The 55,896-nt window shown below is 73.0% G+C and carries 52 protein-coding genes (1 of these 52 only partly in view); 21 read left to right on the top strand and 31 right to left on the bottom strand.

Annotated elements, in window-relative coordinates:
* Positions 1 to 185, bottom strand: partial view of a cation:proton antiporter gene (locus tag NMN56_RS35305; RefSeq protein WP_274041542.1) — the 5' end (the start) only. Its footprint begins 1,123 nt before the window's first position; only the first 185 of its 1,308 coding nucleotides appear in the window; the start codon lies at positions 183 to 185; its stop codon lies beyond the left edge, outside the window.
* Positions 186 to 408: 223 nt separating this feature from the next.
* Here NMN56_RS35305 and NMN56_RS35300 point away from each other — a divergent pair, with 223 nt between their 5' ends.
* Positions 409 to 828 (top strand): CBS domain-containing protein, encoded by a 420-nt coding sequence (locus tag NMN56_RS35300; RefSeq protein ID WP_274041250.1) that lies wholly within the window; start codon positions 409 to 411, stop codon positions 826 to 828.
* Here NMN56_RS35300 and NMN56_RS35295 read toward each other — a convergent pair.
* Positions 814 to 1,842, bottom strand: coding sequence for an alpha/beta fold hydrolase (locus tag NMN56_RS35295; protein WP_274041252.1), 1,029 nt, complete (start codon positions 1,840 to 1,842; stop codon positions 814 to 816). The two genes, NMN56_RS35300 and NMN56_RS35295, sit on opposite strands and share 15 nt — an antisense overlap.
* A gap of 290 nt (positions 1,843 to 2,132) precedes the next feature.
* Between NMN56_RS35295 and NMN56_RS35290 the strand changes: the two genes are divergently transcribed.
* Positions 2,133 to 2,729, top strand: a complete 597-nt coding sequence (locus NMN56_RS35290) for a TetR/AcrR family transcriptional regulator (protein WP_280842690.1) — start codon at positions 2,133 to 2,135, stop codon at positions 2,727 to 2,729.
* Positions 2,730 to 2,877: 148 nt separating this feature from the next.
* Here NMN56_RS35290 and NMN56_RS35285 read toward each other — a convergent pair whose 3' ends face one another.
* Positions 2,878 to 3,477 (bottom strand): GNAT family N-acetyltransferase, encoded by a 600-nt coding sequence (locus tag NMN56_RS35285; protein WP_274041253.1) that lies wholly within the window; start codon positions 3,475 to 3,477, stop codon positions 2,878 to 2,880.
* A gap of 351 nt (positions 3,478 to 3,828) precedes the next feature.
* Here NMN56_RS35285 and NMN56_RS35280 point away from each other — a divergent pair, with 351 nt between their 5' ends.
* Both NMN56_RS35280 and NMN56_RS35275 read left to right on the top strand, forming a co-directional pair.
* Positions 3,829 to 4,167 (top strand): DEAD/DEAH box helicase, encoded by a 339-nt coding sequence (locus NMN56_RS35280; RefSeq protein ID WP_274041254.1) that lies wholly within the window; start codon positions 3,829 to 3,831, stop codon positions 4,165 to 4,167.
* A gap of 142 nt (positions 4,168 to 4,309) precedes the next feature.
* Positions 4,310 to 5,701: an NADP-dependent succinic semialdehyde dehydrogenase gene (locus tag NMN56_RS35275; RefSeq protein WP_274041255.1), complete on the top strand. Its 1,392-nt coding sequence runs from the start codon at positions 4,310 to 4,312 to the stop codon at positions 5,699 to 5,701.
* A gap of 56 nt (positions 5,702 to 5,757) precedes the next feature.
* On the opposite strand, the gene NMN56_RS35270 is transcribed toward NMN56_RS35275, so the two are convergent.
* From NMN56_RS35270 to NMN56_RS35260, 3 genes are all read right to left on the bottom strand, one after another.
* Positions 5,758 to 6,471, bottom strand: a complete 714-nt coding sequence (locus tag NMN56_RS35270) for an isochorismatase family protein (RefSeq protein ID WP_274041256.1) — start codon at positions 6,469 to 6,471, stop codon at positions 5,758 to 5,760.
* Positions 6,472 to 6,510: 39 nt separating this feature from the next.
* On the bottom strand, positions 6,511 to 7,359 hold the full coding sequence (locus NMN56_RS35265; protein WP_274041257.1) for a nucleotidyltransferase domain-containing protein: 849 nt from the start codon (positions 7,357 to 7,359) through the stop codon (positions 6,511 to 6,513).
* Between the two features lie 189 nt (positions 7,360 to 7,548).
* On the bottom strand, positions 7,549 to 8,232 hold the full coding sequence (locus tag NMN56_RS35260) for a YoaK family protein (protein ID WP_274041258.1): 684 nt from the start codon (positions 8,230 to 8,232) through the stop codon (positions 7,549 to 7,551).
* A gap of 234 nt (positions 8,233 to 8,466) precedes the next feature.
* Here NMN56_RS35260 and NMN56_RS35255 point away from each other — a divergent pair, with 234 nt between their 5' ends.
* The 4 genes from NMN56_RS35255 (at position 8,467) to NMN56_RS35240 (ending at position 12,653) form a co-directional block, all read left to right on the top strand.
* On the top strand, positions 8,467 to 9,108 hold the full coding sequence (locus NMN56_RS35255) for a 2'-5' RNA ligase family protein (RefSeq protein ID WP_274041259.1): 642 nt from the start codon (positions 8,467 to 8,469) through the stop codon (positions 9,106 to 9,108).
* 333 nt (positions 9,109 to 9,441) lie between these two features.
* Entirely contained in the window at positions 9,442 to 10,917 is a 1,476-nt protein-coding gene (locus tag NMN56_RS35250) for a tyrosinase family protein (protein ID WP_274041260.1), read from the top strand.
* A 150-nt stretch (positions 10,918 to 11,067) separates the two neighbouring features.
* Positions 11,068 to 11,421: a YciI family protein gene (locus NMN56_RS35245; RefSeq protein ID WP_274041261.1), complete on the top strand. Its 354-nt coding sequence runs from the start codon at positions 11,068 to 11,070 to the stop codon at positions 11,419 to 11,421.
* Positions 11,418 to 12,653 carry an RNA polymerase sigma factor gene (locus NMN56_RS35240; protein WP_274041262.1) on the top strand — a complete coding sequence of 412 codons (1,236 nt, stop codon included), beginning with the start codon at positions 11,418 to 11,420 and terminating at the stop codon, positions 12,651 to 12,653. The genes NMN56_RS35245 and NMN56_RS35240 overlap by 4 nt, the downstream gene beginning before the upstream one ends.
* A 118-nt stretch (positions 12,654 to 12,771) precedes the next feature.
* Here NMN56_RS35240 and NMN56_RS35235 read toward each other — a convergent pair whose 3' ends face one another.
* The 17 genes from NMN56_RS35235 to NMN56_RS35155 all read right to left on the bottom strand — a co-directional run bounded on the left by NMN56_RS35235 (position 12,772) and on the right by NMN56_RS35155 (position 34,993).
* Positions 12,772 to 13,803: a glutathione S-transferase family protein gene (locus NMN56_RS35235; RefSeq protein WP_274041263.1), complete on the bottom strand. Its 1,032-nt coding sequence runs from the start codon at positions 13,801 to 13,803 to the stop codon at positions 12,772 to 12,774.
* Positions 13,804 to 14,646: 843 nt separating this feature from the next.
* Entirely contained in the window at positions 14,647 to 15,114 is a 468-nt protein-coding gene (locus tag NMN56_RS35230; protein WP_274041265.1) for a hypothetical protein, read from the bottom strand.
* 48 nt (positions 15,115 to 15,162) lie between these two features.
* A complete protein-coding gene (locus tag NMN56_RS35225; protein WP_274041266.1) occupies positions 15,163 to 16,221 on the bottom strand; it encodes a threonine aldolase family protein in 1,059 nt (352 codons plus the stop codon).
* Positions 16,222 to 16,320: 99 nt separating this feature from the next.
* On the bottom strand, positions 16,321 to 17,082 hold the full coding sequence (locus NMN56_RS35220; protein WP_274041267.1) for an HpcH/HpaI aldolase family protein: 762 nt from the start codon (positions 17,080 to 17,082) through the stop codon (positions 16,321 to 16,323).
* Positions 17,083 to 17,265: 183 nt separating this feature from the next.
* Positions 17,266 to 18,876, bottom strand: coding sequence for a PucR family transcriptional regulator (locus NMN56_RS35215; RefSeq protein WP_274041268.1), 1,611 nt, complete (start codon positions 18,874 to 18,876; stop codon positions 17,266 to 17,268).
* Complete coding sequence (locus NMN56_RS35210; RefSeq protein ID WP_274041270.1) at positions 18,873 to 20,111, bottom strand: S-methyl thiohydantoin desulfurase family protein; 1,239 nt, start codon at positions 20,109 to 20,111, stop codon at positions 18,873 to 18,875. The genes NMN56_RS35215 and NMN56_RS35210 overlap by 4 nt, the downstream gene beginning before the upstream one ends.
* 25 nt (positions 20,112 to 20,136) lie before the next feature.
* Positions 20,137 to 21,201, bottom strand: a complete 1,065-nt coding sequence (locus NMN56_RS35205) for an S-methyl thiohydantoin desulfurase family protein (RefSeq protein WP_274041271.1) — start codon at positions 21,199 to 21,201, stop codon at positions 20,137 to 20,139.
* Positions 21,194 to 22,786 (bottom strand): hydantoinase/oxoprolinase family protein, encoded by a 1,593-nt coding sequence (locus tag NMN56_RS35200; protein ID WP_274041272.1) that lies wholly within the window; start codon positions 22,784 to 22,786, stop codon positions 21,194 to 21,196. Before NMN56_RS35200 ends, NMN56_RS35205 begins: the two co-directional genes overlap by 8 nt.
* 180 nt (positions 22,787 to 22,966) lie before the next feature.
* Positions 22,967 to 24,487, bottom strand: a complete 1,521-nt coding sequence (locus NMN56_RS35195; RefSeq protein WP_274041273.1) for a pyridoxal phosphate-dependent decarboxylase family protein — start codon at positions 24,485 to 24,487, stop codon at positions 22,967 to 22,969.
* 10 nt (positions 24,488 to 24,497) lie between these two features.
* Complete coding sequence (locus tag NMN56_RS35190) at positions 24,498 to 27,929, bottom strand: hypothetical protein (RefSeq protein ID WP_274041274.1); 3,432 nt, start codon at positions 27,927 to 27,929, stop codon at positions 24,498 to 24,500.
* Positions 27,926 to 28,903 carry a trypsin-like peptidase domain-containing protein gene (locus NMN56_RS35185; RefSeq protein ID WP_274041275.1) on the bottom strand — a complete coding sequence of 326 codons (978 nt, stop codon included), beginning with the start codon at positions 28,901 to 28,903 and terminating at the stop codon, positions 27,926 to 27,928. The genes NMN56_RS35190 and NMN56_RS35185 overlap by 4 nt, the downstream gene beginning before the upstream one ends.
* On the bottom strand, positions 28,900 to 29,340 hold the full coding sequence (locus NMN56_RS35180) for a CU044_2847 family protein (protein WP_274041276.1): 441 nt from the start codon (positions 29,338 to 29,340) through the stop codon (positions 28,900 to 28,902). The genes NMN56_RS35185 and NMN56_RS35180 overlap by 4 nt, the downstream gene beginning before the upstream one ends.
* Positions 29,341 to 29,420: 80 nt before the next feature.
* Positions 29,421 to 30,068: a response regulator transcription factor gene (locus NMN56_RS35175; protein WP_274041544.1), complete on the bottom strand. Its 648-nt coding sequence runs from the start codon at positions 30,066 to 30,068 to the stop codon at positions 29,421 to 29,423.
* A gap of 128 nt (positions 30,069 to 30,196) precedes the next feature.
* Complete coding sequence (locus tag NMN56_RS35170; RefSeq protein WP_274041277.1) at positions 30,197 to 31,489, bottom strand: sensor histidine kinase; 1,293 nt, start codon at positions 31,487 to 31,489, stop codon at positions 30,197 to 30,199.
* Between the two features lie 54 nt (positions 31,490 to 31,543).
* Positions 31,544 to 32,305 carry a hypothetical protein gene (locus tag NMN56_RS35165; protein WP_274041278.1) on the bottom strand — a complete coding sequence of 254 codons (762 nt, stop codon included), beginning with the start codon at positions 32,303 to 32,305 and terminating at the stop codon, positions 31,544 to 31,546.
* 269 nt (positions 32,306 to 32,574) lie between these two features.
* Positions 32,575 to 34,188 carry a PTS ascorbate transporter subunit IIC gene (gene ulaA / locus NMN56_RS35160; protein WP_274041279.1) on the bottom strand — a complete coding sequence of 538 codons (1,614 nt, stop codon included), beginning with the start codon at positions 34,186 to 34,188 and terminating at the stop codon, positions 32,575 to 32,577.
* 16 nt (positions 34,189 to 34,204) lie between these two features.
* The gene (locus tag NMN56_RS35155; RefSeq protein WP_274041280.1) at positions 34,205 to 34,993 is read right to left on the bottom strand and encodes a PTS sugar transporter subunit IIAB; all 789 of its coding nucleotides are present in this window, start codon (positions 34,991 to 34,993) and stop codon (positions 34,205 to 34,207) included.
* 369 nt (positions 34,994 to 35,362) lie between these two features.
* On the opposite strand from NMN56_RS35155, the gene NMN56_RS35150 reads away from it, so the two are divergent.
* Complete coding sequence (locus NMN56_RS35150; RefSeq protein ID WP_274041281.1) at positions 35,363 to 36,478, top strand: baeRF2 domain-containing protein; 1,116 nt, start codon at positions 35,363 to 35,365, stop codon at positions 36,476 to 36,478.
* A 118-nt stretch (positions 36,479 to 36,596) separates the two neighbouring features.
* Here NMN56_RS35150 and abc-f read toward each other — a convergent pair whose 3' ends face one another.
* Positions 36,597 to 38,309 carry a ribosomal protection-like ABC-F family protein gene (gene abc-f, locus NMN56_RS35145; protein ID WP_274041282.1) on the bottom strand — a complete coding sequence of 571 codons (1,713 nt, stop codon included), beginning with the start codon at positions 38,307 to 38,309 and terminating at the stop codon, positions 36,597 to 36,599.
* A gap of 277 nt (positions 38,310 to 38,586) precedes the next feature.
* Between abc-f and NMN56_RS35140 the strand changes: the two genes are divergently transcribed.
* From NMN56_RS35140 to NMN56_RS35130, 3 genes are all read left to right on the top strand, one after another.
* On the top strand, positions 38,587 to 39,285 hold the full coding sequence (locus tag NMN56_RS35140) for a type 1 glutamine amidotransferase domain-containing protein (protein WP_274041283.1): 699 nt from the start codon (positions 38,587 to 38,589) through the stop codon (positions 39,283 to 39,285).
* Positions 39,286 to 39,556: 271 nt separating this feature from the next.
* Positions 39,557 to 40,096 carry a DUF3574 domain-containing protein gene (locus NMN56_RS35135; RefSeq protein ID WP_430542794.1) on the top strand — a complete coding sequence of 180 codons (540 nt, stop codon included), beginning with the start codon at positions 39,557 to 39,559 and terminating at the stop codon, positions 40,094 to 40,096.
* Between the two features lie 99 nt (positions 40,097 to 40,195).
* Entirely contained in the window at positions 40,196 to 41,134 is a 939-nt protein-coding gene (locus NMN56_RS35130) for a glycoside hydrolase family 18 protein (RefSeq protein ID WP_274041284.1), read from the top strand.
* Between the two features lie 143 nt (positions 41,135 to 41,277).
* Here the strand turns inward: NMN56_RS35130 and NMN56_RS35125 are convergent, their stop codons facing one another.
* Positions 41,278 to 41,796 (bottom strand): lytic polysaccharide monooxygenase auxiliary activity family 9 protein, encoded by a 519-nt coding sequence (locus tag NMN56_RS35125; RefSeq protein ID WP_274041285.1) that lies wholly within the window; start codon positions 41,794 to 41,796, stop codon positions 41,278 to 41,280.
* A 312-nt stretch (positions 41,797 to 42,108) separates the two neighbouring features.
* Entirely contained in the window at positions 42,109 to 42,942 is an 834-nt protein-coding gene (locus NMN56_RS35120; protein WP_274041286.1) for a polysaccharide deacetylase family protein, read from the bottom strand.
* Between the two features lie 178 nt (positions 42,943 to 43,120).
* On the opposite strand from NMN56_RS35120, the gene NMN56_RS35115 reads away from it, so the two are divergent.
* The gene (locus tag NMN56_RS35115; RefSeq protein WP_274041287.1) at positions 43,121 to 43,996 is read left to right on the top strand and encodes an aminoglycoside phosphotransferase family protein; all 876 of its coding nucleotides are present in this window, start codon (positions 43,121 to 43,123) and stop codon (positions 43,994 to 43,996) included.
* 288 nt (positions 43,997 to 44,284) lie between these two features.
* Here the strand turns inward: NMN56_RS35115 and NMN56_RS35110 are convergent, their stop codons facing one another.
* Positions 44,285 to 44,467 carry a hypothetical protein gene (locus tag NMN56_RS35110; protein ID WP_274041288.1) on the bottom strand — a complete coding sequence of 61 codons (183 nt, stop codon included), beginning with the start codon at positions 44,465 to 44,467 and terminating at the stop codon, positions 44,285 to 44,287.
* A 31-nt stretch (positions 44,468 to 44,498) separates the two neighbouring features.
* On the opposite strand from NMN56_RS35110, the gene NMN56_RS35105 reads away from it, so the two are divergent.
* From NMN56_RS35105 to NMN56_RS35090, 4 genes are all read left to right on the top strand, one after another.
* Entirely contained in the window at positions 44,499 to 45,344 is an 846-nt protein-coding gene (locus tag NMN56_RS35105; RefSeq protein WP_274041289.1) for a DUF1684 domain-containing protein, read from the top strand.
* 53 nt (positions 45,345 to 45,397) lie between these two features.
* Positions 45,398 to 45,802 (top strand): nuclear transport factor 2 family protein, encoded by a 405-nt coding sequence (locus tag NMN56_RS35100; RefSeq protein WP_274041290.1) that lies wholly within the window; start codon positions 45,398 to 45,400, stop codon positions 45,800 to 45,802.
* A 276-nt stretch (positions 45,803 to 46,078) separates the two neighbouring features.
* Positions 46,079 to 46,849: a GntR family transcriptional regulator gene (locus tag NMN56_RS35095; RefSeq protein WP_274041291.1), complete on the top strand. Its 771-nt coding sequence runs from the start codon at positions 46,079 to 46,081 to the stop codon at positions 46,847 to 46,849.
* Entirely contained in the window at positions 46,846 to 48,456 is a 1,611-nt protein-coding gene (locus NMN56_RS35090) for an MFS transporter (protein WP_274041292.1), read from the top strand. Before NMN56_RS35095 ends, NMN56_RS35090 begins: the two co-directional genes overlap by 4 nt.
* Here NMN56_RS35090 and NMN56_RS35085 read toward each other — a convergent pair.
* The 3 genes from NMN56_RS35085 to NMN56_RS35075 form a co-directional block, all read right to left on the bottom strand.
* Positions 48,396 to 49,880: an FGGY-family carbohydrate kinase gene (locus NMN56_RS35085; protein WP_274041293.1), complete on the bottom strand. Its 1,485-nt coding sequence runs from the start codon at positions 49,878 to 49,880 to the stop codon at positions 48,396 to 48,398. The genes NMN56_RS35090 and NMN56_RS35085 overlap by 61 nt on opposite strands.
* A 213-nt stretch (positions 49,881 to 50,093) precedes the next feature.
* Positions 50,094 to 50,900: a DeoR/GlpR family DNA-binding transcription regulator gene (locus tag NMN56_RS35080; RefSeq protein ID WP_274041294.1), complete on the bottom strand. Its 807-nt coding sequence runs from the start codon at positions 50,898 to 50,900 to the stop codon at positions 50,094 to 50,096.
* Positions 50,901 to 50,933: 33 nt separating this feature from the next.
* Positions 50,934 to 51,563, bottom strand: coding sequence for a histidine phosphatase family protein (locus NMN56_RS35075; RefSeq protein ID WP_274041295.1), 630 nt, complete (start codon positions 51,561 to 51,563; stop codon positions 50,934 to 50,936).
* Between the two features lie 175 nt (positions 51,564 to 51,738).
* Between NMN56_RS35075 and NMN56_RS35070 the strand changes: the two genes are divergently transcribed.
* The 4 genes from NMN56_RS35070 to NMN56_RS35055 all read left to right on the top strand — a co-directional run bounded on the left by NMN56_RS35070 (position 51,739) and on the right by NMN56_RS35055 (position 55,420).
* Positions 51,739 to 53,223 carry an FGGY family carbohydrate kinase gene (locus NMN56_RS35070; protein ID WP_274041296.1) on the top strand — a complete coding sequence of 495 codons (1,485 nt, stop codon included), beginning with the start codon at positions 51,739 to 51,741 and terminating at the stop codon, positions 53,221 to 53,223.
* Between the two features lie 130 nt (positions 53,224 to 53,353).
* Positions 53,354 to 53,881: a methylated-DNA--[protein]-cysteine S-methyltransferase gene (locus NMN56_RS35065; protein ID WP_274041297.1), complete on the top strand. Its 528-nt coding sequence runs from the start codon at positions 53,354 to 53,356 to the stop codon at positions 53,879 to 53,881.
* Positions 53,882 to 53,966: 85 nt separating this feature from the next.
* Positions 53,967 to 55,127, top strand: a complete 1,161-nt coding sequence (locus NMN56_RS35060) for an FAD-dependent oxidoreductase (RefSeq protein WP_274041298.1) — start codon at positions 53,967 to 53,969, stop codon at positions 55,125 to 55,127.
* A gap of 155 nt (positions 55,128 to 55,282) precedes the next feature.
* Positions 55,283 to 55,420 (top strand): LPFR motif small protein, encoded by a 138-nt coding sequence (locus NMN56_RS35055; protein ID WP_274041300.1) that lies wholly within the window; start codon positions 55,283 to 55,285, stop codon positions 55,418 to 55,420.
* Here NMN56_RS35055 and NMN56_RS35050 read toward each other — a convergent pair.
* On the bottom strand, positions 55,391 to 55,896 hold a 506-nt coding region (locus NMN56_RS35050), incomplete at its 5' end, for a zinc-binding dehydrogenase (RefSeq protein WP_283742541.1). The genes NMN56_RS35055 and NMN56_RS35050 overlap by 30 nt on opposite strands.

Here is a 55,896-nt window from a genome sequence, read left to right as displayed (position 1 = left end):
AGATCGGCGGTGAAGCGCACCACGTCGCTGCCTGGGTCGATGTGGACCAGCCCGAGGAAGCCGTCGCTGACGAGGGCTCCGCCCGCGAGGAACAGTAACGAGGTCGAGAACACCGACCTGGCGGCGAGCCCCGACAGCAGCACCGCCACCAGCAGTGCGGCCCCGAACACCACGGTGAGGACCACGGAGAGCCTCCGCAACAGCGCATCGACGACAGCCACCCACGCCCGGCCGCCAGTACCTCCCCACGGGAGCCTCAAACGGCGGCGCGTGCCCACCGGTCCGGTTGCCGCTTCCCCACGGAGCCCAGGGGGACGGGCACCCGGCCACGAGTGGAGGGGCGCGGTCCGGGTACCCGGGGGCTCCAGCGGTGGCAGCAGGTGCCGCCGCCCGTCGCAGGAGGAAGCGATGGCTCAGCGAGTACGTGAGGTCATGACCCCGGCGCCCGTCGCCCTGGGCGCGCTGACCAGCGTCAATGAGGCGGCCCAGCGGATGCGGGACGAGGACATCGGCGCCGTACTGGTCAGGGACGGCGCGGAGTTGCGCGGCCTGGTGACGGATCGCGACCTGGTCGTACGGGTGCTCGCGACGCACAAGAACCCCGACGAGACGACAGTGGCCGAGGCGTGCAGCCCCGAACTGGTGACGGCCTCGCCGGAGGACGAGATCGGGCACGCCGTCCGGCTGATGCGGGAGCACACCCTGCGCCGGCTGCCCGTCGTCGACAACGGAGAGGCCGTCGGCATGGTCTCCCTGGGCGACCTGGCCGTCGAACGCGACCCCTCATCGGCGCTCGGCGACATCAGCGCCTCCTCACCCAACACCTGAGCCGGACCCCACGCCCGGACCGGGCCCCGGACCCGAACCGGACCCCACACCCGCGCGGGGCAGTGCACCCGAAGCGGGCCCCGGATCCGAGCGGGGCGGCGCGGGACGGCTGTCGGCCTCGCCGGTGCCCTGGAGGAAGCCGAGCGCTCCCGCGAGCACGGCGGGGGCCGCGAGGATCCTCCGGTGTCCGAGCCCCGTTGTCACCGTCAGTTCGGCGTGCGGGGCGTGTGCCGTACGGAGCCGATGCGCCTGCCGGAGGGGGACCGTGGGGTCGTCCTCGTCGTGGATGAGCAGCGTGGGAACGCCGATCTCGGCGGGGCGCCACGTTCCGTCGAACCGTGACCACAGGTCGTCGACCTCGGGGAACAGCCGCTCCTCCACCCTGGTACGCAGCCCGTCACCGAGCCGGGGCGTGAGCGCCAGCCTGCGGCCGAACTCCTCGACGAGGAAGCCGAAGTGGCTCACTCCTGAGACCGCGACCAGGCGTTCAGCCCTGACGCCCTCGCGCAGCGCGAGGTAGGCGCAGGTGACGCCGAAGGAGTGCGCGAGTACGGAGTGGAAGGCGCCGTACCTGTCCTGGAGGCGCCGCGCGACCTCCACGTTCCTGAGGATCGTCGTCGCACTGCCCCCCGAGTCCCCGTGTCCCGGCGCGTCGAAGGAGACGGGGCTGAGCCCCAGCGCCTCCAGCCGGGGCACAAAGGCGGCGAAGCGAGAGGCACGGGAGCGCCAGCCGTGCAGCATGAGCACGGGCCGCTCGCCGTCGCCCCACCGGTAGGTGACCACCCGCTCGCCGTCGACGAGGAGTTCGTCGCGCCCGGCCCGGTCGTGCACCGCCTGTTCGGCGGGGAGCACTTTGCCGCGCAGCAGCGGGCGGCGGAAGAGAAGGAACGTGAGATCACCGGCCGGGGCCGGCGCGAGGGCTCCCACCGCGTTCAGCAGCGCGCCCGTTGCCCGCTCGGCCCTGCCCCGTCCGCCCCTCGGCCTGCCGCCCTCAGATGTCGTACGCGTCGTCATCGCGCCCCCAATTCGCCGCCGTACAGCTCCGGTACCGGAACCCGCGGGGAAGCCTGGCACCCGGCGGGAATCCGACCAGAAAACTAACCGCACGATCGTGCGGTTAGATGACTCTTGCACAGTGACCGCACGACCGTCCACTAAGTAGGATGCGGCGGAGGAGGATGATGCGAGTGTCGGCAGCACAGCCCGACGGACGAACCGACGGACGACCCCACGGGCGCACGGACGCACGAACCGACGGACGAACCGACGGACGAGTTGAGCGCGGGAACCAGACGCGGGGGCTGGTGCTGGCGCGCGCCGTGGAGATCGCGTCGACCGAGGGGCTCGACGCGCTGTCGCTGGGCCGCCTCGCGACCGGTCTGCGGCTCAGCAAGAGCGGCGTGTTCACCCTGTTCGGCTCGAAGGAGGAACTCCAGCTCGCCACCGTGCGCGCGGCCACCCGGATCTACACCGAGCACGTGGTGCGCCCGGCGCTGGAGTCGCCGCCCGGGCTCGAACGGGTCTGGCGCCTGTGCGTGTCATGGCTGACCTACTCCGAGCGCCGCATCTTCCCCGGCGGGTGCTTCTTCGCCTCGGTCTCGGCCGAGTTCGACGCCCGCGACGGCAGGGTCCACGACAGCGTCGCCGCTGCACGCGCCGAGTGGACCGCCTTTGTCGAACGGACACTGGAGGAGGCACGGGAGGTGCGGGAGATCGCCGGGGATACGGATCTCCCGCAGCTCGCCTTCGAGATCATCGCCCTGCTGGAGGCCGCGAACGCGGAGTCCGTCCTGCACGGCGACTCCGCTCCGTACGCGAGGGCCCGGCGCGGCATCCACAACCGGCTCTGCGCAGCCGCGACGGACAGCGCCACGCTGCCCGCCGAGCAGCCCGCGACCTGACCGACGGCCCCGACCGCCGCGTGACCGGACGGACCCGGCGGGCGCGTGACCGGACGGACCCGACCGCCGCGTGACCGGACACAGCGTGACCGGGCTGCCGCTCCCGCCGGGACCAGCGCACGGGCGCGTCCGGCCCGCAGGGCGCGGCTCAGACGCGGCGGAGCATGGACCAGGTGCGGGGTCCTCCGCCGGGGAGGTCGACCGTGCCCGTGACGGTGAAACCGAGACGCTCGTAGAAGTCGACGTTCCGCTCGCTGGAGGTCTCCAGGTAGGCCGGCACCCCCGCCGCCTCGGCGGCTATGAGCCCCGGTCTCACGACCGCGCTCCCCAGGCCCTTGCCCTGGCTCCCGGGGTCGACGCCGACCGTGCCGAGGAACCAGGCGGGCTCGCGCGGGCGGTACGGCTCCAGCACCTGCTCGGCGGACTCGAAGTACGGAGCCCGGTCCCCTGCCAGCTCGTTGAGCAGCGGACCGATCTCGGCGAACCCGGGCCCAGGGTCGTGCTCGGGCGTGGTCCAGACGGAGACGGCCTGCGAGCCGTCGGCCACCCACACCCGCCCGTACGGCATTCCGATGTGGGTCAGGAACAGCTCCTGGAAGCGCGCCACCCGCGCCGCGTGCCCGTCCGCAGCGATCACATGCCGGGTGAAGGCGTAGTCGGCGAACGCACGGGTCAGCGTCCGGGTCGCGAGCGGCAGGTCCCCGGGCTCGGCGGGGCGTACGCGCGCGTCGTGGTCAGAATGGGTCATGAACGTTCCTCACGTGTAATGCACTGTGCACAGCCAATCCCACGAACGATCAAGGCACGCTCCGGGTGCCCGCCCGGAGGCGCATGACGCATGGCGGCGGCTCCCGAGCGTACGAACGTACCGGGACGTGCCGGAACGCGGGACCACGGGGAGCGCAGGGAACGCAGGAAGCGCGGGGAGCTCGGGGCGAAGGTGCGGGAGGCGCCGGGGGAACAGGCCGGCCACCGGGGCCACCGTCCGCCCCGGTCCGCCTGCCCCGCCCGCCCCGTCCACGTTCCCGCTTGGTGCTCCGGCGCCGATGGGTGTTCCCTGGGGAGGGAACGCACCTTCCCGCGAGGTGAGGAGCAGGACATGTCCAAGCGGCAACCCGACCAGGCCGGAAACCGCGCCGACCAGGCACGCGGCCCTCAGGAACGGCAGATCAGCGGGGGGATGCCGAGGCATCCCGACGACGAGGAACTGGCCCGGATGACCGAGGCCGAACGCGTCGACGCGGGCGTGGACGACTACAACCCGGACGAGGTGCCCCCCGCGACCGACACCGAGCCCTCGCAGCGCGTCACCGACAGCGGGCAGTACGCCGAGGAGCGCGCCGAGGTCGACAGGGAGCTGGGAGAGGGCGAACTCGACCCCGACCAGCTGGCGGCGCGCAGGGACAGGGAAGCCTTCCCGCCCACCCGGTACAGCTGACCCGGCGACGGCGCACCACGGACGGACGCCGCACCCCGCGCACCGTCCGCACGCACGCACAACGAACTCCCCCGCGTACGCGTCGGACACCGACGCGTACCGGTCAACGCCCCATGTTCAACCGACAGTTGAGAGGTTCTTCATGCCGATCGCCACGGTGAACCCCGCTGACGGCGAGACCCTCAGGACGTTCGACCCGCTCGGCGAGCAGGAGATCGAGCGGCGTATCGCCGCGGCGGACACCGCGTTCCGCGGCTACCGCACCACCTCGTTCGCCGACCGCGCGCGCCTGATGAACGCCGCCGCCGACCTGCTGGAGAAGGAGGCAGGGGACGTCGCGCGGATGATGACGACCGAGATGGGCAAGACGCTCAAGGCAGCCGAGGCCGAGGCGGCCAAGTGCGTCAAGGCGATGCGGTGGTACGCGTCGCACGCCGAGAGCCTGCTCGCCGACGAGCACCCGGCCGAGTCCGACGTACGCGACACGGGCGCCGTCGCCGCACGGGTGCGGTACCGCCCGCTGGGGCCCGTACTCGCCGTCATGCCGTGGAACTTCCCGCTCTGGCAGGTGATCCGCTTCGCGGCACCCGCGCTGATGGCGGGCAATGTGGCGCTGCTCAAGCACGCGTCGAACGTGCCGCAGACCGCGCTGTACCTGGAAGACCTCTTCGACAGGGCGGGCTTCGCCGAGGGCTGCTTCCAGACCCTGCTGGTCCCCTCCAGCGCGATCGAGGGCATCCTGCGCGACCGGCGTGTGGTCGCGGCGACGCTCACGGGAAGCGAGGGCGCCGGCCGTTCGGTGGCGTCGATCGCGGGCGACGAGGTCAAGAAGACCGTTCTCGAACTCGGCGGCAGCGACCCGTATCTCGTGATGCCGTCGGCCGATGTGGAGGCAGCCGCGCGCACGGCGGTGACCGCGCGGGTGCAGAACAACGGCCAGTCGTGCATCGCGGCCAAGCGGTTCATCGCGCACACGGACGTGTACGACACGTTCGCCGAACGGTTCACCGACGGGATGCGCGCGCTGACCGTAGGCGACCCGATGGAGGCGGCGACGGACGTCGGCCCGCTCTCCAGCGAGCAGGGCCGCGCCGACCTGGAAGAGCTGGTGGACGACGCGCTCAGCCAGGGCGCGACGGCCCTGTGCGGCGGCCGGCGCCCCGAGGGCTTCGACCGCGGCTGGTTCTACGAGCCGACGGTGCTCACCGGGGTCACACCGGCGATGCGCATCCACCGCGAGGAGGCGTTCGGACCCATCGCGACGCTGTACCGCGTGGCCGGTATCGACGAGGCCGTCGAACTGGCCAACGACACGTCCTTCGGGCTCAGTTCCAATGTGTGGACCCAGGACGAGGCGGAGATCGAGCGCTTCGTCCGCGATCTGGAGGCGGGCGGCGTCTACGTCAACGGCATGACGGCCTCCCACCCCGCGCTGCCCTTCGGCGGCGTGAAGCGCTCCGGTTACGGCAGGGAGCTGGCGGACCACGGCATCCGCGAGTTCTGCAACGCCACCACGGTCTGGCGCGGCGCCTGAACGCCCCCCGCCCGTCCCGCACGGGCGGCGCGTACCCGGCGGGCGGCGCGTCGACCTCACACCCGGCGCTCACCGCCGAGGAGCGCGAGGAGTTCGGCGGTGGCGCGTACGTCGCCGAAGGAGCGGTAGACGGTGCGCAGGGTGGCGTTGTGGTCCTGGTCGCGGCCCGCCGCGTTGGCGTCCGCGACCAGGACGACCCGATAGCCGAGCGTGGCGGCGTCCCGCGCCGAGGACTCGCAGCACACGTCGGTGACGGTGCCGGTGATCAGGACGGTGTCGACCGCGCGTTCCTCCAGCAGCCCGGGCAGCGGGCAGCGGCCGGGAAAGAAGGCGCTGGGCGCCGTCTTCTCGACCAGCAGGTCCTCCCCGCGCACGGTGAAGTCCGCGCACAGCCGCCCCGCGAGGGGGCCCGTACCGCCCGCCGTGCGGTAGACCTCGGCCGCCTCGGGACCGTAGAACTCCTCGGCCGCCGGGGTGGGTTCGGCCACGGCGGGCAGCACCCATGCCACCGTGCCGCCCGCTGCGCGCAGCGCCGTGGCCAGCCGCTGGATGTTCGGGACGATGCCACGGCAGTACGGGTTGGCCTCCACGAAGAACGGCACCATGTCGACCACGACGAGCGCGGTACGGGCCGGCCGCAGCAGCGGGTAGGCGAACCGCCGCCCGCGGCGCGTCTCTTGGCGCGCGTACTCACGCTCCTCGATCCGCCACGCGTGCACAGGCGCCGCGCTGAACGTGCCTTCGGCCGTCTCCCGTGTGCCGTCGTTCATCCCGGACTCTCAGACTCACTGGCTCTCAGACTCACTGACTCACTGGCTCCCGGACTCACTGACTCCTGGACCCGCTGGCTCCCAGGCGGACCGGCCGACGCTCTCGAACAGTGCTTCGGCCTCCTCGATGCCGCGCTTCAGCGCGCCGGGGTCCGTGGTCAGCCCGGCGATGATGCCGTCGACGGCGCGGAGGCCGGCGCGGGCGAGGAGCCGCTTCTCGTTGGTGACCCACTCGCCGCGTGCGGCGAGGACCGCGTGGGCGGTCTGCATGGCCGCGTTGGCGAGCGCGCCCGCGACCTCGGTGAGACCGCCGCGCGGAGCGTTGTTGGCCTCGGCGTACAGGAGGGTCGCCGCCGCCTTGCCGCGCCAGTGCGCCGCTGCGCTCTCGCGGAGCTGTGCCGGGTAGTCGGGGCGTGGCAGGGTGCCGCGCAGGACGCGGCAGAGTGCCAGTTCGGCGGCCACCAGATAGCTGGGGATGCCCGCGAGATGGAACATCAGCGGTTCCCAGTGGAAGCGGCCCTCCGCCGCCTCGGCCAGCTCGTGTTCGACCGTGTCGAGGTCCCGGTAGTGGATGTCGACACGGCGGCCTTCGACGGTGAGCCAGGCGCCGCCGTTGAAGACTCCGCCTCCCCAGCCGCCGATCTCGGAGACCTCGCCTTCCCAGCCGACGGCGCGCAGGTCGTCGGGGTCGAAGGCGCCCCTGTAGTACAGCGCCAGGTCCCAGTCGCTGCCGGGCCCGTGTGTGCCTGTCGTGCGGGACCCGCCAAGGGTGACGGCCTCGACGGTGGGCAGAGAGGCGAGCCGGTCGGCGAGGCGGTCGAGGAACGCCTCGTCCTCAGCGGCTCCGTTGCCGCTCTCGGTGTGCGCGGGGCGTGGGGTGTCGGTCATGAGGATTCCGTTCCATGGAAGTGAGCGGGAAGCATGCGTGTCCGCACCACAGGCCGCGTACGCGGTACGGGCCTCGTCCGCACGGCACGCCGGACACCGGAGCTGTGCTCGTACGGCGCCGTCGCGAACTGCCGCGCGGGGGGCGGTGCGGTGCGGGGTGCGGGGAATCCTCACTTCATGCGGCCGAAGCTAACACGGCGCCGCACGCCGTGCGACAGTGGCCGCCGCCGCGACGGCGAGGAGCAGCAGCACGGCGGGCGACAGCGCGAGAGGGACGCCGTGGCGTAGGTGGAGCCAGGCGCCGAAGAGCGCGCCGGCGAACATCGCGACGACCGACAGCAGGCGCCGCACCATGGGGGCGCCAGGCCGGTCGGAGACCATGCCGGTCAGGGTCGTGGTGAGCACGGTGGTCGCCATGTCGGGCACGGCCAGCCCCCGTACGACGGCGTTCTGGAGCCCCATGCCGCAGGCGAGCGCCACGATCAGCGCGTAGTGGCTGACCCGCCAGGCCGCGCCGGCCAGCGACGCGCCGACGAGGACGGCGTGCACCAGGACCAGCGTCGCGAAGAGCCGCTCCCGGTGGCCGATGTGGCCGACGAGGCGCCCGCCGCCTGCCGCAGCGGCGAGAAAGGTGAGGAGCGCCAGCAGCGCGGCGGGCGCGGACAGTTCGTGGGAGCCGGCGAGCGCGAAGCCGAGGAAGACGACGTTGCCGGTCATGTTGGCCACGAAGACGCGGTCCAGAGCGAGGAAGCTGACCGCGTCGACGATGCCGGTGACGAAGGTGAGGACCACGAGCAGCGGCGGCAGCACGCCGTGGTGGCCGGGGTCACCGGGGAAGAGGCGGGCCGCTGTCCGATCGAGCACAGTGCGCATGCCCTCTCCCTTCGGCAGCCGCACGGCACGCCCTGAGCCCGACGTGCGCCCCGGCAGCACCGGTCAGCGCCGCGTCCGGGTACGGGCGGACTCGTGCGGCTTCCCCTCTCGATGCGAACGAGGTCCGGCCTGTCCCCGGCGTCAGCTGCCGGGCCCCGGACCCCGGATGGCGGACCGGACCGGGTGGCGGACCGGGTGCGGGAACGAAGAGGCGGGGCGTTAGCGTGACCCGCTGTGGACGAGGTCGAGGTGGCGGAGGAAGTGGCAGAGGGAGCGGACGGTGAGGCCGGCGAGTGGCCGGTCGCGCCGGGTACGACGGCGCTGAGTGTGCCCGTAACGGAGGCGGACGCCCTGGTGAGCGGCTGGCGCGCGCGTTACGACACGGCGGCGCGGCACGGCGGAAGCGCGCATCTCACGGTCCTCTTCCCCTTCCTCGACCGCCACATGGTGGACGCCACGGCGCGCACGGCGCTCACGGAACTGTTCGCCGCGCACCCGCCGTTCGCCCTCGAACTCGCCCGCTGCGCCCGCTTCCCCGGCGTGCTGTACCTGGTGCCCGAGCCCATGGCGCCCCTGCGCGCCCTCACCAGGGCCGTGACGGACAGGTGGCCGGAACACCCCCCGTACGGCGGCCTGTTCGGCGACCTCGACCCGCATCTGACCGTCGCCAACAGCGGTGGTGAGGCCGTCCATACGGCGATCGAGAAGGACCTGGCGCCCCGGCTGCCCCTCACCGCGCGCGTGCGTACCGTCGATCTCGTGGTCCACGACGGCACCCGCTGGCGGCCCTGGCTCTCCTTCCCGCTCGGGGCCGGTTCACCGGACGCGCCACGGGCGGGCACGGGCACGGGCGGGGCCGCCGCGTCCGCGCCGTGAAGGAGCCGGCGTGCGCGGGCCGTTGGCAGCTGTCGCGGGGACGGTGAGTCCCGGTCCGAGCGAGGCCGCTGCCCCGGCCCTGTGAGCAGCACGGAATGCCTGGCCGCACTCATGTGTTTTTTCCCGCGCTGTGTTTCCTCCCGGCGCCGCTTTTTCTGTCCTTCCACGGAATGTGAGGGCACACCCATTGGCACACCCATTGGCAAGCCCGTCGGCAAGGAATCCGACGCGATCACCACACGGACGAGTGGATGGCACACGCACAGGTTCGGTGACTCCATTTCCGCCTTCTACGTTTTTCCTGGCACCGATGCCGGTGACGGGAGAGGAATCGTGGGAAGCAGTTTCAAACGGCGGGATGTCGCGGGGATGGTGAATCCCACGACGGGGGCATGGGACCCCGTTCTGTACTGGTACGCCAGAGCCGTCGGAGAGATGAAGAAGAAGGACAGAAGCGCGTCGGACTCCTGGCTGTTCCAAGCCTTCACGCACGGCGTTCCGAAATCAGAGGGTGTGCGGCCGACGGACCCTGACGAATGGCGTCAGTGTCCTCATGGAAACCAGTATTTCCTGCCGTGGCACCGCTGGCATGTCTATTACTTTGAACGGATTGTCCGGCGCGTCATCGTCAAGGATCTGGGGCAGCGGGACCAGGCGCACTGGACGCTTCCCTACTGGAACTACGCCCATCTCGACGCCGCTTTCGACCCGCTTCTCGGCGGGGCGCAGTCCGCCGAGGAGTACCGCAGGATCCCCTTGGCGCTCCGCCAGGAGAGAATGCGCGACCCGCGGGGGCAGGAAGAGGGTCCGAACCCGCTCTACCTCAAGCCCCATGATGCGAACGGGCGTTGCCGGGGCGCGGAGCCGATGACGTACGACCAGGTCGACCCCGCTGCGGCGATGCGTGAGCGGCACTTCGAACCGGTGGACAGGCGTGCGGTGTCCGGGTTCTCCGCGGTTCTGGAGCGCTGGCCGCACGGGAATGTGCACACGGCGGTGGGCGGGCTGATGGGAAAGGTGCCGACGGCGGGCCAGGACCCCGTGTTCTGGCTGCACCACTGCAACATCGACCGGCTCTGGTACGCGTGGCTGTCCCGGGGGCACACGCTGCCGACGGGCTGGCAGTGGCCGGCCGTACGGCCGCAGCACGCAGAGCACGAGCACGGCAAGGACCTGCCGTTTGTGCTGCGCGACGAGAACGGCGGACAGCACAGGTTCACGGGTCCTGTCTTCACCTTCCCTGAGGACGCGTACGAGTACGAGTCCCTGACCGACGGCACCGGCTCCGACGCCCCGCCGAAGGCGCGTCTGGGCGTCGTTCCGCCGGTCGGCGCCGTTCTGGTCGCCGGCACGGACGAGGAGACGGCGCTCGGCGCCGGGCAGCTCGCCCTCGACCTCGTCCCGGAAGCGGGCAGGGAGGAGGCCATCGGCTCCGCATTGGAGGGGAACGCGGGGGAAGATGGCTCCTCCCTCGTCCTGCTCACCTTCGAGGGCGTACGCGCCGACGCGCCGCCGTGCACGAACTTCCGCGTCTTCCTCGGCGACGACACACGGGACACCAACCCGTGCGGCGACGCGTTCGTCGGCCTGCTCACCTTCTTCGGGGCGGTCGGTGAGGACGCGGAGATGACGGAGGACGGCGCGGGACTGACGTTCCGCTTCGACGTCACCGAGACGCTGAGGGACCTGCGCGGCGGCTCCGCGTGGTCCGGCGCCGGAGTGCCGACAGTGCGCATCGCCCCCGCCGAGGAGCCCTCCTTCGAGGGCGTCAACGCGCGCTTCTCACGGGCGAGCTTCACGGTGACCTGACGCGGAGGCGACGCGGCTCAGGGGTACGCACGGAGGCGCGAGGAGAAGTGAGGCGAACGGGCCCCGCCGGGATGTCGATCCTGGCGGGGCCCGTTCGTATAAAGGGTGAGAGACCGGCAGGAGGCCGGTCGCGAGCCGAAGGAGAGCGACGTGGGGCAGTATCTGCTCAGCATCTACCAGCCGGACGGCGGGACACCGGAGCCCGAGGTCCTGGACCCGATCATGGAGCGGGTCGAGGCCGTGAACACCGAGATGCGGGAGGCCGGCGCCTGGGTCTTCGCCGGTGGCCTCTTCCCGCCCGAGACGGCCACCGTCGTACGGCTGAGCGGGGACGAGGTGCTCACGACCGACGGCCCGTACACCGAGGGCAAGGAGCACCTGGGCGGCTTCACCGTCATCGAGGCCCCCGACCTGGACGCCGCGCTCGCCTGGGGCCGCAAGCTGACGCGCGCGATGACCCTTCCCATCGAGGTCAGGCCGTTGCAGGGCGGAAGCTGCGGGTGACCTCGGCGGGTCGGCCGACGGAGAAAGCGGGGATCGAGCGGGTCTTCCGGGAGGAGTACGGGCGTGCGGTGGCCGTCCTGGTACGGCGATTCGGCGACATCGGCCTCGCGGAAGAGGCGGTGCAGGAAGCGTTCACCGAGGCGGTCAGGCGCTGGCCGGAAGCGGGAGCGCCACCGAGCCCCGCCGGCTGGATCGTCACCACCGCGCGCAACAGGGCACTCGACCGGCTGCGCAGGGAAGCCTCCCGCGAGGACCGGCACGCGCAGGCCGCCCTGCTGTACGCGGCGGACGACCAGCCGGAGGAGGGGCCCGTGCGGGACGACAGGCTGCGGCTCCTGTTCACGTGCTGCCACCCGGCGCTCGGCATGGGCGCACGGGTGGCCCTCACGCTGCGGCTGCTGGGCGGACTCACCACAGCGGAGATCGCGCGGGCCTTTCTGGTGCCGGAGCCGACGATGGCCCAGCGGCTGGTGCGCGCCAAGGCGAAGATCCGCGACGCCGGCATCCCCTACCGGGTGCCGCGCGACGCGGATCTGCCCGAGCGGCTGCACGGCGTGCTGGCCGTCGTCTATCTGGTCTTCAACGAGGGGCACACCGCCAGCTCGGGCGAGCGCCTGGACCGCGAGGACCTGGCAGCGGAGGCGGTGCGGCTCGGCCGGCTGCTGGTGGAACTGATGCCCGACGAGCCGGAGGCAGAGGGGCTGCTCGCGCTGATGCTGCTCGTCTCGGCGCGCTCGGCGGCGCGCACCGGATCCGACGGGAGGCTGGTGCTGCTGTCCCGCCAGGACCGCGGCCTGTGGGACCGCGAACTGATCGCTGAGGGGCAGGAGTTGGTCCGCCGCTGCCTGCGGCGCCGCCGTCCCGGCCCGTGCCAGGTCCAGGCCGCGATCAACGCCGTGCACAGCGAGGCCACGACGGCTGCCCGCACGGACTGGGGCCAGATCCTGCGTCTCTACGACCAGTTGCTCAGCCTCACACCCACACCCGTGGTGGCGCTGAACCGCGCGGTCGCCGTGGCCGAGGTGCACGGGCCCGCGGAGGCGCTGGCCCTGGTGGACGGGCTGGAGCTGGAGAGCTACCACGTCTTCCACGCCGTACGCGCCGACCTCCTGCGCCGCCTCGGCCGCTGCTCCGAGGCGGCGCTCGCCTATGAGGCGGCGCTGAACCGTACGGCCAATGAGGCCGAGCGCCACTTTCTGCGCCGGAGCCGAGCGGAGCTGGACGGCATGTGACCCGCACGGGCCGTCCGGCCTGGTCCGGCGGAGTTCAGGGCGGCTGCGAGGGTTCGGCCGGCTCCGGGGGATGCGGACGGCCGGGCGCCCCGTCCGCGTGTCCGGCGCAGATGCCGCGTCAGGCGCGGTGTGCTGCCGGGATCTCCTCGGCCGCGGGTACGGGGCCCGGTGGGGTGCCGTCACCGAAGGGCCGGCCGCCGAGCTGTTCCCGGTGGTGCGGCTCGTGCCAGCCCGACAGGTCGGGTCCGGCGGGCACGATGCCCGTGGGATTGATGCCGAGGTGCACGCCGTAGTAGTGGCGCTTGATGTGGTCGAAGTCGACGGTGTCCCCGAAGCCGGGCGTCTGGTACAGATCGCGGACGTACGCCCACAGCACCGGGTCCCCGGCCAGCTTGTTGCGGTTGCACTTGAAGTGGCCGTGGTAGACGGGGTCGAAGCGGACGAGGGTCGTGAACAGCCGGATGTCGGCCTCGGTGAGGGTGTCCCCGACGAGGTAGCGCTGATCCCTCAGCCGTTCCGAGAGCAGGTCGAGGCGGCGGAAGACATCGCCGTACGCCTTCTCGTACTCCTCCTGCCCGGTGGCGAAGCCCGCGCGGTACACACCGTTGTTGAGGTCGCGGTAGACGCCCTCAGCCACCTCGTCGATCTCGTCGCGCAGTGCTTCCGGGTACAGGTCGGGCGCCCCTGGCCTGTGGTGGTCCTTCCACTCGGTGGACAGGTCGAGGGTGATCTGCTGGAAGTCGTTGGTGACCAGCTCACCGCTGGGGACGTCCACGATCGCGGGGACGCTGACACCGCCGGGGTACCCGGTCTCGCGCTTGTCGTACGCCTCGTGGAGAAAGCGGATGCCGAGGACCGGGTCGCGGCCTCCGGGGTCGAGCGTGAAGCGCCAGCTCCTGTCGTCCTGGATGGGGTCGGTGACGCCGAGCGAGAGCGCGCTCTCCAGCCCCAGCAACCTTCTGACCACCAGGGCGCGACTGGCCCACGGGCAGGCCCGGGAGACGACGAGCCGGTAGCGGCCCGCCTCGACAGGCCAGCCGTCCCTGCCGTCCGCGGTGATCCGGTCGGCGAAGTGGCTCCTGGACCGCTTGAAGGGCTTCTTGCCGTACGCGGTGTTCCCGGCACCTTCGCCGGTGTCAGCGGGGCTCATTCCCGGTGTCCTCCTCACGGGGGCGGGCCGGGAGTCTCCCTCCCGTCCTCCCCCGCATCCCATCACCGATACGTCCGCGACGCACGGGGTGCTGGGCCCCGCGCGGGATGTGAGGCGCGCCGCCGTCGGCGGGTGAACAGGGGTGGAGGGGCGCTTCAGTTGGCGCGTGTCGCCGGCCGGGGCGGCACGGCACCCGGTTACGTTGCCGAGCGCCTGAAGCCGCACTACTTTGAGTGGTCGGCCACGTTGAATCCATCAGTGCGGCGCCACCGGTGAGCACCCCGGGAAGCGCAGCACCCCGGTGCCGCACCCCCGGGCGTCGCCCCTCCTACGCCGTACGCCGCGGAACAGCGCACCGAGACCGTTGCGCGCCTCCCGGAGGAGAACCCCGGCCTCCGGCCGCGAGGAGCCTGACGCTGAGGGTACGGCGCGGCCGGGCCGGACCGCCGAGGCCCCCCCTTCTCACCCGCGTGTGGGGGCGCACCGACCGCCCAAGAGGCCGTCATGTCACTTCCCGTCCTGCCACCGAGGCCGTACCCGCGGTACGCGCCGCACTCGGCACCCGGGGCAGGAGCTGCGGCTGATGCGGCTCTTCGGCCGGGACGGCCTCCGTACGGAACCTGACGGCGGACGCGTCCGTACGGAACCTGGCGGCGGGCGGGACCGGCGCTTTCGTCGGCATCGCCTGCAGGACGAGCAAGCGGCCGGCGAACGCGACACCCCGGCGGGCGACGGGAGTTGAGCCGGTGACCGTGGCCGGTGACCGTTCGCCCGTTGTCCGTTCGCCCGGTGATCCCGGTGTGGTCCGTCGGGCGTGCGTTCAGCGGCCCGGCGGGAGTGCGTTCAGCGGATCAGGGGCGAGGCGCGGGCCACGAAGTCCTCGATGGCCTGCCTCGCCAGGGTGTCCAGGGCATCGTGCCCGGCCTGGTCACCCGCCGTCGACATGTCCCGCGTGCGGTCGTAGGCGTGCTTGGCCGCACGGACGACCTCCGTGTCCTCGGTGACCAGATCGACGCGGTAGAGCACTTGCCTCGCCACGGTACGCAGGCGGTGTGCCTCGTCGCGCGCTCTGAGGAACGCCTCGCCCTGTGGGTCCTGCTGCCTGCCGTACCAGCGTTCCGCCTGGCCGCGGCGGTACTCCTCCGCCGCGGCGGCGAACGCGCTGTACGTGGCGATGCGTTCCTGCCAGAGCGCCTCGGACCGTGCGAACCGCTCACCGCGGCGTGCCGCGTCGAGCTGGAAGAAGTGCGTGACCACCACGCCGATGAGCGTGCCGGCGACCGCGACACCGCTTGTCCATATCGCTTCCACGGCACGAGTGGATCACAGGCGGCGGGGTGGGAGGTACCGGCGGACGCGTCAGCCGGCCGTGCGGGCCGCCTTGACGAAGGTGTGCACGTCGTCCTCGGTGGTGTCGAACGCCGTCATGAGGCGTACGACCCCGCTGTCGGGGTCCCAGGTGCCGAACGAGTAGCGCTCACGGAGCCGTTCGGCCATGCCTTCGGGCAGTACGGCGAAGACGGCGTTGGCCTCGACGGGGTACACCAGGCGTACGCCGGGGACGGTGGAGAGGCCGTCGGCGAGCAGTGTGGCCATCGCGTTCGCGTGGCGCGCGTTGTCCAGCCACAGCCCGTCGGAGAGCAGCGCGAGCAACTGCGCCGAGACGAACCGTGCCTTGGAGGGCAGCTGCGTGGTGGCCTTCTTGACGTACGCGGTGCCGGAGACGGCGTCCGGGTCGAGCACGATGACGCAGTCGCCGTACAGAGTGCCGTTCTTGGTCGCGCCGAACGAGATGACGTCAACGCCGGCCTCGGTGGTCAGCCGCGCGGGGGAGACGCCCAGGGTGGCGGCGGCGTTGGCGAGCCGTGCGCCGTCGAGGTGGAAGCCCAGTCCGTGTGCGTGCGCCTCGGTGGCGAGCGCTTCCAGTTCGCCGGGCGTGTAGCAGGTGCCCAGTTCGGTGGTCTGGCTGACGGAGACGACGCCCGGCTGGGCGTGGTGCATGTTGCCGAGGTCACGGGTGTATCTGCGGATGCCTTCGGGGGTGAGCTTGCCCTCGGGTGCGGGAACGGTCAGCAGCTTGAGGCCCGCGTGCTCGGGCCCTGCCGTCTCGTCCGTGTTCAGGTGCGCCGAGTCGGGGCAGATGACGGCCTGCCAGCGCGAGGTCATGGCCTGGAGCGCGACGAGGTTGGCTCCCGTGCCGTTGAAGACCGGGTACGCCTCGGCACGCGGCCCGAAGTGCTCGCGTACGACCTCGCCGAGGCGTGCGGTGTAGACGTCGCCGCCGTAGCTGTCCTGGTGCCCGCCGTTGGCCGCGGCGAGCGCGGCCATGACACGCGGGTGTGCGCCCGCGCAGTTGTCGCTGGCGAAGTCGTGCCAGGACGGGTCGTGCAGGACGGGAGCCGTGGGCTCCTCACTCATGGGGTCTCCTTCGGTCGGGCCCGTCGGTTTCGGGCGCCTTCGGTCTGTGTGGGGGCGGAAGGGGAGGCGGACTACGCGCGTGCCGCCGTGCGGACGGTGTCAGCCGTCGAGCGCCGTACGGAACGTGTCGAGCGTGTGCCGCACTCCGGCGCGCAGCGCCGCCGCGTCGGTGTCGGCGGCGACCAGGTGGACGGGAGGCAGGTGCGCGGCGAGCGCGATGTTGCCCGCGAACAGGCCGCCGATACGGCCGTGTTGGCGTGCGGCATCGAGCGCCTGGCGGATGGCGGCGATCACGGCGGGGTCGTCGGCCGCGCGCCTGCCCAGCGAGAGCGCGAGGTCGTACGGGCCGGCGAAGAGGCCGTCGACACCGGGGACCGAGGCGATGGCCGCCGCGTGCCGCAGCCCCTCGGCCGTCTCGACCATCGGCAGCAGCAGAGGTTCAGCGGCGGGCCCCGCGCCGCCGGTCAGCGAGGCGCGGGTCAGACCCGTACTGCGCGCACCGTACGGCGGATGGCGAACGGCGCGTACGAGCGCCGCCGCCTGCTCGGCCGACTCGACGGCGGGCACGATCACGCCGGCGGGGCCCGCGTCGAGGACGCGCGCGAGCAGCGCCGCGTCGTGCGAGGGAACACGGACGAGGACAGGTGTGCCGGAGGCGTCGGCCACGCGCAGCAGGGGCGGCACGTCCTGGGGTTCGAGTGCGCCGTGCTGGAGGTCGATCCCGAGCCAGTCGAGGTCCGTGCCACGCAGGGCCTCCAGCCCGAACGGGGTGAGGAAGCCGGCCCACAGGCCGAGCAGGGCGGGAGGTCCGCCGGTGCTCTCGCGCAGCGCGTCGGCGAAGGTGTGCGGGCTGAGCGGCATGGTGGCTCCTGGGGGAACGGGCGCGGGCGGGGTCGCTGACGGGGGCTCATTCATGGGCGCGGCTTCGTGCACCTTCATGGACGCGCTTCGTGTGCGCGACCTCATGGGCGGTCTTTGTGTGCACGCCCTCATGGGTGCGTCTCTGTGTGCACGCCCTCATGGCTGCGCTTCGTGTGCGCGCCCTCATGAGTGCGCGTCCAGGGCGCGGCACGCCATCTGGAGGGCGAGGCGCTGGCTGGGGTCGTCCAGGTCGACGCCGAGGCGTTCGCGGATCTGCCGGACGCGGGCGCCGACGGTGTTGCGGTGCACGCCCAGCGTCTGGGCCGTGGCCACGGCTGAGCCGCCGCTCTCCAGGAACGTCCGCAGGGTGTCCAGCAGGTGGGCGTGTTCGCGGTCGCGCAGCGGGGCGAGCGCGGTCTCCGCGAAGGCGCGGGTGACCTCGGAGCGCTGCCAGGTGGCGAGCAGCCGCGCGACGCCGAGTTCGTCGGCGTGCTCGACGGCGGGCCTGAACGCGTGGCTGCGGGCCAGCGAGGCGGCGTCCCTGGCCTCGGTGAGGGTCTCGGCGAGGCCGCCTGGGCCCAGGCGTGCCCGCCCGATACCGGCCACGAGGCCCCACGAGCGCGGCAGCCCCGTGATCACCACCCGCAGGGCGCGCAGGAGTTGACGGGCTTCCTCGGGGCGCGGCTCCAGTTCGCCGCTGGTCCACAGGGCCCAGCCGTCACCCCTGTCGACGACGGCGACGGTGTGGACGCCGTGCCGGGCCAGCCCGTCACGGTGCTGTCCGAGCACGCTGTCGCGGTCCTCGCGGGCGCGGGAGTTCTCCATGGTGAGGTGGATTCCCGCGTGCCAGTCCTGGAGCCGCCAGCCCAGGGACAGCGCGTTCTCGACGACATCGCGGCTGACGGTGTCGCGCGCCGCCATGATCTCGGCGAGCAGCCCGGTCTGGAAGACGGCGTCCCTGCCCGCACGCGCCCGCTGCCCGGTGAGCCAGGAGCGTACGAACGGCTCGGCGACGGCGAGTGCGACGCCCAGCGTCTCGGTCCTGTCGGCGTCGGCGCGCTCAAGGGTGATCGCGAGCCAGGCGGCGGCCCTGTTGCCCTCCTGGTCGTGCACGGGGTGGACGAGGAGGTGGGCGGCGCTCTGCGGTACGGGCAGGTCCAGGCGCAGTCCGGGTGGCACCGTGACGGGTTCGCCGAGGATGGGCGTGCCGTCGGAGGTGACGAGGGAGAGCGGTACGGCCAGGATCCGTTCGGCAGCCGCGAGGATGTCACGCCCGGTCTTCTTGGCCGTGAGCTGCCGTACAAGGGCGAGCACGGTTCTGGCGCGGGTGAGTTCGTGCGCCCGTATCCGTACGCCCAGCTCGAACAGGAGCGTGGCGGGCTCGGCACGCTCCAGCCACAGGAGGGGAATCCCCAGCCGGTCGGCGAGCCGCATGCCGGACAGCAGCGGCCTGGTACGGCCGGCGGCGACCAGCAGCGCCGCCGCGCCCGCCTCCTGGGCGCCGCGCACCAGCGCGTCGAGCCGGTGCGGCGGGGTCACCTGGGTGTCGTCGCAGACCAGGAGATGCCCCTCGACACCAGGCGGCTCCGGCTCCCCGGCCGCGTCGGCCTCTCCCCCGGCCGCCGGCCCGGCTGTGCCCTGCCCGGCAGCGCCCGGCTCACGGCCCGTTGCCGTGTACCGGGAGACGTCGGTGACGGGGCGCTCCAGGCCGCCGTGCCCGGCGAGGGTGACGGCGCCGTCGAGCAGGGGGTCGGTCAGCAGGTCGGCGACGCGTATCCGTGCGCTGCCCCTCATGTGCGCCCCCTCTCCCCCGGCGCCCAGGGATCCTGCGGCGCCGCCGGACTCCTGGGCGTACCCGGGTCCTGCGGCGCACCCGGGTTCTGCGGCGCACCCGGGTTCTGCGGCGTCTCCTGGCCCGCTGCGCGGAAGCCGGCTCCGGGTGCGAGCGCGAGCCCGTAAGCGGCGGGGCCGACGAGCCGCGCGGCCTCCCGCGGCCACTGGTGGAGCGCGGGCAGGCGCAGCAGCAGGACCGTACGGCCTGTGCGGAGCTGGTCGGAGCGTACGGGCGTGTGCTCCACGGGGTCGACGGCCACGATGATCTCCGGAGTGGCTGCGACGGTCTCGCCGTCCACGGTGACGGCGAGGAGTTCGTCCAGCAGGTCGACGCGGACGACGGCGCCTGTCGCGTGGTCGTGCAGGGTGACGCTGCCCGTCGTGGCGCCGCGCCGGGGCTGTATCTCGTCGATGCGGGCCGCTGACAGCAGCCGCGCGCCGATCCGCGCCGCGAATTCGGCGGGCGGCGCCGAGCGCGCGGCGAGGTACGTCTCGCCCAGGCGCAGGCAGGCGGTGAGGGTGCCGGGGATGCCCGAGGCGCGCAGCACGCGTGCGGTGACGGGGTGCAGCGCCAGCGCGGCGGCGCCGCCCATCGCCGCGAGGTTGGCACGGACGAGGGGTTCGACGGCGCGGGGCGCGCAGGAGGTGACGAGCACGGTGTCGCCCGCCGGGTCGACCACGGCGAAGGGGGTGGCCTGGTGACCGTCGACGGCGAGGGTGAGCTGGTCGACGCGGGGCAGGGCGCGGCCCATGAGGTCGCCGTCCACGACGGGCAGGCCGAGCCCCGTGGCGGCGAGCGCGGGGATGAGCGCGTTGAGCCCGCCGATCTCGATGATGCCCACGGCGTCGGCCCGCCGTCCCACGGCGCTCTCGACGGCGCGTACGGCGCGTACGAAGTCCTCGGCGGCGACGAGCCGTTCGGCCAGCACGTCGGGCGCTCCGACGTGCCCGACGTGCACCACCAGCGCGTCGTCGGGGAGCGCCGGGGCGGCGACGAGGGGTACGGGTCCCGCGGCGAGCGCGTGGCGCAGGAGGCGTGCGGGTACGCCGACGTCGCCGCCGCCTCCGGAGCCGAGGAGGGTGGCTCCGGAGGCGAGCGCCGGCAGGTCGGCGGGGGCCAGCCGGTGCGCCCCCGCCGGTACTTCCGCCGGCCCGCGCGCCGCTGGTCCCAGGGTGTTCCCCGTCGTGCTCCTCACAGGCGGATCATGGCAGACGTGCTGGTCACACCGGTACGTAAGGGTGGTCGTAGCCGAAGACACCTGGCCCGGCGAGCGCCAGGCCCTCGGGGGTGCGCCAGCGCGGGTCGCAGGGTGCGGCGACGACGCTGACGCGCAGCCCGTAGCGCAGGGCCTCGGTGGTGACGGGCTCTCCGGTGTCGGAGTCCAGGACACAGATGAGGTCCGGGACGCTGGCGAGGATCTCGCCGTCCCTGCGGGCCACGAGGTTCTCGTTCTGGAAGGCGAACTCCAGCGTGTGCCCGGCGTCCTCGGCGAGCCCCTCGAGTACGGCGTCGCCGCGTACGAAGCCGCCCGCCGTACCGCGCCGTACGTCGACGAGCTTGCCGGTGAAGATCCGGCGGCCCGCGAGCACGTCGGTCGCGGCGGCCACGGGGTCGGTGTGGTTCCTGGACGCCTCGCGGATCGCGGTACCGAGGCGTTCGCACAGGGTCATGGTGCCGCGCACCATGAACTCCTTGACCTGGGCCCCGGTGAGCGCGTACAGGCTGACGGCCGCGCTGCATCCCATCTCGACGGTCGCCGAGCGGGCCAGGCGCTCGGCCCAGCCGTTGTCGACGGTGCGCAGGATGAGGTCGTTGCCGCGTTCGTCGGCGACGGCCATCGGGGTGGCGGGGATGCCGCCGAGGGTGGGCAGCAGCATCTGGAGTTCGGGAAACGCGCGGCCCATGCCATCGGCGTCGATGAGGGGCAGCCCCAGTTCGGCGGCGGCGACGAACGGGATCATCGAGTTGAGGCCGCCCGCCTCGATGGAGACGGTGTGCGTGACGGTGCGCCCGAGCAGCTTCTCCAGCGCGCGCAGCGCCCGCGTCATCTCGTCGCCGGCGGGCAGCTTCTCCAGCATCACGGTGGGCGCACCCATGAACGCCGTCGGCACCACGAGCGCGTCGTCGGGCACCTCGTCCACGTCGACCAGCCGCACCGGGCCGTGCCGGTCGAGCGCCTGCTGCGCCAGCAGGCGGCCCACGTACGGGTCGCCGCCGCCTCCGGTGCCCAGCACGGCGGCGCCGCGTGCCATGTCCTTCATGTCAGCCGCTGTGATCTCACGCATCCCTGTCGCCTCCCAGGCTCAGCTCTCCGACGGCCTTGGCCCGCACGCGCGTCGCGTTGCCGGGGAGGTAGGCCAGTGGGACTTCCTCGATGTCGACGATCTCGACGGTGCCGGGCCTGGCCCCGGCGGCGACGGCGCGGTCGACGGCCTCCTGGCGTGCCTCGTCCAGCACGGCCTCGCGCTGCTGCGGGGAGACGGAGAAGACCCGGTCGACCTCTCCCCCGGCCTGCGCGATGGCGGCGCCGATCGCGTTGGCGACGGCGAAGTGCTCCGGCCTGATCACTTCGGAGGCGCCCGGCAGGTCGTCGGGCACCAGGATGCTGCCGCCACCGACGGCGACGACGGGCACCGGCTCGGCCGAGATCCGCATACGGTCGACGGTCTCGGCCATCCGCGCTCCGATACGGGCCAGCGCCCCCTCCACCAGGGACGGGTCCAGGTGCGCGACGCGCGTGCTGTTTCCGATGACGCCCGCGGAACCGATGTCGGCGCGGCCGGCGGCGACGGCGATGTCGGTGGCGGTGAGCTGGCCGCCACCGAAGACGAGGGCGCGTTCCGTCAGCCGGTAGCCGACGCTCTCGGGCCCCACGGTGATCCCGTCGGCCCCCTGCGCGACATGGCTGCCGCCGCCGATGCCGATGGACAGCACGTCGGGCATCCGGAAGTTGGTCTGCACCCCGGCGACGCTGACGTCCGTGGACGCCTCGCGCGGGAAGCCGTTGCGCAGGATGCCCACGTCGGTGGTGGTGCCGCCGACGTCAACGACGGCGCAGGAGGGCGTACGGGAGAGGAAGGCGGCGCCGCGCATGGAGTTGGTGGGCCCCGAGGCGAAGGTGGCGACGGGGTAGCGGCGCGCGTAGTCGATGTCCATCAGCGTGCCGTCGTTCTGGCTGAGGAACACGGGCGCACCGATGCCCGCCTCGGCGACGGTACGGGTGAGACCGGTGGTGACGTGGTCGGCGAGGTCCCGCAGTGCCGCGTTGACGATGGTGGCGTTCTCGCGGCCGAGCAGGCCCATGCGGCCGATCTCGTGCGAGAGGCTGACCGGGGCGCCGGGCAGCTGCTCGGCGATGATCTCGGCGGCGCGGTTCTCGAACTCGGCGTTGACCGGCGAGAACACCGAGGAGACGGCGAACGAGGTGGCGCCCGCCTGCACCGCCTTGTCGAGAACGGTACGGAACTCGAACTCGTCGAACGGACCGATCTCCGTGCCGTCGTACTCATGCCCTCCGTGGCACAGGAAGCTGTGCCCCCCGATGGCCGTACGCAGCCGCTGGGGCCAGTCCACGAGCGGCGGCAGGGCGCGGGTGGCGGGCAGTCCGAAGCGGATGGCCGCTGTCTGCGCGAGGGAGCCGCCCTCGACGAGGGCGTTGATGAAGTGCGTGGTGCCGATCATGACGGCCGCGATGTCGCCGGGCTCGAAGCCGGTCGTCTCGCGCAGGTCGCGCAGCGCGGCGACGATGCCGCCTGTGACATCCGCCGTGGTGGGCGCCTTGGTGACACCAAGGACAGCGCCCTCCGTGGAGTCGCGGATCAGTACGGCGTCGGTGTTCGTGCCACCGACATCGATGCCGAGTTTGAGCATCGTGGGTCCTTCCGTGAGCGGGCTCCAGCGACGATAGATACGGCTGTGGCACCGGTCACCGGGCACAGTGCCCCGCGCCGCGCCCGCACATGGGCAGGGTGCACACACCGCGGCGCCGCGTCCCTCCAGTGTCCGCCGGTAGGGCTCGCCGCGCGCGCTCCGGCAGGGTGAAGGGGATGGTCACCAGGGACCGGCGCCGGTGCGGAAGAGGGTGCCGACGAACTCGTTGAGCAGGCGTTCCTTGAGGCGTACCGGCAGCGCGTCCAGCATCGCCAGCACCCCCGCGCTGCGGGCGGGCAGACCGGGCCCGCCCTGGGGACCAGCGCCGTGCGGACCGCCGCCGAGGCCGCCTGCGGCGAGGACGGCAGCGGCCTCCTCCGGGGTGAGCGTGTCCGGCTCCAGCGCTGCGGCGAAGGCGACGGTGTCCGGATCGGGCAGCGGCGAGGGCAGGCGGCGCGCAGCGGCGAGCGCAGCCCGCAGGTCGGCCAGGAGCGGCCCCGTACGGCCGGCCGAAGCGGGGGTGAGCGTGAGGTGCAGGCTGGCGGGGCTGTCGCCGTGGGAGAGCTGGGGCTGGAGGTACCAGCCGCGCTCGCGCATCTCGTCGGCGGTGTGCAGCACGAGCCCGGTGTCCGGCTCACCGCCTTCGTCCAGCACGGTCAGCGCCACGAGCGAGGCCGAGGGTTCGCCCAGCACGCGCACCTCTCCGCTCGCGGCGAGCGGCGCGAGCCCGGCGAGCACCGCGTCGAGCGCCTCGCGGACCCGTACGGCCAGCGCGGTGTAGCCGTCGTCGCCGATGTGCTGGAGCACGGCCCAACTCTGCGCGAGCAGGCCCGCCGACTTGGTGCCTTGTGCCGTGGGGTTGACCACGGGGTAGCCGGGCCAGTCGGCGCAGGCGAAGTACTGGTGGCGGCGCAGTTCGGCGTCCCGGTAGAGGACGACGGAGGCGCCCTTGTCCACGTAGCCGTACTTGTGCAGGTCGACAGAGAGCGAGGTGACGCCCGGCACGGTGAGCCCGAACTCGGGTACGGGATGCCCGGCCCGCCGCAGATGGGGCAGCAGCCAGCCGCCCACGCAGGCGTCCACGTGGCACAGCACGCCACGCGCTGCCGCAGCGGCGGCGATCTCCGCGACGGGATCGAGGACGCCGTGCGCGTAGCTGGGCGCCGAGGCGACGGCGAGGACCGTACGTTCGGTGAGGGCCGCCGCCATGGCCTCCGGATCGGCGCGGTGGCTGCCGGGGTCGGCAGGCACGGTCACCAGGCGCACCCCGAGCCAGGCCGCCGCCTTGTGGAAGGCGGCGTGCGCGGTGCTGGGGACGAGCAGTTCGGGCGCGGTGACCCCGCGCTCCGCACGGGCGTGGTCCCGAGCGGTCTTGACGGCGAGCAGGATGCTCTCGGTGCCGCCGCTGGTGAATGTGCCCTGGGTCTCCGGGGTGCCCAGGAGACGCGCCGCCGCGGTGACGATGTCGTTCTCCAGCGCGGCGACGCTGGGGAAGACGGTCATGTCGAGCGCGTTGACCGTGGCGAACTCCGCGTACGCGGCTGCGGCCAGCCCGTCGAGCCCTTCGAGCCCGGAGTCGTAGACGTAGGCGAACGTACGGCCTCCTCGTGTGGGCGCGTCCCCGGTACGCAGCGCACGGAGGTCGGCGAGTACCGCCTCGGCGGGACGGGAGACGGGGTCACCGTCGGACTTGGGGCTCACGGGTCACCTTTCACGGGGCGCGCCGACGGGGCGGGTTTCCCGGGACGGACACGTCGGCGGAACGGGCGGGCACGAAACGGGCGAGGAGATTCCGGCGTTCCTCGGCGAAGGCGGGATCGGAGCGGTAGTCACCGTGGCCCAGGACCGGCCGGGGCAGGGGATGGTGGAGGCTGCGGCCGTAGGAGAGCGGGTCGAGCAGGGGACCACGGTCCACCCCGGGCACTCCCCCGGCCCCGGCCGACCCGGGCACTCCCCCGGCCTCTGACCCCCCGGCGCCTGACACCCCGGCTTCTGGCACACCGGTCCCTGGCGCACCGCGCCCGCGCGCCGGCCCGGCCGCTCCGGTCCCGGTCGCGGCCATGCCGGGTTCGACGGGTCCGCCGACCGGGTCGGTCAGCCGCCACAGGTTGCGCCAGCCCGCCACCTCGCGGTGCAGGGCCGACAGCGCGTTCGGGCCGAAGTAGGCGGGGAACCAGCGGCCGTAGATCCGCTCCAGCGGTGACCCGTAGGTGAGCAGGGCGACGCGGCGGCGTGTCTCGGGCGGCAGCTGCCATACGGCCGCCGCCGCGAGAACGCTGCCCTGGGAGTGGCCGGAGACGAGGACGCGCCCGCCCGTCATCTCCGTCCAGGTGGCGATGCGCCAGGTGAGGTCGGGTACGGCGCGCTCCGCGTAACAGGGCGGCGCGAACGGGTGCGCGGCGCGCGGCCAGAACGTGCCCACGTCCCACAGGATGCCGATGGCGCTGCGCGAGGAGGGGTCGCGGTAGGCGATACGGCCCCGGTTGAGGAAGAGCACAAGGCCCAGCGCGATCATCCAGGAGCCGAGGGACTGCGTGGTGTGGGCGAGCCCGGCGCCCTCGCCTGGAATCCCCTCGGAGAGGTAACCGTTGAGCACCGCCGCCGAGTCCAGCAGCAGCAGCGCCACCGCGGCGAGGCCGACCAGCCAGGGCGCCAGGTCCAGGAACCTGGCGCGGGTGATGGCGCGCGCGATGCCGCGTGTGCGCGTGCGGTCGGGGAGCGCTTCGGGGTAGGAGCCGTCCACCGCCCGCTCCAACCTGCGGGCTGTGCGGCGCCGTTGGAACAGCAGGACGCCCTGGACGAGCGCCGCGAGTGCCAGCAGTACGGGCAGGAAGCCCACCTGCCGGAGCAGTTCGGGCGCCGCGCCCGCGAGGTCGCCGCGCCGCCCGGTGAGCCAGTCGGTGACGCCCTGTACGGCGCCGGCTGCCATCGTTCCCGTCAGCACGCACGCGAGCACGGCGATGGCCGGGGAGGCGAGCCCGCGCAGGGAAGTCCGCGGGAGTGGCCACCGCAGGTACAGCCACACCCCGGCCACGGCGAGCACCGTGATCAGTGCTCCCTGGACGGCCGCGAGCACCCCGAAGGTCTCCGCACCCGGCAACCGTCCCGAGGAGACCCAGCCGGGGCGCGGCCACAGCGCGTAAGCGGCGGCGAGCGCCAGCACCGCGAGCCCGAACCCGGGCAGCCCCCGCACGGTCCACCCCTCCGTGCGGTCGTCGAGCCGGAACTCGCTGCGCCCTCGCACCGCGAGTACGTACACCGTCCACACAGCGCCGGCGACGATCAGCACGCCGAGCCCCCACCCCACCGCCCCGCGTACGGCGTCCGTTCCGGCCCTGTCGTGTGCTGCGGGCGCCGCGGTCAGCGCGCCGGCGACGACGAGGAAACCCATCGCCGTGTGCCCGGCGCGCAGCCGTGAGACCAGCCGCGCGCTGTACCAGAAGCCGGGGAGGGACAGCGACGGCGCCCCGGGGCCCTCGTCCCTCTCACCGGGGATGTTCATCGGCGGCTTGGACTCGTATGCGTCCCATGTGCGGCGCCCGAGTCGCCACAGCAATCCCACCAGCCCCGCCGGCACCAGTGCGGCCAGCACCAGCCGGGTGCCCGGCCCGGTCAACCAGCCGCCCGCACCGTTCTCGCCGGGGGCCAGTACGTCCATCCAGGAGTGCCGCCGCGCACACACGCGCGTTCCCGCGCACTGCCACGCGAACACATCGAGCGCCAGCTCGCACACCCCCGCGACCAGCACGACCGTGAGGCTCAGCGCCAGCAGCCGTACGCACACCCCGTGCAGCCGCACGGTCCTGCGGGCGCCACCGCGCCGGGTCGCGGGGCGCGTCCAGTGCGCGAGGTTGATCAGCGTGAAGGGCAGCAGGATCAGCCACAGCACCCGGGTACGGCTGCCGGTGACGAGGTTGGACCAGCTGTACGCCTCCGGTACGGGCCTCCCTGCGTACGCCTCCGGCCTGCTCTCCGCGTCCACGTCGCCGCTGCGGCGGTAGAGGCCGGCCGTGGTGTCGCCCTGCGTCTGCTCGACCCCAGGGTCGCCCAGCATCTCCCGGGGCTCGGTGCCCACGACGCCGTGCACGATCAGCTCCAACGCGACACGGTGCAGCGCCACCTCGGACCCCGGGCCCGCCTCGGGTCCCCCGGTGCCGAAACCGGCACCGGTCTCCGGCACCCCCTGATGGTGCCCGGCCACCACAAGCTCGGCGGGCTGCGCCAGGTGCCGCAACGGCTCAAGCAGGGACGGGCGTTGGGGCGCACTCCGAGCCTCCGGCATCGTGCTGCGCACGGCCAGCCGGCGGGAGGCCGCTTCGGCGCGCTCCAGCGTCTCCCGTACGACGCGGGCCTGCGGGTGCCGCGCCCCGAGCGTGGTGGAGGCCCGCTGCGAGGCGGCGGCCAGTACGTCCGTGAGGCGGTGCGCGCTGGTGAGGTCGCCCTCCTGCGCGGCGATCTCGTGGCGGGCCGAGGCGAGGGTGACCAAAGCGGCCAGGGCGCGGGGGTGTTCACTGCCCCAGCTGTCGATCAGCGCGTCGCAGACGGTCTCCAGTTCCTGGACCAGCTTCGCCGCCTCGCGCGTCCTTCCGTCGGAGCGCGCGGCGTGGAAGAGGACGGAGCAGCAGCGCATACGGATGTCGAGACGTTCGCGCGCGTTCCCGACGGAGGGTGCCAGCCGCCGCGCCCTGTGCGCGTATCCGACGGCCCCGTCCCAGTCGTCCGTACGCGCCGCGACGACGGCGAGTCCGGCGAGCGCGTGCGCGGTCTCCGCTTCGCGCCCGGCGCGGGCCAGCGCCTTGCCGAAGGCGTCGCGCGCGCCGCCGTGCCGGCCGGCCTCCGTGAACAGGACGCCGAGGCGCAGGTGCGTCGCGCAGTTGCCCTCCGGCGGGATACTGCGGCGCCTGATCCGTTGGGACGCCTCCGCCAGCGCGGCCTCGTACGCCTCGTCCTCGCCCGCCTCACGCAGCAGCGCCACGAAGAAGGCGAAGTCGCCCACGTCCTCGGGGCCGAGGATCAGCCAGGGGTGCGCGAGGATGGCGGGCAGTTCCTCGCGCAGCTCCTCACGCGCGCCGGCCTCGCCGCGCAGGACGCGCTCGACCGTTCCGATGACCTGCGGCCAGGACAGGGGCGCCGGCGCCGTCATCGTCCCTGGTCTCCCAACAGCTTGTCGGTGAGCCTCTTCAGCGTGCGGCTGCGGTTCTCCTCGGCGTCGGCCGCGGTGATCAGTCCGCTCTCCTCCCACTGCCGCAGCGAGACCAGGAGGCTGTTGGCGCCGCTGATGAGCTGGTCGTTCTCCACTCCTGCCAGCTGTGACCGCTGCGGCGGCACGTCGGCAGCCGACCGCGAAGGCCCGGGCCGCGGCGCGGAGACGAGGGCTCTGAGGTGCTCCACTCCGAAGTGCGGGAAGAGTTCCATGGCGTAGCGGACGGTCGCGGCGAACAGGACGTTGCTGCCGAGGGTCGCGTCCTGCCGGTTGAGCTGCTGCTCCAGGAGGATGCCGACAACGGGCCGCTCGTCCCCTGAACCGTCCCCGGCACCGTCCCCGGCGCCGGGGGCCGGGGCGGGGTCGCCCCCGGGGTCGCCGCTGAGGCCGGTACGGGTGTCGGTTCCGGGGACGGTCCCGGCTCCGCCTTCCCCCTCGCCTTCGCCCGCGTGCCGCTCCCCCGCCTCGACGGGGCCCCCGGAGTACCCGGCGAAGCTGCCGAGGATCTGGTCCACCTGAAGCTGCATGGCTTCCAGCTCCCCGCCCTCCACACACCGGTGGTCGACAGGTGCGTGGGTGACCTGGCCGCTCAGCTGCGCCGTCTCGTGCGGCGGGCGGTAGCGGCAGTACCAGGCGACCGCCGGCCTGGCGGTGTCCGTGCGGGGCGCGGCCGGGAGCCCGTGCGCGTGCGCGTCCTCGATGGTGACCAGGGCGAGGTCCCGCTCCTTGACCGCGTCGCACTTGCGCCCGCGAACGCGGCGTCCGTCGGGGAGTTCGAGGGCGAGGGTCGCGTCGTCGTGCGACAGGCCGCGCAGGCAGTGCAGCGCGGTCAGCACGAACCCCCGGGTGATCAGGAACCCGGCCCCGAGATATGTGTCGGCCTGGTACATGTGCACCCAGTGGCCCCGGCTCACCGCTGGCCGCCCCCTCGCTCCACGGTGAGCGTCACTTCGAAGGACGCCTCGGCCGACGCCTTGGAGAGGATCACCCCGGCCTCGGCCGCCAGCGTCAGCCCGAAGGTGACCTCCACGCTGCTGACCGACCAGCCGCCGCGCTCGGGCACCCCGGCCAACGAGTCCTGGGCGAGCGCCGAAGCCTGCACGATGGCCTGCTGGATCTCCTCGGAACGGTCGTCCAGCAACGAGGAGGCCCGGGTCCTGCTCCCGATCTGCCGCCCTCCGCGCGCGTCGAGTTCGACGGTCTCCACCCGCACGACCGGCTCTGCCCGTACATCCGGGACGCCCCGCCCGACCGGCTCCTCCCGCACGACCGGCCGCCCCCCTACGTCCCCCACATCCCCTGCATCAGGGGTCTGGCTCTTCGGGTGCTCCGGCTGCGTGCCGTCCTCCATCACCGCTCCCCTCGGCGGGCGTCCACCCACCGGCCCGGTGGGGTACCACCCGTCAACTCGCCCTCGTCCAGGGCAAGATCCTAGGCGCTCTCCAGGTAACGGAGTACGGCCAGAACGCGTCGGTGACCGTTCTCCGAAGGCGCGAGGCCGAGCTTGGCGAAGATGTTGGCGATGTGCTTCTCCACGGCCCGTTCGGAGACGACGAAGGCGGCGGCGATGGACTGGTTCGTCCGGCCCTCCGCCATCATCGCCAGCACCTCACGCTCACGGGGTGTGAGCGTGTCCAGCGCGCCGCCCCGCCTGCTCGCCCCGAACAGCTGCGAGACCACCTCGGGGTCAAGGGCCGTGCCGCCCGCCGCGACCCGGCGCAGCGCCTCGGTGAACTCGCCGATGTCCACGACCCGTTCCTTGAGCAGATACCCGACGCCCGCGGCGCCGTCGCCCAAGAGCTGCGCCGCGTACTTGGTCTCCACGTACTGCGAGAAGATCAGCACGCCCGTGCCCGGGTGGTCGGCGCGGAGGGTGACGGCGGCGCGCAGGCCCTCGTCCGAGTGGCCCGGCGGGAGCCGGATGTCGACCACGGCGGCGTCGGGGCGGTGTTCGGCCACCGCCGCGAGCAGGGAGTCCGCGTCCCCGACCGCCGCTGCCACCTCCACACCGCGCAGCGCGAGGAGTTGCACGAGGCCGTCGCGAAGGATGGCGGAGTCCTCGGCGATGACGACGCGCATGTCCCGTTGGCCCCTGTCTGCTTGTTCCCCGTCGTCCCGGCCGTCGTCCCCACCGGCCGTCCCGATCAGCCATCCCGGCCGGCTGTCCTGGTCAGCCGTCCCGGCAGTCGGCCCGGTGTCGTGCCCGCTCATGCCATGGGGAGCCGGACGGTGACCACCGTAGGCCCTCCCGGCGGGCTGTCGCACTCCAGCGTCCCGTCCACCGTGCGGACACGTGCCAGCAGTCCGGTCAGCCCGCTGCCCGCGCCGACGACGGCACCCCCGTGTCCTTCGTCGCGCACGCTCAGCACAAGCGCACGCGTCTCGGTGTACGCGTCCACGGTGAGGGACGAGGACCCGCTGTGCTTGGTGGCGTTGGCGAGCAGTTCGGCGGCGCAGAAGTACGCGATGGACTCCAGCGCCGGGTCGGGTCTGCGATGGATGTCGCAGCTCAACTCGGTGTCCAGCGGGCAGCCCGCGACGAGGGTGGCCAGCGCGGTCTCCAGGCCCTGGTCGAGAACGGGTGGGTGTATGCCCTTGACGAGGTCGCGCAGGTCGGCGACGGCTGCGGTGGCATTGCCTCTCGCCGTCTCCAGCACGGCGAGCAGCTCTTCCTTCTCCGCCCCGGCCGCGACCAGTTCCCTGACAAGAGTGAGGTGCATTCCCAGGCCCACCAAGCGGGCCTGGGTGCCGTCGTGCAGATCGCGTTCGATGCGGCGCAGGGTCGCGTCGGCGTCCGTGACGGCCTGGGCCCGGGTCTCCTCCAGAGTGCGGATGCGCTGGTCGGCCGGGCTGCAGCCCAGCAGCGCCGCCTGGAGCACCCGCTGGGGTGCCGTCGCCAGGCGCACCAGGGTCGGCGCGAGCAGCAGAAGCACGGCGCCGACGAGCATCGGCAGCAGCCACCGGGGCCAGGTGTCGAACTGGACGCCGCCGACCTCCAGCGACACCCGCCTGGTCGAGCCGTCAGGGAGGTGAACCGTGGTGTAGTTCCAGCGCTGGATCAGAGGGTGTGTCAGGAGCAGCAGCCCGTAGACGTAGCCGATGGTGACGGCGGCCAGGGGCGGCAGCGCGATGAACCAGGCGAGCAGCGACCAGCCGACAGCGCGCCATCCGGCCCGTTCCCTCAGCAGCGCCCGCCGCCAGGCCAGCGCACCCGCCCCTGTGCTGCGCGGCGGCGGATCGACGGTCTCGCCCCACACCTTCCGGGTCACAGCCCGGTGGAGGTCTCCGGCGGCGAGCGCGCCCCGCACGGTCAGCGCCAGCAACCACAGCCCCGGCGCCGTCCAGGACAGCAGTCCGCCCAGCACGAGCCCGGCCAGCTCCACGGCCAGCAGCACGAGCCCGAGCGGCACCGAGAGCAGCGCCCACAGCAGTCCTGCCAGGTCACGGAGCCCGTACGGAGCGGCGGGTAGGGCGTGCGGAGGGCTCGGGAGGCGGGGCATGGTCTCCAACATACGGTCGCTCCAGCGGGGTTCGGTCCGGCGGCAGAGCAGGCTTCAGGTCTGGTGGGAGAACAGGTACACCAGCCCGCAGCCGACAGCTATGGCCGCCAGCGCACAGCCGACGGCGCCGGTGACGCCCCGGCGCCCCGCCCCGAGCAGTGCCGTGGCCAGCCGCAGCTGGAGTGCGGCGAGGCCGCGTCCGATCCATGGCATCAGCAGCAGCGCGATACCGACGCCGCCCGCCACATGTGTGGCCCAGGCGCCGGCGAAGGTCGGGCCGCCCCAGTCGTGTGCGGGGTCCGGGTCACCCAGGCCGACCACTCCGCGCACGGGCCAGCCGAGGTTGAGGGGTATGAGCGACCAGCCGTAGACCGTGACGAGGGCCGCTATGGCGTTGAGGGGCAGGCTGAGCACCGCGTGCACGAAGGCGTACGGCCCCGGGCGGGAAGGCGCCTCGATCCGCACGCCCAACAGCCGCTCGGCGAGCGCACGTTGGACAGGCGCCGCCGGGCCGCCGACCAGCGCGAGGGGCACACAGATCAGCGATACGGGCAACGCGAGCAGGACATAGGCGACCCGGCGCCAGGTGGCGGCGAGAAACGGTTCCCGCAGCGCAACGGCCCACCAGGGCCTGCGCGCCGCGGACCTGCCGTCGGCGGTACCGGGGGTGCCGGTCGTGTCGGCGGGCTCAGCGGCATCGGCACCGGCACCGGTCTCGGCCCGGGCGTCGGCCCTGGTGTCTGCCCGGGTGTCGACACTGCCCAGAGTGCCGGCGGGGGCGGTGTGGCGGGTTCGGTCCGCGTCCGTGGAGGTCATGCGTCCAGACTCGCCCCGCCGGCGCCGCACTTCGATCGTGGCAGCACGGGGATCGGAGGTTCGGTTTACCCCACCCCCGCCCGCTCACCCCGCAGTCCCCGCTCCCCGCTCCCCACAGGTGCCCCGCTCCCGAAATCCCCAGCTCCCCCGCCCCCCGGCGCCTTCACACCCCACCGCCCCCAGTGCCTCCCACGCTCCGGCCACTCCAGCTCCCGCCCCCGCTCCAGCTCTGCGGCGCCGCCCCCGCTCTGCGCGCCGCTCCCGCGCCCTCAATCCTCAGGCGGCGGGGGCGGCTTGGGGGCTCCGGCCGGGGGCGGGATCTTCGCGTACTGGCGGATGCCGCCGGGGCCCGCCTCGGGGATGCCGGTGGCGACGGCGGCCTCGGCGGGGCTGGTGTCGGTGGCGGCCTCGGCGGGGCTGGTGTCGGTGGCGGGCATGACCGCGTCGCGCCGGGCTCCGGGGTCCCAGCCGGTGTCGACGACACGCTTTTGCACGGTGATGGCGCCGACCAGCACAGCGGCGCCGATCGCCAGCATGAGCACGATGCCGCCGACGTCCCCTGCCTTGGCGGCGAAGCCGATGAGCGAGCCGAACCAGCCGAAGTCGGCATCCCCGAACGTCGTGTTCTCGTTGCCGAAGGCGCCGAGCACCTTCAGCAGAACGGCGGGCAGGAACGTGATGAGCAGACCGTTGCAGAACGCGCCGACGACGGCGCCGCGCCGGCCACCCGTCGCATTGCCGTAGACCCCGGCCGCGCCGCCCGTGAAGAAGTGCGGGACGAGTCCCGGCAGAACCAGCGCGAGGCCGAAGGCCGGGTTGAGCACCCAGGCCAGCAGCGCCAGCATGCACAGGCCGCCGACGAAGCTGGAGATGAAGCCGATGAGGACGGCGTTCTGCGCGTACGGGAAGACGATCGGCGCGTCCAGCGCGGGCACGGCCCCGGGCACGACCTTCTGCGCGATGCCCTGGAAGGCGGGGACGAGTTCGCCGAGGATCGTACGGACGCCGAAGAGGATGATCGCCACGGAAATACCGAACTGCAGGCCCTGCATCACGGCCTGCATCAGATAGTTGCCGAGATCGCTCGCGCCGGCGCCGCCGTCCGTCGCGAATGCCTTGAAGGCCGTGTCCTGACCGGCCTTGGCGACGTAGACGATGGCCATGATCAGGTAGATCAGCAGCATGGACAGCGCGGTCGCCACCATGGAGTCACGCAGGAAGCGCAGCCCCTCAGGCAGCTTCATGTCCTCGGTGCTGCGGCTGCGTTTGCCGACCAGCTGGCCCACCGAACCTGCCGTGACATAGCCCGCCGTACCGAAGTGGCCGATGGCGATGCTGTTGTTGCCCGTGATGCGTTTGGTCCACGGGTGGGCGAAGGCCGGCATCGCGACGAGCATGATGCCGAGCAGCACACCGCCGAGGACGACCACCACCCATGAGGACAGCCCCGCCGTTGCCAGCACCATGGTCAACAGGGTCGCCATGAACAGCATGTGGTGGCCCGTCAGGAAGACGTAGCGCAGCGGTGTGAAGCGGGCGAGTACGAGGCTGAGGGCGAAGCCGACGATCATCAGCCAGGCGACGCGCGCGCCGAACTGCTCCTGTGCGATGCCCACGATGGCCTCGTTGGTGGGGATCACGCCGTGTGCGCCCGTAGCTCCTTGGATCATCTTGCCCAGCGGGGCGAGGGAGCTGACGACGAGTCCCGCACCCGCGTTGATGAGGAGGAAGCCCAGCGTCGCCTTGATGGCGCCGCCGATGATCTGCCCCACCGACTTCTTCAGTGCGATCAGACCGGCCGTCGTGATGAGGCCGATGAGGTAGGCGGGAACGCTGAGGATCTCGTTGACGAGGAACTTCGCGATCGTGACAAGCCAGTCCATGGCGTCTTCCGCCCTCTCAGACGTCGTAGGTGTCGCGCAGCGTCCTGTCGACCTCGGACGTGCTGGTGAAGTCCTCCACGACCTTCACCGGCACTCCTACGTCGCCGAGGGTTCTGGCGATCTCGCGGGAGGTGAGGATGGCAGCCGCCTCGGACGCCTTGCCCTTGGCCGAGATGGTGTCGGTCGCCTCGACGGTGATGTTCCTGTCCCAGCCCCAGCGGTCCAGGACCTTCTCCAGGGTGTTCTTCAGGAAGAGGCTGGTGCCGACGCCGTTGCCGCAGACGGTGAGGATCTTCTGCACCGCGGGACCCGTGGCGCGGGGCTCCTCGCCCTCTCCGGCACGGGCGGGCCCCGCGTCCTGCTGCTCCAGCACCAGGTGAAGCGCCTCGGGTGTGGGCGCGTCCCGTAGCGCCGACTCGGTGCCGGGGTCACCGAGCAGCCGGGCCAGCGAGGCCATGGCGGCCGTGTGCGCTCCCGAGTCCCGCGCGGCGAGCGCGACGACGAGCGTCACCGGGTCGTTGGCCTCGTGCCCGAACTCGACGGGCTCCGCCAGCCGCACCCACGACATCCCCGTACGCCGTACGGCGGCCGAGGGCCTGGCGTGCGCGAAGGCGAAGCCGGGCGCGATGACGATGTACGGGCCGTTCTCCTCGACGTTGCGGATCATCTCGGCCGTATACACGTCGGTACTGGTGCCGTTCGCGACCAGCAGCTCCCCCGCCACCCTGACCGCCTCACGCCAGTCGGCAGCGGGAACGTCGAGCCGGATCGCCTCGGTCGGCAGAAGTTCACTCAGGGACGCCATGCAACGGATCTTGGCATGACACCCCGGCGCCCGCCCGCCCGGTCCCCGCACGGGCTACGGGTGGGCCACAGGTGGTTCACACGCGGCTCGCGGACGGCTCACGGGCGGTGACGCCCGGCCACGGGACGGAACCGGGAGAGCGGGCGACCTCACGGTACGGTGCCGCCGGTCCGCGTGACCGCCCACGCAGCACCATCCGGGATCGCCCACGCACCGTCCGGGATCGCCCTCGCGCCGTCCGGGATCGCCTACGCACGATCCGGGTCGTCCTCGCACGGTCCGGGATCGTCCTCGCCAGGGTCCCGATTCGCGGCGGCACACAGGGGTACCCGGGTCCCGCAAGCACCCTCGGAGCAGCAGGGAGGAAGCATGCACCTCTCATCCCTCGCCCCCCTTCTCACCAGGAACGGACCGTGGGCCACGGTCTACTCGGACACGCCGCAGGCCACGGAGTCGGCGGGGACCGAGCGACGCCTGGCAGCGCGCGGAATCGCCGACGAGCTGACCCAGCAGGGCGCCGACGTGGCGACGGCTGAGGCCGTCGCCGAGCGGCTGGAAGCGCGCTCGCCCCAGGAGGAGCCGCTGGGCAGCGTCGTGTTCGCGGCCGGCGGCGAGGTGGTGCTGGACCTGCCGCTCACCGACGTTCCCGAACGGCGGATGGTGAGCTGGTCCGTACTGCCGCACCTGGCACCGCTCCCCCGGCTGACCAGCGAGGACCCGCTGTGTCTGACCGTGCGCGTGGACCGTACGGGGGCCGACTTCCAGCTCAGCGACGCACAGGGCACCCACGCGGCGGGCCGCGTGGACGGCGACGCGTGGCCCGTGCACCGCACCAGTTCGGGCGAGATGTCCGAGCGGCACTTCCAGACGCGGGTCGAGAACACCTGGGAGAACAACGCGGCCCTCATCGCGGAGGCCACAGTGTCGCGCTTCGAGGAGACGGGCGCCGATGTGCTCGTGCTCTGCGGCGACACCCGGGAGCGCCGCGCCGTCCACGAGCGGTTGCCGCAGGCCATCGGCGCCGTCACCGTCGAGACCTCGCACGGCGGGCGGGCGCCCGGCTCCGGTACGGAACTGCTCGACCTGGAGGCCGAGCGGGTCAGGACGGAGTACGCCGGTCGGCACGCGGCCGAGACCCTGGAGGCGTTCCGCGCCGGACGCGCTCCCGGCCACGAACCCGAGGCGGCCGAGGGCGTACCGGCCTTGATCGAGGCGGCCAGGGAACACCGCGTCGGCACGCTCCTCGTCGATCCGGAGGGGCCCGACGCACACCAGGAGGTGTGGGTGGGGCCTGACCCCGACCAGATCGGCGTACGCCGCTCCGAACTGGCCTACCTCGGAGCGCCTGACCCGTCCCCCGCCCGCGCTGACGACGCGCTGCTGCGCAACGCGGCTGCCACGGGTGCCGAGGTGCTGGTCCCCGGCCCGGGCGAGGACATCCCCGTGGGCGGCCTCGGCGCACTGCTGCGCTGGACGTACGGGTAAGCCCGTCCCACCTCCGGGCCCCCAGCCCCGACCTCCCCAACTCCGGGCCCCCGGGCCTCCGGGCCTCCGGGCGCCCGGGGAACGCGGCAGGCCCGGCGGTCCCGCATCCGCAGCAGATCTACGTCCGCAGCAGTGCGGCCTCCTCCGAGAGGGGGCAGCCCTCTTCCTTGCCGGGTCCGTCTCTTCCCGGGACGGGTCCGCCCCTCTCCGGTACGTACCCGCCGTCCCCTGCCACGGGACGGCCGCCGCTCAGTTCCAGGCGGTCGCCCTCGAACCGGGCGCGGAAGTGGCGGTCGTGGGACACGATCACGACCGTTCCCGCGTAGGCGGCGAGCGCCTGTTCCAGGTCCTCGACGAGGTCGGGTGCCAGGTGGTTGGTGGGCTCGTCGAGAACGAGGAGATCGGCGGGGCGTGTCACGAGCAGGGCCAGTTCGAGGCGGCGGCGCTGGCCCGCCGAGAGCGCGGCGACGGGAACGGCGAGGTCCTCGGCCCTGAAGAGGCCCAGCGCGAGCAGCGCCTCCGCGTGCTCCTCCGGCTGCCCTCCGCTTCCGGCGGCGAACGCGGCAAGCAGCGGGAGCCGCGAGGGCGTCACGGGCAGCTCCTGGCGCAGGAAGCCCACCCGCTCAGGGCCGCTCACCGTGCCCTGGTCGGGCGGGAGTTCACCGGCGAGCACCCGCAGGAGCGTGGTCTTGCCCGCGCCGTTGGGCCCGGAGACCAGCAGCCGCCCGCCCGGCTGCACGCGCAGCGCGCCGACCCGCAGCCGGTCACCGACCGTGACCCCCTCCAGGGCCAGCGGCACCGACTCGCCCGCCGTCGCCGCGCGTGCGGCGAACCGCAGGGGTTCGGGCGGCGCGGGCACGGGCTCGCGCCGTAGCCGCTCCAGCCGCTGCCTGGCCGCCCTCACCTGGCCCGACAGCTTGGCCTCGTGGGAACGGCGGTGCTTGCCGAAGCCCTGGCCCGGATCCTTGCCGCTGGACGCGAGGCGCTGTCCTGCCGCGGCGACCAGCTCTTCCGTACGGGCCAGTTCCTCGCGCCACTCCTGGTGGTCCTGGTGCCGGCGGCGCAGCTCCGCCGCCTTGGCCGTGCGGTATCCGCGCCAGCCGTCGCCGTAGCGGTTGACCGCGCGAGTGTCGCGGTCGACCTCCAGGACGGTGGTGGCGATGCGGTCGAGGAAGGCACGGTCGTGTGTGACGGCGACAACGGTGCCGTGGTGCGCCCTGAGCTGGTCCTCCAGCCAGCCTGCCGCGCGCTGGTCGAGGTGGTTGGTCGGCTCGTCGAGCAGCAGCAGTTCGGGCGAGGCCGCCAGGACGCAGGCGAGCGCGAGCCGGGACTGCTCGCCGCCCGAGAGCGAGCCGAGCGTGCGCTCGCGGGTGACATGTGCCAGGCCGAGACCGTGCAGCGCCGCTTCGACGCGTACGTCCGCCTCGTAGCCGCCGCGCTGCTCGTAGGCGTTCAGCAGGTCGCCGTACTCCTCCAGCGCCTCGGGACCCGCGTCGCCGAGCGCCGCCTCGGCCTCGCGCAAGCGCCGTTCCATGGCGCGCAGTTCGGCGAGTGCGGCGTCGACGGCGTCCTGAACGGTACGGGTGGGTTCGAGGTCGAGGGTCTGCGCGAGATGTCCCGTGCCGCCGGGGAAGCGGACGGTGATCTCACCGGTGTCGGGCGTCTCGGCTCTGGCGAGCAGCCGCAGGAGGGTGGACTTGCCTGAGCCGTTCTCGCCGATGACCCCGGCTCTGTCGCCGGGGCGCACGCTGAAGGAGACCTGGTCGAGGACGTGGCGGTCGCCGAAGGTCTTGGAGACGTCCTTCATGGACAGTTGGGCGCGTTCGCGCATGGTTCTTTCCCTGATGGCAGGCCCCTGGGCACGCGCGTACGAGCGGCGCCGCCGCGGGGGTGTGGTGGTGTCGGCCGGATACGGAAAGCGGACAGCGGCGACCGCACGCGGGCCGGTCAGGCCAGCGGGTCGAGCCGCGTACGCGGGTCCGGATCAGAGAAAGAAGTAATGCGTGTGCATGCGGGCGAGTGTAACCACCCGGTGTGCGTACGGGCATCCGGTTTTCCCGGGGCTACGGTGGGTGACCCGGAATGCCCAGGGAAGGGAGAGGAAGACCATGGCAAGGATCCTGTTCGTGCTGAGCGGCGCCGATCACTGGACGCTGTCCGACGGAAGCGCGCACCCGACGGGCTTCTGGGCCGAGGAGGCCGTGGCCCCGTACCGCGCCTTCAAGGCGGCCGGGCACACCATCACCGTCGCGACCCCCGGCGGCGTCGTGCCCACGGCCGACCCCGCGAGCCTGGCGCCGGACGCCAACGGGGGCCAGCAGAGCGCCGAACTCATGGCCGCTTCGCTGGCCCGGATGGACGAGCTGCGCCACCCGCTGAAGCTCTCGGAGGTCGACGCCGCCGACTACGACGCCGTGTTCTACCCGGGAGGGCACGGTCCGATGGAGGACCTGGTGGCCGACCGGGAGTCCGGTGCCCTGCTGACGGCCGCGCTCAACTCGGGCAAGCCGCTCGGAGTGGTGTGCCACGGTCCGGCGGCGCTGCTGGCGACACGGCGTGCCGACGGCTCCTCACCGTTCAGCGGGTACGCGCTGACCGCGTTCACCAACACGGAGGAGAACCAGGCCGGCCTCGCCGAGCGGGCGCCCTGGCTGCTTCAGGACCGGCTGATGGAGATGGGCGTGCACTTCCGCGAGGGCGACCCGTGGGCGCCGAAGGTCGTGGTGGACCGCAATCTGTACACCGGCCAGAACCCGGCCTCGGCCGCCCCGCTCGCCGACCGCCTCGTAGAGGCCCTGCGCGGCTGACACCGGCCGCCCCCTGCCGCCGGCCGGAGTCCCGGCGGGCCGCCCGGGACTCCGGCGGGGGCCCGGGCGGGGACCCGGGCAGGGACCCGGCGGGAACTCCGGCCAGGGCTCCGGTCGGGGCCCAGGGCTCGCAGGGAGAAAACGGCGCGTTCCGGGCCTCAACTCCCGTACGGCGGGGCATGGATCGGCTCGTCGACGCCGGGCGCGTGTGTACGGCCCGGCCTGGGAGCCCGTCGCCGCGTGCGGCGGGTTGAGGAGAGGACCGCGCCCCGTGCCGACCACCGTGAAGACCTCCACGCCGGAACCAGCACCCGAACCCACGCCGGGAAGCCGCGACCGCGGCGGCAGGAAGCGCGGGCTGCGTGTCGCGCTCGCCGCCGCCGCCGTGCTGGCAGCGTCCGTCTCCGCACCCGTCGCCTACGCCTCACTGGACGAGGGACCTGCGCCGCGCGCTGGGGCGAGCGCCGCCACCGAGCGGGGCAAGGCGTACGTCGAGACGCGGCTCTTCTTCGGTACCGACGACCCCGACGGCGGACCGCCCGTGACGGACAGGCAGTTCCGCGCCTTCGTGGACAGGCATGTCACCCCGCGCTTCCCCGCCGGGCTGACGATCCAGGACGGGCGCGGCCAGTGGCGGGACAAGCGCGGCGTCATCGAGCGCGAGCGCTCCTACGAGTTGACCGTCTTCTATCCGTCCTCGGAGGCCGCCTCGCAGGACGCCGACATCCAGCGCGTACGGGCCCTCTACCAGCGGCTCTACAACCAGGAGTCGGTGCTGCGCACGGACGAGCGGACGCGGGCCGACTTCTGAGCGACCGTTTTGTCTTCTGGCCGTCTCTCCCGTACGGCACCACAATCATGGCGACGCGTGTGAAGCATGTGGTGAACGGGGCCGAAGGGAGAGACGGGCATGAAGAGGCGCACTGTCATCGCCGCGGGAGTGGCGGGGCTCGTGGGTACGGCACTGACGGCGCTCCCCGCAGCGGCACGCCCCGGCGGGCGCGCGGCGGGCAGGCGGGTGGTCGTCTACTACCAGACGCAGTACACGGACGGCACGTACGTCTCCCCGCTCGGGCTGACCGAGAACGCAATCGGCGCCACACACCTGATCGTTGGCGCCGTGCACCTCAACGACGTGAACGGGCAGCACGCACCCGTGCACCTCAACGACGATCCGCCGGGCGCCGCGAAGTACGCGCCCATGTGGAGCGACCTGAAGGCCCTGCGCGGCGCCGGCGTACCCGTGCTGGCGATGGTGGGCGGAGCCGCGCCGGGGAGCTTCACCAGGCTGGACACGGAGTTCGACACGTACTACCCGCTGCTGCGCGACTTCCTGCGGCAGTACGCACTGGACGGGGTGGACCTCGATGTCGAGGAGGACATGTCGCTGGCCGGGGTCGAGCGCGTGATCGACGCACTGCGCGCCGACTTCGGGGCCGGCTTCCTGATCACCCTCGCACCGGTCGGCACGGCGCTCAGCGGCGGCGGCAACCTGTCCGGGTTCGACTACGAACAGCTCTACCGGGACCGTGGCGAGGCCATCTCCTGGTTCAACGCGCAGCTCTACAACGGCTGGGGCAGCATGGCGTCGACCGCCGATGTGGACGCCGTCCTGGAGCGCGGGCTCATCCCTCAGGACAAGCTGGTGGCGGGCGTACTCACCGACCCGGCCAACGGCGGCAGCGGCTATGTCGACATGCCGGCGCTCACCGCCACGATTCGCCAACTCACCCGCACATACCCGGACTTCGGCGGCGTGGACGGCTGGGAGTACTTCAACTCGCAGCCGGGCGGTACCCCGGCCCCCTGGAAGTGGGCGGCCGAGGTCTCCGCGGCGCTGAACGGCTGAGGGACCACGGATTCCGGCACGGATTCCGGGATTCCGGCACAGGTGCGGGCACGAATTCGGCACCGGAACGGACACGGGTACGGGCACGCGCGGGGGTGTTACCGCGCGTGCCCGTGTGCGCCGCGTCAGCCTGTCAGGCCGCGTCAGCCGCCGATGTTGACGTCGATGCAGGCGTAGAAGGCGTTCGCCGTGTCGGCGATGTTCCAGACGGCGAGCACCTTCTGCTTGCCGGTGATGCCCTTGAAGTTGACGTTGTGCGAGACGTTCGGGGCGGGCCTGGCGCCGCCGTCGTTGAACTCGGCGACCTTGGTGCTGCCGACGAAGTACTGCCAGGTCGACGTGGCGTGCTGGACCGTCAGCTTCCAGTTGAACGTGGTCGAACTGCCGACGTTGGTGACCTTCCACCCCTTGCTGTCGTCACGCAGGTCGGCGAAGCGCGCGTTGCCGCCCGCGCAGTCCTTGAGCCCCTTGGGGCCCTCGACGCTCTGGGGCTCCCACTTGATGTCGCCGCACTGAACGGTTCCCGTGGCGCACTGCGCCTGGCGGCTCGCGGGGTTGGTGACCCAGCCGTGCGCGCTCGCGGGGGTGGTGGAGAGTCCGAGCACCAGGCAGGGCGCGAGCCCCACACCGGTCAGCACGGCTAACTTCCTTGATTTGCGCATGTCAGCTCCTTGGGGGGAGAGGGCCGAGCACAATGTGGAATTGGTCTAGACTTTAGCGCCTGACTGCGCGCGGTCAAGAGTGCGCGTGCACACGTTCACACACAGTCGCGACCCGACCGGCGCGCGCCCGTGGAGTGCGTCATCGGACACCGGGCGGCCGGACTCCTCCGCGGCTGAGCGCACAGCCCGCGAGCGCCCGCGCCAAGTCCCTTGCGGCCGTTGCCGTTTCGGCCGCGCTCATGCCGATGCCCCGGCCTGCACGACCGGGGCATGGGCACGGGCACGGTGGCGGTCCCGGGGGCCGGGCCCGCTTCACGCCTGGGGAAAGCTGAAACCGTAGCCCTGGTCCTGGAGCCAGGGAAGGAAGCTCTTCAGCGCCTCGTAGGACTGCGAGCGGTCGCCGCCTCCGTCGTGGAAGAGCACGACCGCGCCGTCCTCGACCTGCTCCTTGGCCTTGCGAAGTATCACGTCGGCGCCGGGGCGCTGCCAGTCGCCCGGGTCGACGATCCAGCCGAGCGGGCGCATGCCTTGCCCTGCGGCTATGCGGCGGCTGTCGGGCGTGAAGGCGCCGCCCGGCGCGCGGTAGTAGTAGATGCGGGCGCCGCCGGACGCCTTGTCGATCTGCGCCTTGGCATCGAGTATCTGCTTCTTCTGGTAGGCGACGGACTTGTGGTCCATGCCGGTGTCGTGATCGACGGAGTGGTCGCACAGACGGTGGCCCTCGGCGACGATCCGCCGGACAAGATCGGGATAACGCTCAGCATTCGGGCCTATGAGGCAAAAGGTTGCCTTTATGTGGTAACGCTTCAGCAGGTCAAGCGTCTTGGGAGTCCACTCCGGGTGCGGCCCGTCGTCCAGGGTCAGTGCGACGGAGTGCCCGCCCGCCTCCGAGTGGTGCGAGAGCGCGCGGTTCGCCTTCGGGGGCCGGGGCTTCCGCTTCGGCGTGCCGGCCGACTTCCCGCCACCCTCGCCGGACCCGGCCTGCGCTCCTCCGCCGCGCACGCTCTGCTCCCAGCCCGGATGCTGCGCCGCGGTCGTGGCTCCCGCGCTCGTCCCGACGAAAGCCGTCAGCAGACCGACCGCGAACGTCCCCGCCGCGGCGGCCAGTGCCACGGCTCCCGGCCGCCTGCTTCCCTTGCTGTGCACAACCGCTCCCAACTGCCCGTTTTCACCGTGCTTGTCAATGATGCAGAGTCCTCGCGCGTAACAGCGGTTCCGGGTGGGACATGAGAGATACGCCGCATTTGAGGCGGGGTGCCGCAGCACCGGCCACCACCGACCTGAAAACCTAGGGAGTTGGCGGAACGGCGAAGGAGAAACGCACATGACGACGAACGAGGCATTCACCGAGCAGCGCGCGCGAGCCGTACTCGCCGCAGCCGCCGGCCGGTCCGCGGAGTCGGCGGAGCTGCTGGCGCTCGGCGAGAACGCCGTCTTCGCACTCGGCGAAACCGTCGTGCGCGTCGGCAGGGACCCGGAACTACTCGTGCGGGCCGAGCACGAACTGCGCGTGGCCACCTGGCTGGAGAAGGAGGGGGTCCCCGCCGTGCGCGCCGCCGAGCCGGAGCCCCGGCTCGTGGACGGCCACCCGGTCACCTTCTGGCGGCGCCTGCCACCCGCCGTACGCCCCGCGGGCGCCGCCGACCTCGCCTGGCTGCTGCGGCTCGTACACGCCCTGCCCGCACCGCCGTTCGCGCTCGCGGGGCGCGACCTGCTCGGCGGCATCGAGCGCTGGCTGCGGTACGCGGGGGACGCGGTGCCGCGCGAGGACGCCGCGTTCCTGCGCGCCCGCCGCGACGACCTCGCCGCGGCGCTGCCGGGGCTCACCCCGCGGCTGGAGCCCGGTCCCGTGCACGGTGACGCGCTGCCGCGCAATGTGCACATCGGCCCCGAGGGCCCGCTCCTGGTCGACCTGGAGACGTTCGCCTCCGACCTGCGCGAGCACGACCTCGTGGTGATGGCCCTCAGCAGGGACAGGTACGGGCTGCCCGAGGAGGAGTACGAGGCGTTCTGCCGCACCTACGGGTGGGACGTACGGGAGTGGGACGGCTGCGCCGTGCTGCGGGCCGCACGCGAGACGGCGAGCTGCGCGTGGGTGTCCCAGCACGCACCGGGCAACCCGGCGGCCCGCGAGGAGTTCCTGCGCCGCGTCGCCTCGCTGCGCGACGCCGACCCGGCGGTGCGCTGGCACCCCTTCTGACGCACGCGCCCTGCGCCGGCCGACTCCGGCAGCCGGTCACCTCGCGGGGAGCCGCCCCTGTGGCGGTGTGCCGGTGGCCGGGCTCCCCAGTTCGGAGCGCGGGTTCCCGCCGCCGCTCCATGAAGCAGCCCCGGGCCGCCGGCCCGGGGCTGCTTCTTCATGTGCTGGAGGCCCGGGCCGCTTCGACGTATCGCCGTCCCGCTGGATCACATCCCTCGGAGCGGCGCAGGAGGCACATCACCAGCGCGGCGCCCTCCCTGTATTTGCCGTTACGGCAAACAGTTTTGCTTACGGGTTCGGGTCGAGCGGACCCTTCGGAACATCGACCTCACCGGTCGGTCCGCGACGGTCGGGCGCAGGTGGGAGGCGTGCCGCAGGACGGCGTGCCGTCCATGGCCGTACGGCGGCGGCGATCGGCCGGCCGAACCTGTCGGGGTCTCCGGCCGGGTGGTGCGTCATGACGGCGGTCACGGGTGACCGCCACCTTGGAGAGGAGAACGCTGTGTCCAGCGAATGCTTGGGGAGCGACGGTGCGTCGACCGGGTACGACAGGTGGCGTCGGGACCGGTGGGAGGAGATGGCCGGTCCGGAAGGGAAGGCGGGCCTCATCGCCCATCGGCCGATCACGGAGCCGGGGCAGCAGCTCCCCGAGGTTCCGGGCCGGTGGACGTCCACCGGCTTCTCGGGAAGCCTGACGCTGACCGCGGCCCGCGCGGAGAACGTATCCGTCGACGGCCACGCCGTGGACGGCACGGTGGAACTGACCGGCGCCAGCCGCCTGTCCTTCCCCGGCGGGCGGCGCGGCACCGTCGAGGAACTGCGGGGGGCCCATGCCCTGGCCGTGTGGGACGAGGCCGCGCCCACCCTCGTCGGCCTGCGCGGGATCGAGGCGTGGCCGTGGGACCCGGCCTGGGCCGTGGAGGCGGAGTACCGCCCGGCGGACGCCGGACGCCTCCTGGAGGTGACCCGGGTGACCAGCCCGGGCGTGCGGGAGAGCTTCCCCGCGCCTGGTGACTTCGCCTTCGGCCTGCGAGGCGAACGGCACACGCTCCGGGCGTTCGGTGTGGGCGGCGACACCCTGCTGATCGTGTTCACCGACGGCACCAGCGGCATGGACACACCCGGCATGGGCCGGTGGCTGATCCTGCCCCGGCCCCAGGACGGCACAGGTACGGCTCGCATCGACTTCAACCGGGCCGTCGTCCCCCACCACATGTTCTCGGCGGCCTTCCCCTGTCCCCTGCCGCCCCGGGAGAACCACCTACCCGCACGCGTCGAAGCGGGGGAACGCGCCCCCGTCTTCGCAGAAGAAGCGGCCGTCGGCAGCGCGACCGGCCCCGCCGTCTGACCTCCGCCGTTCTGACATCCGCCGCGACCGGCACACCACAGTAAGGAAAAACGATGACACCCGACCAGGACCTTCGCGCAGCAGCGGTGCACTACCTCCGGCAGTGGGAGGTGCGGGACTACGCCACGATGCGGTCCCTGTGCACCGAAACCGCCACCGTGTGGCACAACGACGGAAGCGGCGACCAGCCGATCGACGAGAACATGGAACTGCTCAGGCGGCTCGCCGCAGACGTCGACACCCTCCGGTACGACGTCGTACGGCAGTTCCAGGACGGCGACGAAGTGCTCCAGCAGCAGGTACTCCACCTGGCCATGACCGACGGGTCCCGCAGCGAGGTACACGCGGCGATGTACTTCCGGTTCGACGGCGGCCTCATCGACCGCATCGAGGAGTACTTCAACGTCGTACCGGTCAACCAGCCCCTGCCGTCGTCCGGTTCGACCGGACAGCGCTGATCCCGGCCGCTCCGGTGAAGCGAGCCCCCGCCGGTCGCGCTGCTGCCGTCCGGCAGCGAGGACACGGCCACGCCCCGCGGTCCGGGGTCGGGCTCGCTCGGCGCGCGGTCCGGCGCTGAGGTTCCCCACCCGGCCGGAGGTCCGTGCGCGCATGGGCCTCCGGCCGGGTGGCGGAGCGGGGCACTTCGGCCGTAAAGCCGCTGCTCAGGGCATCTGTGCAGGTCACAGGGGGTGGCGTAACTCGGGGGCAACACGGCTCGCCTAGCGTCTGGGGCCATGGACACAAGCTCAGGCATGGGTCATGACACCCAGGAGACCGGTTCGGGGCGTGCTGCCAGAGCGCGGCGTGTGGCGAGCGTGCTGCGCGGCCAGGTGCTCGACGGCGCGTTCCCCACCGGGGTGCTCCCGGACGAACGGGCGCTGATCGCCGCTTTCGGGGTGAGCAGGAACACGGTGCGCGAGGCGCTGGGGCTGCTGCGCGAGGAAGGGCTGGTGGAGCGGCGGCGCGGTATCGGCACGGTGGTGAAGGGCCGCGCGTACGAGCATCCGCTGGACGGGTTGGCCGGGCTCGCCGAGGTGCTCCAGCACCACGGCAGCGTCGTCAACCAGGTGCGCGAGGCACGCCTTGTGCGCGCTCCCCTCGCCGTGGCACGGCGGCTGGATCTGCCCGAGCACGCCGAAACCGTCCATCTGGAGCGGCTGCGCAGCATGGACGGGGTGCCGCTGTCGCTGGACTCCACCTACCTGTTGCCGGAGATCGGCCGGCCGCTGCTGGGGCTGGCGCGGGAGACGCTGGAGCACAGGGACGTCTTCGACCTCATCGAGACGCAGGCCGGCTCACCGCTCGGCGGCGCCGAGATCTCCGTACAGGCGGTGGTGGCCGACGCGGCCACCCGGGCCGTACTGGCCATGCCCGAGGCGGGCGGGGCGGTGCTGGCCGTCGAGCGGCTGACGTATCTGGCCGACGGGCGCCCCGCCGACCTGGAGTTCATCCACCTGCGCGGCGACCGGCTCGTGCTGCGCGCCTCGCTGGGGAGGCTCCGTTGAGTGCGGGGAGCGCGAGGAGCGCGCGCGGCGGGCGGCTGCTGACCCCGGCCATGTGCCTGTGCGTGACGCTCGTCGTCGGCATGGTCTCGGCGGTCAACCTCGCGATTCCCGCGCTGTCCGGCAGTTCGCTGCGGCCGAGCGCGGCGCAGGTGGTGTGGGTGGTGGACGGCTATGTCGTCGTGTTCGCCTGCCTGTTGATCCCCGCGGGGGCGCTGGCCGACAGGGTGGGGCGCAAGGGCACGCTGCTGTGCGGAATGGGCCTGTTCACGGTCGGCTCGGCCGTGTGCGCGCTGGCCCCGCATGTGTCCGTACTGATCGCGGGGCGCATGATCAGCGGCGCGGGCGCAGCGGCCGTGCTGCCCACGACGCTGGCGCTGCTGGTGGACGGGGTGCCCGAGGCGAGGCGGCAGCGCGCCGTCGCGGTCTGGGCCTCGATGACGGGGCTCGCCGCCGTGCTCGGCAACCTGGGCGGTGGCGCGGCGATCGAGTACGGGACCTGGCGCGCGCTGTTCCTGTGTCTGCTGCCGCTCGCCGTGGCCGCGCTGGTGCTCGCCGCCGTCGCTGCGCCCGTCACGGCCCGGCACGCGCGCCCGCTGGCGCCCGGCGGTACGGCGCTGCTGACGGGCGGGTTCCTGACGCTGCTGTACGGCGTGGTCTCGGGGCCGCAGTCCGGCTGGGCGAGCGTTCCCGTGCTGGGCTCGTTCGCCGCCGCTGCGCTGCTGCTGTCCGGCTGGGTACGGCATGAACTGCGCGTGGAACACCCGCTGTTGGACCCGCGCCTGTTTCTGCGGCCCGCCGTGCGGGCCGGGGCGCTGGGGATGGCGGCGCTGTTCATGGGGATGTTCGGGCTGTTCTATCTCAACGGCCAGTACCTCCAGTACGCCAAGGGCTACGGCCCGCTGGACGCGGGGGCGCGGCTGCTGCCGATGGCCGCCGCACTGCTGGCAGGACCGCGCTGCGGGCTCGTACTGGAGCGGCTGGCGGGGCGGCGTGCCACGGCGGCGGGCGGGATGCTGCTGCTGTCCTCGGGCCTGTGCGTGGTCTCGACGGTGGACGCTGACAGCCCGTACCCGCTCTACGCGCTCGGCGCCACGCTCACCGCGCTCGGCTGCGGCATCGCCACACCGCTGCTGTCGCACGCGATGATGACGGCGCTGCCTCCGGAGCGCGCAGGCGCCGGGTCAGGACTCCAGAGCCTGGCGCGTGAGTTGGGCAGCGCGGTCGGTATCGCGCTCACGGGCACGCTGGTCACCGCCGTCTTCACCGCCCGGCTGCCCGCTCCGCTGCGCGGCCCCGACGCACCGGGAACGGTGGCCGAGGCACGGGCCCGCACACAGGACTCCGGGGTACGGGACGCGGTCGTGACGGCGTTCACAGACGGCCTGCGCACGGCAACGCTCACCCTCGCCGCACTGATCGCGGTGACGGCGGTCGCGGTGGCGGTATGGTTCCCGCGCGGTGACGGCGGCGCGGGCGACGCCGGTGACGGTCACGGTGGGGACGCCGGTACGGCCGGAGACGCCGGTACGGCCGGGGGCGGCGCTGGTCAGGCGGAGGGGGCCGACAGCCAGCCCCGGCGCTCCAGTTCGGCGACGAAGCGGGCGTAGGAGGCGTCGAGCGCGGCCTTCTCGCCCGGTACGGGCTCCACGAGGTGTCCCTCGCCCGTCATCGCGGTCGCGGCCTCGTCCAGCGTGGGGTGCAGGGTTCCGGCGGCGGCGAGGAGCGCGGCCCCGAACGCGGTCTCCGCGCGCTCGGCCACCCGCAGCGGCAGGCCGAGCACGGTGGCCCTGATCCGGTTCCACAGCACGCTGCGGCTGCCGCCGCCCGCCGCGTACAGGGGTCCGGCCACGGGGACGCCGAGTGAGCGGACCCGCTCCAGCGCGAGCCGTTCGAGGAAGGCGACACCCTCCAGGTCGGCGCGGTGCCGGTGGGCCTCGTCGGCCGGGGTGCCGAGCGTGAAGCCGCGCGCACCGGCGGCGACGAAGGGGAAGCGCTCGCCCTCGCGGCGCAGCGGGTAGCTGACGCAGGAGGCGGGGCCGCGCGCGTGCGCAGCGGTGTCCAGTTCCGCAAGCCGCTCGGACTCCGTACGTGCGAGGGCCTCGCCACCCGTGTTGGAGGCGCCGCCCGGCAGCCACCAGCCGTCGGGGTGGCGGTGGCTGTAGAGGGCGCCCGCCGGGTCGGTGACCAGCTCGCGGGTGACGCCCTTGAGGACGTACGTGGTGCCCAGGACGCCGACGAACTGGCCGGGACGTACGGCGCCCGTGGCGATCTGGCCCGCGCATCCGTCGGTCATACCGAGCCGCACCTCGCACCCCTCGGGCAGCCCCGTCTCGGCGGCGGCACGCGCCGATACCGTGCCCGCTCCGGTGCCGGGTGCCCGTACGGTCGGCAGCCAGCGTGCGGGAACACCGAGCGCGTCGAGTACCTCGGTGGGCCACTCCCCGGCCAGCGGGTCGTATCCGGTCTTGAGCGCGTGGCTCCAGTCGGCTGGCACGGGGCCGCCCGTGAGCCGGTGACCGAGGAGGTCGGGGGTGTGCAGGATCCGCGCTGCCCCGGGGAAGTCACCCGCGTGCGCGGCGTACCAGCCGACGCGGCCGAGCGCGGCCGTCGGCCCGACGGTCAGCCCGAGCGCCGCCCATCTGGCGGCCCCGGCCTCCTGGGCGCGGGCGTTGAGACCGGCGGCGCGGCGGTCGTCGTACATCAGCGCGGGGCCCAGCGGTACGCCGTCGCCGTCGGCGAGGACGAGGGTGCCCGAGGTGGCGCAGACGGCGACGGCGACGACCTCGGCGCCGCGTGCGGGCAGCGCCGAGGTGGCCTGGCGCAGCGCCTCGGCCGCGGCCGGCCACCAGGTCGCCGCGTCCTGTTCGCTGTGCCCGCGCGGGTCCCTGACCGGCTGGGGCAGCGGGGCCCTGCCCTCGGCGAGCACCGTGCCGCGCGCGTCGGCGCACAGGACGCGCACGGCCGCCGTGGCGACGTCGATCCCCGCGACGACGGGCGTGGCGGATGCGGAGGCCGGGGCGGCGCTGTCCATGTGCGGTGGTCCTCTCCTCTGGATCTCCTGTCCTCCGGATCTCCTGCGGATCCTCCGGACCGGCGACGGAGCCCATCATCTGCGATGTTAACCTCACACGCAAGATGTGAATTCCGGTATCCGACCGGACCGCTTCCTGCGGCGCCCGCGAGGCCCCCTCAGCGCGCCCGCCCCACGGCACCCCCCGTCAACGCGCCCCGTCAGTACGGTGCTTCAGCGCGGTGCTTCAGCGACCCGTACGTCCACTCCGGACTGCTCGCGCAGTTCGGCCAGCAGCGCGGCGTCCACGCCCGCGTCCACGACGACATGGTCGAAGTCCGTGACGGGGCACAGCCGGTGGAGCGCGGTGCGGGGCATCTTGGAGTGGTCCATCAGCAGTGCGGTGCGCGCGCCGGAGGCGAGCATGGCGCGCTTGACGAGCACCACGTCCTGCTCCTGGTGGAAGGTCATCGCCGCGTTCATCGCCGAGGTGCTGACCACCACGAGGTCGACGGACATGGCCTCGACCGCCTCCACGCACGCCACCCCGAGAAAGGAGTCGTGAGTGGGCGAGTACTCGCCGCCGAGCGCGATCAGCCGGATCTCCTCGCACCCCGCGAACACGTCCAGCACGCGGCGCGCGTTGGTCAGCACGGTCAGCGGGGTCCTGCCGACCAGCAGCCCGGCGAGCGCGAGCGCCGAGGTGGAGTCGTCCAGCATCACCGACATGCCGGGCTCCACCAGTTCGGCCGCCGCCTGCGCGATGGCCTCCTTCTCTGCGACGCGCACGCCGGCCCGGTACTCCAGGTTGCTCTCGAACACGCTGGTGGGCAGCGCCGAGACGCCGCCCCGGAAGCGGCGCAGCACGCCGCGCCTGGCGAGCGCGTCCAGATCGCGGTGCACCGTCATCACGCTCACCCCCGTCGCCTCGGCGAGCCAGGCGACGGTCAGCGTGCCGTGCTCCACGACGTGTTCGGCGATGAGCTGTCTACGGTTCTCCTGCGAACGGGCAGAAGCAGCGGGAGTGCCCGGCTTCGTCATGGGTTCAAGTCTCGCTCACCTGGGGGCCGATACTTACGGGCGGGCTGTGGTCGGGACGTTCAGCGAACGCAGTGCGGTGCGCGCGCCGTCCATCTCGATCCCGGTGACGGCGGCGTTGTCCAGGCGCGGCAGCACCTGGCGGTAGCGGCCGAGCGGAATGCCGAGCAGCGCGCACAGCGCGACGCGGAGGGCGGTGTTGTGCGCGACGACGAGCACCGCCATCCCCTCGTGCGCCGCGGCCAGTTCACGCAGCGCCCCGCACACGCGCTCCGCGACGGCCGAGGGCGGCTCGGAGCCGGGGAAGGCGCCACGCTCGGCGTCCTCCTGGAAGGCGCGTACCGCCTCGGGGTCCTCGGCGCTCATCTCGGCGATGGTGCGGCCCTCCCCCCAGCCGAAGTCGGCCTCGCGCAGCCCCTCGTGGACGGTCGGGGCCAGGCCGAGCGCCTCGGCGGCGGGTTCGGCCGTACGGCGGGCGCGGCCGAGCGGCGAGCAGGCGACGGCCCGTACGCCGTGCGCCGCGCCCTGGTCCGCCACCCACTCCCCCAGCGCGGCGGCCTGGCGCTCGCCCTCGTCGGTGAGCGCCACGTCGGAGATGCCGCAGTAGCGGTTCTCGGCGTGCCAGACGGTCTGGCCGTGGCGTACGAGCAGGAGCCGCGCTGTCATCTGTCCTCCGGGACTTGGGTACGGGCGGTGCGGGGGTGCGGTGCGTCGTGCGTGCTGGGCGGGGCCGTTCCGTGCGTGACGCGGTTGGCACGTACCCACCCATTGCTTCTTCACGTCGATCGCTATAAATATAACAACGAGAATGTGGAGAACCGGCGCCTGGAGGACTACGGCCATGACGGAACACTGCGGCGCGCTCATCGGCGTCGACATCGGCACCTCCGTGACCAAGGCCGTGGCCTTCGACCGCGACGGGCGGGCCCTGCACACAGCGGCGCGGCCCTCCACGCTGCTGCGCGGGCCGGGCGGCGTCGTGGAACAGGACCTGGACGAGGTGCTGCGCAGCGTGGCCGAGGTCGTCAGGGAGGTCGCGGCGGCGCTGCCGGGGCCGCCCACGGCGCTCGCCCTCACGGGACAGGGCGACGGGCTGTGGCTGCGCGACGCCGGGGGGCGCCCCGCGCGGCGGATGATCTCGTGGATGGACGGGCGCGCGGCCGGTCTTGTGGCGCGCTGGCAGCGCGACGGAACCGTGCGCGAGGTCTTCGGGCACACGGGTTCCGGGATGTTCCCCGGCTGTCACGCGCCGCTGCTCGCCTGGCTGCGCGCGTACGAGCCGGAGACGCTGGAGCGGGCCGCCGTCGCCGGTTACTGCGTGGACGCGGTGGCGCAGCGGCTCACCGGAACCGTCAGCGTGGACGCTTCCGACGCGACCCTCCCCTTCCTCGACCCCGCCACCCGCTCCTACTCCCCCGGTGCGCTGGCCGCCTGCGGCGTCGGCGACCTCGCACACCTGCTGCCCGAGCCGGCGGCGCCCCGCGCCGTCCTCGCGCTCGACCGCGCGGGCGCCGAACTCCTGGGCCTGGCCGAGGGGTTGCCGCTCACCTCGGGCCCGTACGACCTGCCGGCGTGCGCCGTCGGCAGCGGGGTGCGTGAGGTCGGCGACGGGCTGCTGACCGTCGGCACGACCCTCGCCTGCCAGGTGCTCACCGACCGTACGGACGCGAAGCCGGGCGGCGATCCGGCCGGGATGTGGCTGTGCACCCCTGACCGGGACCGCTGGCTGCGCGCGATGCCCGCGATGGTCGGTACCGCGGGCATCGACTGGACGCTGCACCTCGTCGGCGCGACCACGGCTGAGCTGGAGCCGCTGCTCGCGCAGAGCCCGCCGGGTGCGCGCGGGGTGAGCGCGCTGCCGTTCCTGTCGGAGGCGGGCGAGCGCGCTCCGTTCGTCGCGCCGGGTGCACGCGCGGGTTTCGAGGGGCTGTCCCTCGCGCACGGCAGCGCCGATGTCGTGCGGGCGATGTGCGAGGCCGTCGGCTACGCGGCACGCCACTGCCTGGAGACGGCAGGGCTCGAAGGGACGCTCGCCGCATGCGGCGGCGGGACCCGTTCCGAGGGCTGGATGCGTACGTTCGCGGGCATACTCGGCCGCCCCGTGCGGGTGCCGGAGGAGACGGAGGTCGGCGCGAAGGGCGCCGCGATCGTGGCCCGGGCCGCGCTGGGCGACCCGGTGGACGAGGAGCGCTGGCACGCCGCTCACCGCCTCGTGGAACCCGACCCGGACGACCTCGCGCTGTACGAAAGCGGCTACGCGCGCTACCGCGAGACGGTGGAGTCCTCGCGGGCACACTGGGAGGACCCCGTTCCCGCTCAGGCGTGAGAGCCGGGGCGGAGCCATCGGTTCGAGGGCGCCGGCCGCGACGCAGGGACGCCGGGGATCATGTCGCATTTCCGCCAGCCTCACCGCGCGCGAGGGGCGAGGCTGGACGGGAGAGCAGAGAGGACCCCGCATGTCACACGCCCCTCGTACGCACACCGTCATCGACAGCCCCGTCGGGCCGCTCACACTCGTGGCGACCGGCGGCACGCTCGCCGGGCTCTACATGACCGACCAGCGCCACCGCCCGCCGCAGGAGACGTTCGGGGACCCTGACCCGGAACCGTTCGCGGAGACCGTCGCCCAGCTGGACGAGTACTTCAGCCGCGTGCGCACCGAGTTCACGGTGCCACTCGCACCCGAGGGCACCGCTTTCCAGCTGCGGGTCTGGGAGCAGCTGCGCCGTATCCCGTACGGCGAGACCGTCACCTACGGGGAGCTGGCCGAGGCCATCGGGCGGCCGAGCGCGGCACGCGCCGTGGGGCTCGCCAACGGGCGCAACCCGCTCAGCATCATCGTTCCCTGCCACCGCGTCATCGGCTCCACCGGAAGCCTCACCGGGTACGGCGGCGGGCTGGAGCGCAAGCGGCAGCTGCTGGGCCTCGAACGGCGGGCACGGGGCACGGACACACCGGACGCGCAGCTCGCCACGCTGTGGTGATGTCACGTTCTCGCGGTCCCGGGCCGTCGTATCGGTGAAAGGGCCCGGCAGCGGGCCGCACCGAACAGCGGGAGCTGATGACTGCATGAAGCGGCAACTAGTGGTGGTCGGCGGCGGGTTCGCCGGCCTGACCGCAGCGCTGACGGCGGCCGAGGCGGGCGCCGAGGTCACCGTGCACGAGGCACACACCACACTCGGGGGCCGTGCCCGTACGGCGGCGGCCCCGTACCGCACGAACGAGGGCCCGCACGCCCTCTACAACGGAGGCCCGCACTGGGCCTGGCTCAAGCGGCAGGGGCTGCTGCGCCCGCTCGCGGCGCTGCCACCGGCCGAGGGGCTGAGGCTGCGCTTCCACAGTGGCGGCGTGCTGCGCAGGCGGCCTCCGCTGGGCCTCCTGCGCCTGCTGCGGCACCGTACGGCGCCGTACGACGAGGCGTTCCTGCCCTGGGCGAGCCGGCTGATCGGCGAGGAGGCCGCGCTCGCCGCCTCGCACTACGCGGCCGTCGCCACCTTCCACCACGATCCGGGCAGCCTGTCGGCAGCGTTCACCCAGGAGCGCTTCCGGCGCTCGGCTTCGCTGCCTCCCGAGGCGCACTATGTGCGGGGCGGCTGGGGTGCCCTGATCGGGCGGATGGCGGACCGCGCCCGTGAGATGGGCGTGGTCATCGAGACCGGGTCACGGGTCGACTCGCTCGACGGCCTGCGGGGCGGGCCCGTTGTGGTGGCGACGACGCTGGAGGCGGCGCGGCGGCTGCTGAAGGACGACAGCCTGACCTGGCACGGCGGCCGTACCGCACTGCTTGACCTGGTGCTTGAGGAGCGGCGTGGCGATGTGTTCGCTGTCTCCGACCTCGAAGGGCCCGGCTGGACCGAGCGGTTCACGGCGCAGGACAAGACGGTGGCTCCCCGTGGACAGTCGCTGATCCAGGCGCAGTTCCCGCTCGCGCCGGACGAGCCCAAGTCCGAGGGGCTCGCGCGCGCCGAACGCATCCTGGACCTCGGCTTCCCCGACTGGCGACGGCGCACGCTCCACTCCTCGGACGCGCTCGCCAACGCCCGTACGGGTGCCGTCGATCCGGTGGGTACGACATGGCGGGACCGGCCGGCCCTCGACCGGGGCGACGGCGTCTATCTGGCGGGCGACCAGGTCGCGGCGCCCGGCGTGCTCAGCGAGGTGTCGTTCACGAGCGCGCTGGAGGCCGCGCATATGGCGCTGCGGACACAGGGGGCGCGCGCCGCGGCATAGCCGCCGACCGTGGCCGCCATGGCCGACGTCCGGCGGTGGCGGTGCTGGAGCGGCGCGAGGACGGCGCGAGGGTGGTGGGCGCGGAGGTTTGTGACGGCGGTGCGGGGGCCACCCGTTGGCGGCGTCACGACATTTTCTGCCCCCAGGAGGACAGGATGTTCCGCGCCATCGCCGACGTGCTGCGCACCATAGGCGCCGCAGTCGCGACCGTCGTCACGCTTCCGTTCCGGGTCGTGGCCCGGCTCTTCAGCGGGGCCTCCCGCTCAGGCCGTGCCCACCGCCCCATCAGGTGAGTCCGGTGAACGCAGCGAGTCCGGTGAGTCCGTGAAGTCCAGCAGGATTTTCGGCGGGCCCGTGCGGCCCCGTTCCAGAAGAGCGAACGCCTCGCCGACGGAGGAGGCGGGGAAGGTCTCAGCGACCAGCGGGCCCGCGTCGAGCACGCCGGACCCGAAGAGGGAGACGGTTCTGTCGTAGTGGCTGATGCCGTGCTGGATGCCGAGGATGTCCACGCCCTGGAGGGAGAGTTCACCCGGGTTGAAGGAAACCGGCTCCTGCGCGACACCGACCACCGCGACGCGCGCTCCGCGCTCGGCGAGACGGAGCGCTCCGGTGAAAGCGGAGGCCGCACCTGACGCCTCCACGATCAGCGAGTAGGCCCCCGCTGGTGCGTCGTCGGCGTGGTACGCCGCGTCGGCGCCGCACTCCAGGGCGAGTCGGAGCCCCGCCTCGTCGACGCCGACGGCGTCGACCCGCGCCGCGTAGCGCCGCG

Origin of the sequence: Streptomyces iconiensis, assembly GCF_028657195.3 — a bacterium.
Classification (GTDB): Bacteria; Actinomycetota; Actinomycetes; order Streptomycetales; family Streptomycetaceae; genus Streptomyces; species Streptomyces iconiensis.
Note: the sequence above shows the minus strand (reverse complement) of the source record. Positions and strands in the feature narration are given on the sequence as shown.

What these genes read in the sequence shown, in the direction of transcription:
- NMN56_RS35080 (WP_274041294.1), bottom strand. Translation starts at nt 50,900, where the DNA reads ATGACGAAGCCGGGCACTCCCGCTGCTTCTGCCCGTTCGCAGGAGAAC.
- NMN56_RS35220 (WP_274041267.1), bottom strand. Translation starts at nt 17,082, where the DNA reads ATGCCGCTCAGCCCGCACACCTTCGCCGACGCGCTGCGCGAGAGCACC.
- NMN56_RS35300 (WP_274041250.1), top strand. Translation starts at nt 409, where the DNA reads ATGGCTCAGCGAGTACGTGAGGTCATGACCCCGGCGCCCGTCGCCCTG.
- NMN56_RS35055 (WP_274041300.1), top strand. Translation starts at nt 55,283, where the DNA reads ATGTTCCGCGCCATCGCCGACGTGCTGCGCACCATAGGCGCCGCAGTC.
- NMN56_RS35190 (WP_274041274.1), bottom strand. Translation starts at nt 27,929, where the DNA reads ATGACGGCGCCGGCGCCCCTGTCCTGGCCGCAGGTCATCGGAACGGTC.
- NMN56_RS35225 (WP_274041266.1), bottom strand. Translation starts at nt 16,221, where the DNA reads ATGAGTGAGGAGCCCACGGCTCCCGTCCTGCACGACCCGTCCTGGCAC.
- NMN56_RS35270 (WP_274041256.1), bottom strand. Translation starts at nt 6,471, where the DNA reads ATGAACGACGGCACACGGGAGACGGCCGAAGGCACGTTCAGCGCGGCG.
- NMN56_RS35115 (WP_274041287.1), top strand. Translation starts at nt 43,121, where the DNA reads ATGACGACGAACGAGGCATTCACCGAGCAGCGCGCGCGAGCCGTACTC.
- NMN56_RS35100 (WP_274041290.1), top strand. Translation starts at nt 45,398, where the DNA reads ATGACACCCGACCAGGACCTTCGCGCAGCAGCGGTGCACTACCTCCGG.
- ulaA (WP_274041279.1), bottom strand. Translation starts at nt 34,188, where the DNA reads ATGGACTGGCTTGTCACGATCGCGAAGTTCCTCGTCAACGAGATCCTC.
- NMN56_RS35095 (WP_274041291.1), top strand. Translation starts at nt 46,079, where the DNA reads ATGGACACAAGCTCAGGCATGGGTCATGACACCCAGGAGACCGGTTCG.
- NMN56_RS35275 (WP_274041255.1), top strand. Translation starts at nt 4,310, where the DNA reads ATGCCGATCGCCACGGTGAACCCCGCTGACGGCGAGACCCTCAGGACG.
- NMN56_RS35060 (WP_274041298.1), top strand. Translation starts at nt 53,967, where the DNA reads ATGAAGCGGCAACTAGTGGTGGTCGGCGGCGGGTTCGCCGGCCTGACC.
- NMN56_RS35295 (WP_274041252.1), bottom strand. Translation starts at nt 1,842, where the DNA reads ATGACGACGCGTACGACATCTGAGGGCGGCAGGCCGAGGGGCGGACGG.
- NMN56_RS35070 (WP_274041296.1), top strand. Translation starts at nt 51,739, where the DNA reads ATGACGGAACACTGCGGCGCGCTCATCGGCGTCGACATCGGCACCTCC.
- NMN56_RS35215 (WP_274041268.1), bottom strand. Translation starts at nt 18,876, where the DNA reads ATGAGGGGCAGCGCACGGATACGCGTCGCCGACCTGCTGACCGACCCC.
- NMN56_RS35065 (WP_274041297.1), top strand. Translation starts at nt 53,354, where the DNA reads ATGTCACACGCCCCTCGTACGCACACCGTCATCGACAGCCCCGTCGGG.
- NMN56_RS35265 (WP_274041257.1), bottom strand. Translation starts at nt 7,359, where the DNA reads ATGACCGACACCCCACGCCCCGCGCACACCGAGAGCGGCAACGGAGCC.
- NMN56_RS35180 (WP_274041276.1), bottom strand. Translation starts at nt 29,340, where the DNA reads ATGGAGGACGGCACGCAGCCGGAGCACCCGAAGAGCCAGACCCCTGAT.
- NMN56_RS35235 (WP_274041263.1), bottom strand. Translation starts at nt 13,803, where the DNA reads ATGAGCCCCGCTGACACCGGCGAAGGTGCCGGGAACACCGCGTACGGC.
- NMN56_RS35260 (WP_274041258.1), bottom strand. Translation starts at nt 8,232, where the DNA reads ATGCGCACTGTGCTCGATCGGACAGCGGCCCGCCTCTTCCCCGGTGAC.
- NMN56_RS35170 (WP_274041277.1), bottom strand. Translation starts at nt 31,489, where the DNA reads ATGCCCCGCCTCCCGAGCCCTCCGCACGCCCTACCCGCCGCTCCGTAC.
- NMN56_RS35280 (WP_274041254.1), top strand. Translation starts at nt 3,829, where the DNA reads ATGTCCAAGCGGCAACCCGACCAGGCCGGAAACCGCGCCGACCAGGCA.
- abc-f (WP_274041282.1), bottom strand. Translation starts at nt 38,309, where the DNA reads ATGCGCGAACGCGCCCAACTGTCCATGAAGGACGTCTCCAAGACCTTC.
- NMN56_RS35125 (WP_274041285.1), bottom strand. Translation starts at nt 41,796, where the DNA reads ATGCGCAAATCAAGGAAGTTAGCCGTGCTGACCGGTGTGGGGCTCGCG.
- NMN56_RS35085 (WP_274041293.1), bottom strand. Translation starts at nt 49,880, where the DNA reads ATGGACAGCGCCGCCCCGGCCTCCGCATCCGCCACGCCCGTCGTCGCG.
- NMN56_RS35155 (WP_274041280.1), bottom strand. Translation starts at nt 34,993, where the DNA reads ATGGCGTCCCTGAGTGAACTTCTGCCGACCGAGGCGATCCGGCTCGAC.
- NMN56_RS35130 (WP_274041284.1), top strand. Translation starts at nt 40,196, where the DNA reads ATGAAGAGGCGCACTGTCATCGCCGCGGGAGTGGCGGGGCTCGTGGGT.
- NMN56_RS35200 (WP_274041272.1), bottom strand. Translation starts at nt 22,786, where the DNA reads ATGCTCAAACTCGGCATCGATGTCGGTGGCACGAACACCGACGCCGTA.
- NMN56_RS35205 (WP_274041271.1), bottom strand. Translation starts at nt 21,201, where the DNA reads ATGCGTGAGATCACAGCGGCTGACATGAAGGACATGGCACGCGGCGCC.
- NMN56_RS35165 (WP_274041278.1), bottom strand. Translation starts at nt 32,305, where the DNA reads ATGACCTCCACGGACGCGGACCGAACCCGCCACACCGCCCCCGCCGGC.
- NMN56_RS35175 (WP_274041544.1), bottom strand. Translation starts at nt 30,068, where the DNA reads ATGCGCGTCGTCATCGCCGAGGACTCCGCCATCCTTCGCGACGGCCTC.
- NMN56_RS35140 (WP_274041283.1), top strand. Translation starts at nt 38,587, where the DNA reads ATGGCAAGGATCCTGTTCGTGCTGAGCGGCGCCGATCACTGGACGCTG.
- NMN56_RS35075 (WP_274041295.1), bottom strand. Translation starts at nt 51,563, where the DNA reads ATGACAGCGCGGCTCCTGCTCGTACGCCACGGCCAGACCGTCTGGCAC.
- NMN56_RS35285 (WP_274041253.1), bottom strand. Translation starts at nt 3,477, where the DNA reads ATGACCCATTCTGACCACGACGCGCGCGTACGCCCCGCCGAGCCCGGG.
- NMN56_RS35150 (WP_274041281.1), top strand. Translation starts at nt 35,363, where the DNA reads ATGCACCTCTCATCCCTCGCCCCCCTTCTCACCAGGAACGGACCGTGG.